The 57,320-nt window shown below is 70.6% G+C and carries 50 protein-coding genes (1 of these 50 only partly in view); 20 read left to right on the top strand and 30 right to left on the bottom strand.

The genetic code is table 11. The annotated features are described in order from the left end of the window. A protein-coding gene (locus AC3EQ1_RS09150; protein WP_432093793.1) for a flavin reductase family protein crosses the window boundary here: on the top strand, positions 1 to 687 show its 3' portion. 33 nt of this gene lie to the left of the window's left edge; 687 of the gene's 720 nt are visible here — the last part of the coding sequence; its start codon lies off the left edge, out of view; it ends in the stop codon at positions 685 to 687. A gap of 282 nt (positions 688 to 969) precedes the next feature. Here AC3EQ1_RS09150 and AC3EQ1_RS09145 read toward each other — a convergent pair whose 3' ends face one another. The 4 genes from AC3EQ1_RS09145 to AC3EQ1_RS09130 form a co-directional block, all read right to left on the bottom strand. Beyond that, positions 970 to 2,037, bottom strand: coding sequence for a Zn-dependent alcohol dehydrogenase (locus tag AC3EQ1_RS09145; protein ID WP_432093792.1), 1,068 nt, complete (start codon positions 2,035 to 2,037; stop codon positions 970 to 972). Positions 2,038 to 2,132: 95 nt separating this feature from the next. Then, the gene (locus AC3EQ1_RS09140) at positions 2,133 to 3,605 is read right to left on the bottom strand and encodes an aldehyde dehydrogenase family protein (protein ID WP_432093791.1); all 1,473 of its coding nucleotides are present in this window, start codon (positions 3,603 to 3,605) and stop codon (positions 2,133 to 2,135) included. After that, the gene (locus tag AC3EQ1_RS09135; protein WP_432093790.1) at positions 3,596 to 4,777 is read right to left on the bottom strand and encodes an acyl-CoA dehydrogenase family protein; all 1,182 of its coding nucleotides are present in this window, start codon (positions 4,775 to 4,777) and stop codon (positions 3,596 to 3,598) included. The genes AC3EQ1_RS09140 and AC3EQ1_RS09135 overlap by 10 nt, the downstream gene beginning before the upstream one ends. Positions 4,778 to 5,138: 361 nt before the next feature. After that, positions 5,139 to 6,062, bottom strand: coding sequence for an SDR family NAD(P)-dependent oxidoreductase (locus AC3EQ1_RS09130; protein WP_432093789.1), 924 nt, complete (start codon positions 6,060 to 6,062; stop codon positions 5,139 to 5,141). 389 nt (positions 6,063 to 6,451) lie between these two features. Here AC3EQ1_RS09130 and AC3EQ1_RS09125 point away from each other — a divergent pair, with 389 nt between their 5' ends. Further along, positions 6,452 to 7,378 carry a cyclase family protein gene (locus tag AC3EQ1_RS09125; protein WP_432093788.1) on the top strand — a complete coding sequence of 309 codons (927 nt, stop codon included), beginning with the start codon at positions 6,452 to 6,454 and terminating at the stop codon, positions 7,376 to 7,378. Positions 7,379 to 7,659: 281 nt separating this feature from the next. Here AC3EQ1_RS09125 and AC3EQ1_RS09120 read toward each other — a convergent pair whose 3' ends face one another. The 4 genes from AC3EQ1_RS09120 to AC3EQ1_RS09105 all read right to left on the bottom strand — a co-directional run bounded on the left by AC3EQ1_RS09120 (position 7,660) and on the right by AC3EQ1_RS09105 (position 12,518). Further along, positions 7,660 to 8,124, bottom strand: a complete 465-nt coding sequence (locus tag AC3EQ1_RS09120; protein WP_432093787.1) for an ATP-binding protein — start codon at positions 8,122 to 8,124, stop codon at positions 7,660 to 7,662. 459 nt (positions 8,125 to 8,583) lie between these two features. Then, positions 8,584 to 9,687 carry an acyl-CoA dehydrogenase family protein gene (locus AC3EQ1_RS09115; RefSeq protein ID WP_432093786.1) on the bottom strand — a complete coding sequence of 368 codons (1,104 nt, stop codon included), beginning with the start codon at positions 9,685 to 9,687 and terminating at the stop codon, positions 8,584 to 8,586. A 335-nt stretch (positions 9,688 to 10,022) separates the two neighbouring features. Further along, positions 10,023 to 11,279: an acyl-CoA dehydrogenase family protein gene (locus tag AC3EQ1_RS09110; protein WP_432093785.1), complete on the bottom strand. Its 1,257-nt coding sequence runs from the start codon at positions 11,277 to 11,279 to the stop codon at positions 10,023 to 10,025. Positions 11,280 to 11,288: 9 nt separating this feature from the next. Beyond that, positions 11,289 to 12,518, bottom strand: a complete 1,230-nt coding sequence (locus AC3EQ1_RS09105) for an amidohydrolase family protein (protein ID WP_432093784.1) — start codon at positions 12,516 to 12,518, stop codon at positions 11,289 to 11,291. Positions 12,519 to 12,663: 145 nt separating this feature from the next. Between AC3EQ1_RS09105 and AC3EQ1_RS09100 the strand changes: the two genes are divergently transcribed. Next, positions 12,664 to 14,397, top strand: a complete 1,734-nt coding sequence (locus AC3EQ1_RS09100; protein WP_432093783.1) for a class I adenylate-forming enzyme family protein — start codon at positions 12,664 to 12,666, stop codon at positions 14,395 to 14,397. A gap of 99 nt (positions 14,398 to 14,496) precedes the next feature. Here the strand turns inward: AC3EQ1_RS09100 and AC3EQ1_RS09095 are convergent, their stop codons facing one another. Next, positions 14,497 to 15,018, bottom strand: a complete 522-nt coding sequence (locus AC3EQ1_RS09095; RefSeq protein ID WP_351514355.1) for an EF-hand domain-containing protein — start codon at positions 15,016 to 15,018, stop codon at positions 14,497 to 14,499. 85 nt (positions 15,019 to 15,103) lie between these two features. Between AC3EQ1_RS09095 and AC3EQ1_RS09090 the strand changes: the two genes are divergently transcribed. Continuing rightward, on the top strand, positions 15,104 to 15,571 hold the full coding sequence (locus AC3EQ1_RS09090) for a hypothetical protein (protein WP_432093782.1): 468 nt from the start codon (positions 15,104 to 15,106) through the stop codon (positions 15,569 to 15,571). Positions 15,572 to 15,704: 133 nt separating this feature from the next. On the opposite strand, the gene AC3EQ1_RS09085 is transcribed toward AC3EQ1_RS09090, so the two are convergent. Continuing rightward, positions 15,705 to 16,079, bottom strand: coding sequence for an STAS domain-containing protein (locus AC3EQ1_RS09085; RefSeq protein ID WP_388853218.1), 375 nt, complete (start codon positions 16,077 to 16,079; stop codon positions 15,705 to 15,707). A 299-nt stretch (positions 16,080 to 16,378) separates the two neighbouring features. Here AC3EQ1_RS09085 and AC3EQ1_RS09080 point away from each other — a divergent pair, with 299 nt between their 5' ends. Continuing rightward, positions 16,379 to 16,960 carry a sigma-70 family RNA polymerase sigma factor gene (locus AC3EQ1_RS09080; protein ID WP_432093781.1) on the top strand — a complete coding sequence of 194 codons (582 nt, stop codon included), beginning with the start codon at positions 16,379 to 16,381 and terminating at the stop codon, positions 16,958 to 16,960. Then, positions 16,957 to 18,324 (top strand): maleylpyruvate isomerase N-terminal domain-containing protein, encoded by a 1,368-nt coding sequence (locus tag AC3EQ1_RS09075; protein ID WP_432093780.1) that lies wholly within the window; start codon positions 16,957 to 16,959, stop codon positions 18,322 to 18,324. Before AC3EQ1_RS09080 ends, AC3EQ1_RS09075 begins: the two co-directional genes overlap by 4 nt. Before the next feature lie 64 nt (positions 18,325 to 18,388). On the opposite strand, the gene purU is transcribed toward AC3EQ1_RS09075, so the two are convergent. Further along, the gene (gene purU, locus AC3EQ1_RS09070) at positions 18,389 to 19,273 is read right to left on the bottom strand and encodes a formyltetrahydrofolate deformylase (protein ID WP_432093779.1); all 885 of its coding nucleotides are present in this window, start codon (positions 19,271 to 19,273) and stop codon (positions 18,389 to 18,391) included. Between the two features lie 29 nt (positions 19,274 to 19,302). After that, positions 19,303 to 19,803 (bottom strand): SCO4402 family protein, encoded by a 501-nt coding sequence (locus AC3EQ1_RS09065; protein WP_432093817.1) that lies wholly within the window; start codon positions 19,801 to 19,803, stop codon positions 19,303 to 19,305. 117 nt (positions 19,804 to 19,920) lie between these two features. Here AC3EQ1_RS09065 and AC3EQ1_RS09060 point away from each other — a divergent pair, with 117 nt between their 5' ends. Next, positions 19,921 to 21,195: an ABC transporter substrate-binding protein gene (locus AC3EQ1_RS09060; RefSeq protein ID WP_432093778.1), complete on the top strand. Its 1,275-nt coding sequence runs from the start codon at positions 19,921 to 19,923 to the stop codon at positions 21,193 to 21,195. 33 nt (positions 21,196 to 21,228) lie between these two features. Here the strand turns inward: AC3EQ1_RS09060 and AC3EQ1_RS09055 are convergent, their stop codons facing one another. Both AC3EQ1_RS09055 and AC3EQ1_RS09050 read right to left on the bottom strand, forming a co-directional pair. Next, positions 21,229 to 22,491, bottom strand: a complete 1,263-nt coding sequence (locus tag AC3EQ1_RS09055) for a hypothetical protein (RefSeq protein WP_432093777.1) — start codon at positions 22,489 to 22,491, stop codon at positions 21,229 to 21,231. Positions 22,492 to 23,227: 736 nt separating this feature from the next. Beyond that, positions 23,228 to 24,652, bottom strand: a complete 1,425-nt coding sequence (locus AC3EQ1_RS09050; RefSeq protein WP_432093776.1) for an NsdA family TPR-like regulatory protein — start codon at positions 24,650 to 24,652, stop codon at positions 23,228 to 23,230. Between the two features lie 548 nt (positions 24,653 to 25,200). Between AC3EQ1_RS09050 and AC3EQ1_RS09045 the strand changes: the two genes are divergently transcribed. The 4 genes from AC3EQ1_RS09045 to AC3EQ1_RS09030 all read left to right on the top strand — a co-directional run bounded on the left by AC3EQ1_RS09045 (position 25,201) and on the right by AC3EQ1_RS09030 (position 29,427). Further along, entirely contained in the window at positions 25,201 to 25,881 is a 681-nt protein-coding gene (locus AC3EQ1_RS09045; RefSeq protein ID WP_432093775.1) for a bifunctional DNA primase/polymerase, read from the top strand. Between the two features lie 413 nt (positions 25,882 to 26,294). Next, positions 26,295 to 27,122, top strand: a complete 828-nt coding sequence (locus tag AC3EQ1_RS09040; RefSeq protein WP_432093816.1) for an ABC transporter ATP-binding protein — start codon at positions 26,295 to 26,297, stop codon at positions 27,120 to 27,122. Next, positions 27,101 to 28,744 (top strand): transporter, encoded by a 1,644-nt coding sequence (locus AC3EQ1_RS09035; protein WP_432093774.1) that lies wholly within the window; start codon positions 27,101 to 27,103, stop codon positions 28,742 to 28,744. Before AC3EQ1_RS09040 ends, AC3EQ1_RS09035 begins: the two co-directional genes overlap by 22 nt. Before the next feature lie 341 nt (positions 28,745 to 29,085). Then, positions 29,086 to 29,427 (top strand): hypothetical protein, encoded by a 342-nt coding sequence (locus tag AC3EQ1_RS09030; protein WP_432093773.1) that lies wholly within the window; start codon positions 29,086 to 29,088, stop codon positions 29,425 to 29,427. Between the two features lie 511 nt (positions 29,428 to 29,938). Here the strand turns inward: AC3EQ1_RS09030 and AC3EQ1_RS09025 are convergent. The 12 genes from AC3EQ1_RS09025 to AC3EQ1_RS08970 all read right to left on the bottom strand — a co-directional run bounded on the left by AC3EQ1_RS09025 (position 29,939) and on the right by AC3EQ1_RS08970 (position 41,331). Beyond that, on the bottom strand, positions 29,939 to 32,983 hold the full coding sequence (locus AC3EQ1_RS09025) for an AfsR/SARP family transcriptional regulator (protein ID WP_432093772.1): 3,045 nt from the start codon (positions 32,981 to 32,983) through the stop codon (positions 29,939 to 29,941). A 140-nt stretch (positions 32,984 to 33,123) separates the two neighbouring features. Next, on the bottom strand, positions 33,124 to 34,167 hold the full coding sequence (locus AC3EQ1_RS09020) for a hypothetical protein (RefSeq protein WP_432093771.1): 1,044 nt from the start codon (positions 34,165 to 34,167) through the stop codon (positions 33,124 to 33,126). After that, on the bottom strand, positions 34,158 to 34,805 hold the full coding sequence (locus tag AC3EQ1_RS09015) for a hypothetical protein (protein ID WP_432093770.1): 648 nt from the start codon (positions 34,803 to 34,805) through the stop codon (positions 34,158 to 34,160). Before AC3EQ1_RS09015 ends, AC3EQ1_RS09020 begins: the two co-directional genes overlap by 10 nt. A gap of 62 nt (positions 34,806 to 34,867) precedes the next feature. Continuing rightward, on the bottom strand, positions 34,868 to 35,338 hold the full coding sequence (locus AC3EQ1_RS09010; protein WP_432093769.1) for a Tad domain-containing protein: 471 nt from the start codon (positions 35,336 to 35,338) through the stop codon (positions 34,868 to 34,870). Then, positions 35,335 to 35,820, bottom strand: coding sequence for a TadE/TadG family type IV pilus assembly protein (locus AC3EQ1_RS09005; RefSeq protein ID WP_432093768.1), 486 nt, complete (start codon positions 35,818 to 35,820; stop codon positions 35,335 to 35,337). The genes AC3EQ1_RS09010 and AC3EQ1_RS09005 overlap by 4 nt, the downstream gene beginning before the upstream one ends. Next, complete coding sequence (locus AC3EQ1_RS09000) at positions 35,820 to 36,341, bottom strand: TadE family protein (RefSeq protein ID WP_432093767.1); 522 nt, start codon at positions 36,339 to 36,341, stop codon at positions 35,820 to 35,822. The genes AC3EQ1_RS09005 and AC3EQ1_RS09000 overlap by 1 nt, the downstream gene beginning before the upstream one ends. Before the next feature lie 44 nt (positions 36,342 to 36,385). After that, complete coding sequence (locus AC3EQ1_RS08995; RefSeq protein ID WP_351513963.1) at positions 36,386 to 36,634, bottom strand: hypothetical protein; 249 nt, start codon at positions 36,632 to 36,634, stop codon at positions 36,386 to 36,388. Between the two features lie 40 nt (positions 36,635 to 36,674). Continuing rightward, positions 36,675 to 37,589: a type II secretion system F family protein gene (locus AC3EQ1_RS08990; RefSeq protein WP_432093766.1), complete on the bottom strand. Its 915-nt coding sequence runs from the start codon at positions 37,587 to 37,589 to the stop codon at positions 36,675 to 36,677. Beyond that, entirely contained in the window at positions 37,586 to 38,527 is a 942-nt protein-coding gene (locus tag AC3EQ1_RS08985; protein WP_432093765.1) for a type II secretion system F family protein, read from the bottom strand. Before AC3EQ1_RS08985 ends, AC3EQ1_RS08990 begins: the two co-directional genes overlap by 4 nt. A 10-nt stretch (positions 38,528 to 38,537) precedes the next feature. Further along, positions 38,538 to 39,872, bottom strand: coding sequence for a TadA family conjugal transfer-associated ATPase (locus AC3EQ1_RS08980; RefSeq protein ID WP_351514004.1), 1,335 nt, complete (start codon positions 39,870 to 39,872; stop codon positions 38,538 to 38,540). 29 nt (positions 39,873 to 39,901) lie between these two features. Next, entirely contained in the window at positions 39,902 to 40,735 is an 834-nt protein-coding gene (locus tag AC3EQ1_RS08975) for a hypothetical protein (RefSeq protein WP_432093764.1), read from the bottom strand. 62 nt (positions 40,736 to 40,797) lie between these two features. Beyond that, entirely contained in the window at positions 40,798 to 41,331 is a 534-nt protein-coding gene (locus AC3EQ1_RS08970) for a hypothetical protein (protein WP_432093763.1), read from the bottom strand. A 495-nt stretch (positions 41,332 to 41,826) separates the two neighbouring features. On the opposite strand from AC3EQ1_RS08970, the gene AC3EQ1_RS08965 reads away from it, so the two are divergent. Both AC3EQ1_RS08965 and AC3EQ1_RS08960 read left to right on the top strand, forming a co-directional pair. Continuing rightward, the gene (locus AC3EQ1_RS08965; protein ID WP_432093762.1) at positions 41,827 to 42,477 is read left to right on the top strand and encodes a hypothetical protein; all 651 of its coding nucleotides are present in this window, start codon (positions 41,827 to 41,829) and stop codon (positions 42,475 to 42,477) included. Positions 42,478 to 42,788: 311 nt separating this feature from the next. Beyond that, complete coding sequence (locus AC3EQ1_RS08960) at positions 42,789 to 43,502, top strand: hypothetical protein (protein WP_432093761.1); 714 nt, start codon at positions 42,789 to 42,791, stop codon at positions 43,500 to 43,502. Positions 43,503 to 44,251: 749 nt separating this feature from the next. On the opposite strand, the gene AC3EQ1_RS08955 is transcribed toward AC3EQ1_RS08960, so the two are convergent. The 3 genes from AC3EQ1_RS08955 to AC3EQ1_RS08945 form a co-directional block, all read right to left on the bottom strand. Then, the gene (locus AC3EQ1_RS08955) at positions 44,252 to 44,890 is read right to left on the bottom strand and encodes a hypothetical protein (RefSeq protein WP_432093760.1); all 639 of its coding nucleotides are present in this window, start codon (positions 44,888 to 44,890) and stop codon (positions 44,252 to 44,254) included. 12 nt (positions 44,891 to 44,902) lie between these two features. Next, positions 44,903 to 46,210, bottom strand: a complete 1,308-nt coding sequence (locus AC3EQ1_RS08950; protein WP_432093759.1) for a hypothetical protein — start codon at positions 46,208 to 46,210, stop codon at positions 44,903 to 44,905. A gap of 127 nt (positions 46,211 to 46,337) precedes the next feature. After that, positions 46,338 to 46,637, bottom strand: coding sequence for a hypothetical protein (locus tag AC3EQ1_RS08945; protein WP_432093758.1), 300 nt, complete (start codon positions 46,635 to 46,637; stop codon positions 46,338 to 46,340). Positions 46,638 to 46,749: 112 nt separating this feature from the next. On the opposite strand from AC3EQ1_RS08945, the gene AC3EQ1_RS08940 reads away from it, so the two are divergent. Further along, entirely contained in the window at positions 46,750 to 47,379 is a 630-nt protein-coding gene (locus AC3EQ1_RS08940) for a hypothetical protein (RefSeq protein WP_432093757.1), read from the top strand. A gap of 126 nt (positions 47,380 to 47,505) precedes the next feature. Here the strand turns inward: AC3EQ1_RS08940 and AC3EQ1_RS08935 are convergent, their stop codons facing one another. After that, a complete protein-coding gene (locus AC3EQ1_RS08935) occupies positions 47,506 to 52,062 on the bottom strand; it encodes an FtsK/SpoIIIE domain-containing protein (protein WP_432093756.1) in 4,557 nt (1,518 codons plus the stop codon). 275 nt (positions 52,063 to 52,337) lie between these two features. Here AC3EQ1_RS08935 and AC3EQ1_RS08930 point away from each other — a divergent pair, with 275 nt between their 5' ends. From AC3EQ1_RS08930 to AC3EQ1_RS08905, 6 genes are all read left to right on the top strand, one after another. After that, a complete protein-coding gene (locus AC3EQ1_RS08930) occupies positions 52,338 to 52,640 on the top strand; it encodes a WXG100 family type VII secretion target (RefSeq protein WP_432093755.1) in 303 nt (100 codons plus the stop codon). Positions 52,641 to 52,827: 187 nt separating this feature from the next. Continuing rightward, positions 52,828 to 53,154 (top strand): hypothetical protein, encoded by a 327-nt coding sequence (locus AC3EQ1_RS08925; protein WP_432093754.1) that lies wholly within the window; start codon positions 52,828 to 52,830, stop codon positions 53,152 to 53,154. Next, a complete protein-coding gene (locus AC3EQ1_RS08920) occupies positions 53,151 to 54,644 on the top strand; it encodes a putative T7SS-secreted protein (RefSeq protein ID WP_432093753.1) in 1,494 nt (497 codons plus the stop codon). Before AC3EQ1_RS08925 ends, AC3EQ1_RS08920 begins: the two co-directional genes overlap by 4 nt. Before the next feature lie 199 nt (positions 54,645 to 54,843). Beyond that, a complete protein-coding gene (locus AC3EQ1_RS08915) occupies positions 54,844 to 56,019 on the top strand; it encodes a hypothetical protein (RefSeq protein WP_432093752.1) in 1,176 nt (391 codons plus the stop codon). Further along, positions 56,016 to 56,660 (top strand): hypothetical protein, encoded by a 645-nt coding sequence (locus tag AC3EQ1_RS08910; RefSeq protein ID WP_432093751.1) that lies wholly within the window; start codon positions 56,016 to 56,018, stop codon positions 56,658 to 56,660. The genes AC3EQ1_RS08915 and AC3EQ1_RS08910 overlap by 4 nt, the downstream gene beginning before the upstream one ends. Positions 56,661 to 56,664: 4 nt before the next feature. After that, positions 56,665 to 57,264, top strand: a complete 600-nt coding sequence (locus AC3EQ1_RS08905) for a hypothetical protein (protein ID WP_432093750.1) — start codon at positions 56,665 to 56,667, stop codon at positions 57,262 to 57,264. Positions 57,265 to 57,320: the final 56 nt, after the last annotated feature.

The raw sequence follows: 57,320 nt of genomic DNA, 5'->3' as shown, positions 1-57,320 counted from the left end.
ACCGGCTCACCGACCTCCGAGCATCCGGTCGATCCCCTCCCTCGCCCCGACCTGCGCGCCGTCCGGGACGGCGAGCGCCCACCCATCGATCCCGCGGACTTCCGTCGCGTCCTGGGCGCGTTCGCCAGCGGCGTCACCGTGATCACCGCCCCCGCACCCGCACCCGCACCCGCAGCCGCAGCCGCAGCCGCAGCCGCCAACATCCTGCCCTGCACGGACGGCCGCCGGTCGACACCACAGGACGGCGCAGGCCCCGCTCCGCGGGGAGAAGGCGGACCGGCGGCCTTCGCATGCCAGTCGTTCGCCTCGCTCTCCCTCGCCCCGCCGCTGGTCGCCTTCATGGTGGCGCGGACGTCCACGACCTGGCCCCGTATAGCCCGGGCCGGGGTCTTCTGCGTCAACATCCTGGGCGCGCATCAGGGTGCACTGTGCCGGAACTTCGCCGTGAGCAGCGCCGAGCGGCCGGACAAGTTCGCGGGTGTGGCCCACGCCCCGTCGCCGGTGACGGGCTCGCCGCGGCTGGACGGCGCGCCGGCGTGGATCGACTGCACGATCCACGCCGTGCACACGGGCGGCGACCATCTGATCGTGGTCGGCCGCGTCGAGGCGCTCGGCACCGACGACGCCGCCGCGGCGGAGGGCCCGCTGCTCTTCCACCGCGGGGCGTTCGGGCGCTTCACCGATTGACCGGTACGCGTCGCGGAACCCCCCGCGGCGCCGGCATCCCCCAGGCCGGCTTCCGGGGCGGACTTTCAAGCGTTCCCCAGGCGGCTTCCGGACCGTCCTCGGCGCGTCTCCACGGATCTCGTGGCCGCGCGATTCCGGGTGGCATCCGGCAACGGCCCGCGCCCGAGGGGTGCGAAGATCCCGGGAGAGCCTCTGCCGGGACACCGTACGCCGAACCGGCCCGTCACCCTCCTCTCCGCCCCCTCGCGCGGCGGTCCTCGAACGCCGGCCGCCGCCGACCGCTCAGAACGTCAGCACCCCGCGCGCCACCCGGCCGTGCCGGGCGTCGTCCGCCGCCTTGGCGAAGTCCTCGACCGGGTAGCTCCGGCTGACCAGTTCGTCCAGCATGAGGCGGCCCGCCCGGTACAGCTCCGCGTAGAGCGCGATGTCGCGCTGTGGCCGCGACGACCCGTACCGGCAGCCGAGAATCGACTTGTCGAGATACATCGAGGAGACGCGGAAGGATGCTTCGGCATCGGCGGGCGGCACACCGAGGAGCACAGCCCGGCCGCCCCGGTCCAGCAGGTCGACGGCCTGCCGGATGAGCTCGGTCCTTCCCACGCACTCGAAGGTGTGGTCCGCGCCGGTGGGGAGGATGCGCCGGACGGCGGCGACGGTGTCGGGCGCGGCGGAGGCGTCGATGAAGTGCGTGGCACCGAACTGCCGGGCCGCTGCCTCCTTCTCGGGGTTGGCGTCCACCGCCACGATGGTCAGGGCACCCGCCATCCGGGCGCCCTGGATGACGTTCAGCCCGATCCCGCCGGCCCCGATGACGACGACACTCTCGCCGCGCCCCGTCCCGGCCCGGTTGAGCACGGCCCCCACACCGGTCAGCACTCCGCAGCCGATGAGGGCGGCCGAGGTGAAAGGGATCTCCGGGTGGATCTTCACCGCCTGGACGGCCTTGACGACGGTACGTTCCGCGAAGGCCGAGTTGGAGGCGAAGTTGTGGAGCCGTTCCCCGGCCCGGGAGAACGGCCGGCCGGGGCGCCCGATGGCCGCGCGGCACATGGTGGGCCGGCCACGGTCGCAGTCGGCGCACGCACCACAGTTGGCCAGCGTCGACAGCGCCACATGATCTCCGGGACCCACATGGGCGACGCCGGGGCCCACGGCTTCGACCACCCCCGCGCCCTCATGGCCGAGAACGACCGGAACCGGAAAGGGAATGGTGCCGTCCACGACCGACAGATCGCTGTGGCACAGCCCCGCCGCCCGCACACCGACCAGCACCTCGCCCGGCCCTGGGTCGCGGACCTCCAGGTCGTCGACGACCCGGGTCCGCCTGCCGTCGAAGATCACACCTCTCATGGCTGCTGTTCCCTTCAGGAAGGCCGGACGTCACGGGGTGGGGCCAGGTCGGGCCGAAGCCGGACGAGGCCGCGAACGGGTCAGGGGCCGAGGAGTCAGGAGGGCCAGACGACGGACTGGAGCTCGCTGTAGGCGTGGAGGCCGAACGATCCGCCGTCCCGTCCGACGCCGCTCTCCTTGAAGCCGCCGAAGGGCGTCTCGGGGTGGCGCTGAACCGTGTTGATGCCGACATTGCCGCTGCGCAGCCGCGCCGCGAGCCCCCAGGCCCGTCCGGCGTCGGCGCTGAACACATAGTCGTAGAGGCCGTACGGGGTCCCGTTGGCGATCCGGACCGCCTCGTCCTCGTCGTCGAACGGGATCGCCACCACGACCGGTCCGAAGAGCTCCTCCTGGGCGACGGTCATCTCCGGTGCGACGTCGGCCAGGAGTGTCGGGGCGACGAAGAAGCCGGTGGGGAGCGCCGGCCGGGTGCCGCCCACGACGAGCCGGGCCCCCTGACGGACGGCCCCGGCGATGTACGCCTCAACCCGGTCCCGCTGCGCGGCGGAGATCAACGGGCCGACGACCGTGGAGTTATCCACAGGGTCCCCGACGGTCAGTGCACCGGCGTACTGTCGGAGACCGGCAACGACCTTCTCGTACAGCGATCGATGGACGAGAACGCGGGTCGGTGCCGTGCAGATCTGACCGCTGTGGAACGACCAGGTGGTACCGACCGCCCGGATCGCCGACGTGGCCACCCTCTCGTCGGCGTCCTCCAGCACGATGGCCGCGCCCTTGCCGCCCAGCTCCATCAGGGTGCGTTTCATCGTGTCGCCGGCGGACTGGGCGATCCGCCGCCCGACAGCGGTCGAACCGGTGAAGCTGATCATGTCGACATCCGGGTGCGCCACCAGCGCCTCTCCGGCCGCCGCACCGGAGCCGGTGACGACATTGAAGACGCCATCGGGCAGCCCGGCCTCCTGGAGCAGAGGGCCCAGCTCCAGGCAGCCCAGCGGGTCCTGCGGGGCCGGCTTGGCGACGACCGTGTTGCCCATGGCCAAGGCGGGTGCCACTTTGCCCGCGAGGTTGACGATCGGAAAGTTGTAGGAGGTGATACAACCCACGACACCCACGGGGCGGCGGACGGCGGCGGCGCCGATGAGCCCACCGGGCGCGAGCGGACTCGCCTTTACGGGCTGCGGGGCGAGCGGCACGGTGTCCGGCTCCACGGCACCGCGCGCGTAACGCCGGAACCGGTCGGCGGCGGTGGGGACCTGGAGGGTTGAGGCGACGTGCAGGGTGGCGCCCGTCTCGGCCTGAAGGAGCGGCACCAGGTCCTTGCCGTGCTCGACGAGCAGATCCGCGATGCGGTCGAGCACGGCGGCCCGCTCGCGGGGATCGGTCCGTGCCCAGTCCTCGTACGCGGCCCGGGCGGCGGTGACGGCTCGGCCGACCTGTGCACCGTCCGCCTCGGGGGCTCGGCCGACCGTTTCCTCCGTCGCCGGATTGATCACCGGGTAGTGGCCGTTGGCGGACGCCCGCCAACGGCCGCCGATCCAGTGCCCGTAGTGCGTCTTCACAGGCATCCGCGTGACTCCTTCGGGAGGCCGAGGACTCGCTCGGCGATGATGCCGCGCTGGATCTCGTCCGATCCCCCGTAGATGGTGTCGGCCCGGGTGAACAGGAACAGATGCTGCAGCGCGTCGAGTTCGTACGGGCTGTCCGCCGACCAGTCCGACGGTCCGGCTGTCGCCGCCGCGCCCCGTACCTGCATGGCGAGTTCGCCGAGCCGCTGATGCCAGCGGCCCCACAGCAGCTTGGCGACGCTCGGCGCACCCGGGGCCGTCCCTGCGGACGATCCGAGGGTGCGCAGGGCGTTCCAGCGCATGGTGTGCAGCTCGGCCCACTGCCGTACGAGGCGGTCGCACAGCACCGGATCCCGGAGGGCACCGGTTCGGGCGCCCTGCCGCAGCACCCGGTCCAGCTCCTCGAAGAAGCCGATCTGCTGGACCAACGTGGAGACACCGCGCTCCAGGGCGAGCAGCCCCATGGCGACCCGCCAGCCGTTGCCCGGGCCGCCGACCAGGTGCTCGGACCGCGCCGCGGCACCGTCGAAGAACACCTCGTTGAACTCGGCCGACCCCGACATCTGACGGATCGGCCGCACCTCGATCCGCCCCGGCTGGTCCATGGGAACCAGCAGGAAGGAGAGGCCGTGATGGCGTTGTGAGTCCGGGTCCGTCCGCGCGAGCACGAAGCACCAGTCGGCGTCCCGGGCGAGGGACGTCCAGATCTTCTGCCCGGTGATCCGGTACGTCCCGTGGGCCGGGTCCCGCACGGCGACGGTGCGGATCCCGGCGAGGTCCGATCCCGCGTCCGGCTCGCTGTAGCCCTGGCACCACAGTTCCTCACCGCGGGCGACGGCGGGCAGGAACCGTTCGCACTGTGCCGCGTCGCCATGGGCGAGCAGCGTGGGAGCCAGCAGGTTCTCCCCGATGTGCCCGACCCGGCCGGGTGCCTGCGCCCGGGCGTACTCCTCCGCCCACACCACTTGCTGGGTCACCGAGGCGGACCGGTTGCCGTACTCCCCCCGCCAGCCGAGCCCGACCCAGCCGTCCGCGCCGAGCTCACGCTCCCAGCGCCGCCGCACCTCCGGCTCCCCACCCGCCGCGGCGTATTCGCCGGCCAGGTGCTCCCGAAGCCATGCGCGCGCCTCTTCGCGGAAGCAGTCGTCCTCCGCACCGAAGCTGAAGTCCACGCCGTCTCCCCTCGCCCACGTCGTACGGGGTCTGCGTTCTGCCGGGCTCGCGACTGCACCGCGGGGCACCGGTCACCCGGCGCGCCGTGCCGCGTCGCCCGACCCTGCGCCGGCCGACTCCGCGTCGCGGGCTGCGCTTTGCTCCTTTCGCCGGACCGCTCCTGCCCGCGCATCGGTGAGCACGGTGCGTTCGAATGCGCGCCATTCCGCTCGCTCCGGTGCGTTCGGTGCGCGCCGTTCCACTTACTTCGGTGCATGCCGTGCGCGCCGCGCCGCTAGCTCCGGTGGCCCACTCCGGACCGTCTCTCCGCCGGGTGCCCCGATCGGTTGCGCCCCGGCCGAGGTCGTCAACCCACCGGTGTCACGTGCCGGGACGGGCGTTGGGCCGGTCCCGGCCGGCCGCCGCGGCTGCCATCGCCTCCAGCTGGGCGAGCATCGGCATCGGGTCGGTCCCCACCGAGCCGGGCAGGAAGTCCGCGATCCGCTCGGGAGTCCAGGCACCCTCGGCATAAGCGGCCCGCAGTTCACGTGGCTGCGCCCACACCGCGATCTTGGGGCCGGCCACGGTATAGACCTGACCGGTGATCTTCTCCTGCCGCGCCCGCTCGCTCAGCAGATAGACGACGAGAGCGGCCACGTCCTCGGGCTCCCCGATCTCCTTCAGCTCCATCGGCACGTTCGCCGACATGCGCGTCCTGGCCACCGGGGCCACACAGTTCGCCGTCACCCCGTACTTGTGCAGTCCCAGAGCGGCACTCCGTACCAGCGAGATGACACCGCCCTTGGCCGCCGCATAGTTGGCCTGGGCGACGCTTCCCTGGTGGTTGCCGCTGGTGAAGCCGATCAAGGTACCCGTGCCCTGGCGCCGCATCACCGCCGCGGCGGCACGGAAGACGGTGAACGTGCCCTTGAGGTGAGTGGCGACGACCGGGTCCCACTCCTCCTCGCTCATGTTGAAGAGCATCCGCTCCCGCAGAATGCCCGCCACGCACACGACGCCGTCCACCCGTCCGTACTCCGCGAGGGCGGTGTCGACGATCCGCTGTCCGCCGGCCATCGTCGAGACGTCGTCGGCGACGGCCACTGCCTCGCCACCGGCCGCTTCGATGTCCTTGACCACGGCTTCGGCGACCGCGCTGCTCGGATCGCCGCCCTCGATCGACACCCCGTAGTCGTTGACGACGACCCGCGCGCCCTCGGCAGCACAGGCCAGAGCAACGGCCCGCCCGATCCCGCGGCCGGCGCCCGTGACGGCGACCACCTTGCCGGCCAAGAAGTTCCCCACGCCGCGCCCCTTCCCGCAGTTTCTGACGAACCGTTAGATTCTGAGCAGAGGCGGCGTCGAACACAAGACCCGTACCTCAGCGATCCGGCTCCGCCGCACCGAGCGCACCTCCGGAGCCGGGACGTGAACCGAGCATTGAGCAGCGACCGGGAGCCACTGCACCGTCGAGGGCACAGCACAACTGGAGGCACAGCACGGCCGGCGAACGGGATCCCTGGGAGGCCACGGCGCCCCTCACCGCTCCACACCCGCCCCATCACCGACACCAGAAGGGCGCACCGAGCGCACCTCCGGAGCAACCGCCGCCGGGCCGACGGCGGTTGCTCCGGACCCTCAGCCCTTCGATCACCGGCAGGCCCGGCCTTACACCGACCCAAGAAGGAGACCTCGTGCCCCTGCCACCGGAGTTTCACGACATCGCCCACCGGGTCAACAACTGGGGCCGGTGGGGCGAAGTGGATGAGACCGGCACACTCAACCTCATCACCGACTCCGTCGTACAAGCAGCCGCGGCCGCCGTCCGCAGCGGCCGTCGGGTGCCCTTGGCCCTCCCGCTCCAGCAGGACGGCGTGCAGACGGGCCTCATCCCGGGCCGGGTGAACCCGCTGCACACCATGGTTGCCGTGAACCTGGAGATGTTCGGCCCCGGCACCGTAGCCACCAGCGACGACACCGTCACCATGGCCCTTCAGGCGGCCACCCATTGGGACGGCCTGACGCATGTCTCGCACTCGGGAAAGATCTACAACGGCCGCCCGGCAAACACGGTGACCGCCCACGCGGGCTCGGCGTTCAGCGGCATCGAGAAGGCGCGGCACATCGTCTCCCGAGGGGTCCTGCTCGATGTCGCCCGCGCGCACGGCCGAGAGCGGCTCGACGACGACCACGCCGTCACCCCGGAGGACCTGGAAGCCGCCGAGGAACTGGCGGGCACCACCGTCCGGTCCGGGGACATCGTGCTGATACGCACCGGTCAGGTCCAGCGGTACCTGGCCGGCGACAAGCAGGGGTACGCGTTTCCGTCTCCCGGGCTGTCGATCCGCTGTCCGGAGTGGTTCCACGCCCGCGACGTGGCGGCCGTCGCCAATGACACCCTCACCTTCGAGATCTTCCCACCGGAGATCGAGAACCTGTGGCTGCCGGTACACGCGCTCGACCTGGTCGAGATGGGCATGTTGCAGGGTCAGAACTGGAACCTGGAGGAGCTGTCGGAAGTCTGCGCGGAGGAGGGGCGCTACGCGTTCCTGCTGTCCGCGATGCCGGAGCCGTTCGTGGGAGGCACCGGCACCCCGGTCGCGCCCGTGGCACTGCTGTGACCAAGAGCTGTGACCGCCAAGAACAGCGGCGATCGGGACGGAGGAAGTCCGGTCGGGTGGCGGCGCGCTCATGCGCGCCCCGAGCACGGCACGGCGGACCGCCACCCGGCTCCGGTGCTCAGCCCTGCAGTTGAGCAGGGGCTCGCGGCGAGCACCGGACCACGACCCGCACTCGCCGAGGACCAACAGCACACGCCCTCGACGTCCCCTCGCGACGAATCGCTCCCACAAGGGTGATCAAGTGAATACGAGTCGTCAACACCTGATCTGAACTTTGCGACCTATGCCCCATTTGAAATGGCGCATTGGGGTTCATACGCGGCCGCGCTCAGCGACTGACAACGGTCGATCTCACACCAGATACTCTTGCCCGCCCCCTCCGGCTCCCAGCCCCAGCGGTCGGCAAGGCCGTCGACGAGCTCCAGGCCGCGACCGTTGGTGTCGCCACCGTCCGCGTGCCGCGGCATCGGCGCCCGGGCACTGCGGTCGGCGACCTCGACCCGGACGGTCTCGGCCCCCGTGTAGTCCGTATCGGCATCCGGCAGGAGCATCCTCAGAACCGCCGGACAGCCGGTGTGCACCACAGCGTTGGTGACCAGCTCGGAGATCAGCAGGATCAACGTCTCGGCCAGCGGCTCATCGGGCCGTATGCCGGATCGCGCGAGGCGCGATCGAGCCCATCTCCGAGCCCGCCCCACCTCCGCGGGGTCGGGCCGCACCTCCAGCTGAACCTGAAGCACCTGCACCGCTCACACCATCCGAACCGGCGGACACATCGCCGCGCGCCTCCATGTGATCACGGAACGTGATCCCAACGGAGAACAGCATGGTTGCCGTACGGTTACCCCAACAAGCGCTTCGGGCATATTCCGGCGCAAAGGAGTATGCGTACTGCATACTGTGCGACACGCGCTGCGGCGACTCGAACAACGGGGCCCGGAACGCCCCCACCGGGCGCGAGCAAGGTGCCTTCGCTCCCCCGGGAGCCTCGCCGCATCGGCCGCACCGGGGTTATTGCGCATCGGAACCACTCGCACGCATGGGAGCGTACCGGAGGCCGGTGACGGCTCCCCCTTCTCACGAGTCACGTCTCGGACACAACCCGGTATCAACACTGAGTGACGAATCCGGTTGGACCCATCAGGCATTTCCCCGATGTCCAACAGCGGGCGACATCACCACCCGTCGGCTCTCTGCCAGTCGCCCTACCGGCCGGCTGCCGGCTCGGCCTCCACCAGGGACGCCGCCAATGCCTCCTCCGCGGACGATTCCGACAGCCACTGGCCCGCCCGCAACCATGCCCGCTTGAGGTGCAGATGCACCTCGGACTCCCAGGTGAAGCCCATGCCGCCGGACACCTGCAGGCAGTCGCGTGCGTTGCGCACGGCGGCTTCGTCGGCCAGCAGCTTCGCGGCGGCGATGTCATCACCGTCACCCGTGACGGCGGCGGCGTACACGGCGCTCCGTGCGAGTTCCGCCCGCACCAGCATGTCGGCACACAGGTGCTTGATCGCTTGGAAGGCCCCGATGGCCTGTCCGAACTGTCGCCGCTCGCGCGCGTGCAGCACGGCCGCCTCCACGGTCCGCCCGGCGCTGCCGAGTTGCTGTGCGGCGGTGAGCAGTACGGCTTCCCGGCGCAGTTCGGCTGCCTGGCACCTCGGCGAGCCGAACTGTGTCGGTACACCGTCGGACGCCAGCGCCGCTGCACGGCTTCCGGGGGAATCAGCGCCTCCCCGGACGACGCCCCTGCTTCCGGCAGCCGCCTCGTGCCGGTGAAGCGGTGTCAGCGGATCCACCGAGCGGAGCGGGCGGGCGGTGATCCTGTCCGGTAACAGCACTGCGACAGCCGTTCCGCCGATGACGAGTACCGCGTCGGCACTGCTCAGATGCTCCACGAGGGCATCGGCCCCCGCGACGCCCTCGACACCCACGACACCCTCGGCCTCCCCGGCCCGCACGGCGCCCTCGGCCTCTCCGGCTTCCCCGACCCGCACGACCCGCATAGCCCGCACGGCCCGCACGGCACCCTCGGAAGGGCTGCCCTCCATTTCCTCCTCGGGGGGGATCCCGTGCGGGCCCCCGTCCATCGCGGTGACGATCACTTCGCCGGTCGCCGCGCCCTCGACCAGCCCTGCCGCCAGATGCGTGGCCAGGAGCGGTCCCGGTACCAGCGCTCGCCCGGCTTCCTCGAAGATCAGCACGGCCTCCGGCAGCCCCAGCCCCGCACCGGCTCCACTCGGGTGCTCCTCCGGCAGACGCAGCCCGAAGAACCCCACGGCGCCGAGATGCCTCCAGAGTTCCCGGTCCACCCGGCCCCCGGCCCACTTCGCCCCCGGCCCCTCGCTCCCGCGCCCATCCGCACAACTCCCCGAACCGCCGGGTCGAGCCGCCGGAACCGCCACGCCCCCGGGCCACTCCGCCACCGACCCCCTGTTCCCACTCCCATCCGCACAGCCCCCGAAGCCGCCGGCCCCACCGAATCCGCCGGACCCACCGGCCCCGCCGGACGCTCCGCATCCTCCGCCCCCAGCCGCCGCGACCCCCGCGGCAGCCCGCAGCCGGTCGGGGCCGAAGTGCGTCTCCAGCAGCGCCCGGACCGTGCTGCGCAGCGCCGCTTGCTCCTCCGTGAGCCGGAAGTCCATGGTCAGCGCCCCTTGGGCAGGCCGAGGATGCGCTCGGCGACGATGTTCCGCTGGATCTGCGAGGTGCCCGCGGCGATCGTGTAGGAGAGCGACGACAACCGGTCCGCGACCCATTCCCGGTCGGCGTCCAGCGCGTCGGCCGCCCCGAGGACGTCCGCCGCCGCGTCGTACAGCTCCTGCCGGGCGTGCGAGTAGCGCAGTTTGAAGACCGAGCCGCCGACGCCGGGAACCCCCGCGCCCGCACCGGCTCCGGGAGCCCCCTGGCGCACCCCGGCTCCCGGCCTTCCCCCGGAGCCGCCACCACCGGCGGCCCGCGCCCCGTCCGCGCCCCCCGGCCGGTGCTGCGCCTCGCTCACGTTCCACTGGGTGAGCCGCCACAAGGCCGCGAACTCCGCGGCGAGCCGGCCCAGCCGGCGTCGCAGCACCGGGTCGTCCCAGCGGCCGTTCCGCCGCGCCGTACGGGCCAGTTCGCCCAGCACGCGCCGACAGGCGACGACCTCCCCCACGAAGGCGGTGCCCCGTTCGAAGGACAGGGTGACCATGGTGACCCGCCAGCCGTCGTGCTCCGCGCCAATGCGGTGCGAGACCGGCACCCTCACCTCGTCCAGGAAGACCTCCGCGAACTCCGTCGAACCGGCCAGGGTGCGCAGCGGCCGTACGGTCACCCCCGGCGCGTCCATCGGCATCGCCAGCCAGGAGATCCCCCGGTGCCGCGGCGCCTCCGGATCGGTGCGGACCAGCAGTTCGCACCAGTCGGCGACCTCCGCGTGGGAGGTCCAGAGCTTCGATCCGCTGACGACGTAGCAGTCCCCGTCGCGTACGGCGCGGGTTCGCAGCGCCGCCAGGTCCGACCCGGCCTCGGGCTCACTGAACCCCTGGCACCACACCTCTTCGCCCCGCAGGATCGGCGGCAGCCACCGGCGGCGCTGCTCCGAAGTCCCCTCGGCGGCGATGGTCGGGCCGGCGTGCAGCAGTCCGACGAAGTTCGCGCCGACGTAGGGTGCCCCCGCCCGCTCGGTCTCCTCCAGGAAGATCAGGTGCTGGGTGGGGGTCGCCCCTCGGCCGCCGGCGTCCCGCGGCCAGTGCAGCCCCGCGTATCCGGCGTCGTACAGCGCCCGCTGCCAGCCCAGGTCGTACGCCCGCCGCCCCGGCCAGTCGTGCGGGTCGGGCCGCGGTGGCAGTTTCGGCAGCGCGCCGCCCAGCCAGGCCCGGAGCCGGTGCCGGAAGTCTTCCTCCTCTTCGGTGTACGTCAGGTCCATCCGCCGCGCTCACCCGTCCAGATCGAGGTCGAGCATCCGTATGGCGTTGCCGCGCATGAGCTTGTGCACGGTCTCCTCGTCGAGCCCCTTCACGTGGTCGAGCGCGACCTCCTTGGTGTGCGGGAAGGTCGAGTCCACATGCGGGTAGTCGGTCTCGAAGGTGGCGTTGTCCCGTCCGACCACGTCCAGTGAGGCGACTCCGTGCTTGTCGCGGAAGAAGCAGCAGAAGATCTGCCGGTAGTAGTACGTCGACGGGGGTTCGGGGATCAGATCGCGGACCCCGCCCCAGGCACGGTGCTCCTCCCAGACGTCGTCGGCCCGTTCCAGCGCATACGGGATCCACCCCATCTGGCCTTCGCTGTAGGCCAGTTTCAGCCGGGGGAACCGCACCAGCACCCCGCTGAAGAGGAAGTCCGTCATCGACGCCATCGCGTTGTTGAAGCTCAGCGTCGCCTGGACGGCCGGGGGTGCGTCCGGCGAGGCGGCGGGCATCTGCGAGGACGAGCCGATGTGCATGTTGACCACGGTGCCCGTCTCCTGACAGGCGGCGAAGAAGGGATCCCAGTAGCCGGAGTGGATGCTCGGCAGCCCCAGGCAGGTGGGGATCTCGCTGAACGTCACGGCCCGGACGCCGCGGGCCGCGTTCCGCCGGATCTCCGCGACCGCGAGACCGACGTCCCAGAGCGGGATGAGGCACAGCGGGATCAGCCGGCCGCCGCTGTCCCCGCACCACTCCTCCACCATCCAGTCGTTGTACGCACGGACGCAGGCCAGGGCGACCTCCTTGTCGTGCGCCTCCGCGAAGGTCTGCCCGCAGAAGCGGGGGAAGGTGGGAAAGCAGAGGGAGGCCTCGACATGGTTGAGGTCCATGTCCTTCAACCGCGCGGCCGGGTCCCAGCAGCCGCGGCGCATCTCCTGCCGGGTGATCCCTTCGAGGGTCATCTCGTCCCGGTCGAAGCCGACGGCGGCGATGTTGCGCTTGTACGGGAACTTCAGGTCCTCGTAGATCCACCAGTCGGTCGGCGGCCCGTCCGGGTCCATGGTGATGACGTACTTGCCGCCGGTGTACTCCAGCTGTCCGATGCCGGCGGTCAGGGGCCGCGGTCCGCGCTCCCGGTATTTGGCCGGCAGCCAGGTCTCGAAGAGGTGCGCGGGCTCGATGACATGGTCGTCGACGCTGACGATGCGCGGCAGGTCGGCCGGGGCCGCCGACGGCGTTCCCGGGGTGACTGCGGTCATGGCCTCTCCTCTTCGCGCTTCCGAAGGTCACTTCTGATGCTCCGTCAGATATGGAGGCTAGCCCGCCCCCTCTGGACCGACAAGGCGTCCCGCCCTACGCTTCCCGCGCAATCTGACTATCCGTCAGCAACGAGGGGGCTCGGAGATGACCGGCGGCGCGCACGGCCCGGAGGACATCGCGCACGGCCTGGAGGGGGCGGCGACGCTGTGGGAGCTGGTCACCCGCCGCGCCTCCCTCACCCCGGACGCCCCGGCACTCCTCCAGGACGCCGACGGCCCGCCGGCCGCCGGCACGAACGTTCCGGCCGGCAGCAGAACCCCGGTCGGCGGTGACGGCACCCCCGCTCCAGGCACCGGCGCAGTCGAGAGCGGCGCCGCCCCCCGCGTGCGCCGACTGACCTTCGGGGAGCTGCGCGCGCGGGCGGAGCGCACCGCGGCGGGGCTGTACGAGCTCGGCGTCCGCCCCGGCAGCCGGGTGGTCTGGCAACTGCCCACCCGGATCGAGACGGTGCTGCTGTCGGTGGCGCTGGCCCGGCTCGGCGCGGTGCAGAGCCCGGTGATCCCTTTTCTCCGGGACCGCGAGGTGGGCTTCGCGCTGCGCGAGGCGCGCGCCGGGTTCTTCGCCGTTCCGGGCCGGTGGCGCGGCTTCGACCACACCGCGATGGCCCACCGGCTGACCCGCGGACTGCCCGGTCCGCCGCTCGTGCTCGACCTGCGCACGGGCCTCCCGGACGCGGATCCGTCCGTCCTGCCGCCACCGCCCGCCAACGGCACGGATGTCCGCTGGATCTACTGGACGTCGGGCACGACCTCCGACCCCAAGGGCGTTCTGCACACCGACGGCAGTCTGATCGCGGGCGGTTCGTGCCTGGCCGGCGCGCTGCGGCTCACCCCGTCCGATGTCGGCTCGGTGGCCTTCCCGTTCGCCCACATCGGCGGCCCGGACTATCTGGTGATGATGCTGCTCTGCGGCTTCCCCGCCCTACTGTTGGAGCAGTTCTCCCTGCCCGGCTCGCTCGACGCCTACCGCCGGCACGGGGTGACGGTCGCGGGCGGCAGCACCGCTTTCTACACGATGTTCCTGGCCGAGCAGCGCAAGGACCCCGGACGGCGGCTCCTCCCCACGCTGCGCCTGCTGGCGGGCGGCGGCGCGCCGAAGCCACCGGAGCTTTACCACGCGGTCGTGGCGGAGCTGGGCTGCGAACTGGCCCACGGCTACGGCATGACCGAGGCCCCGATGATCACGATGGGTTCACCGGAGGACACCACGGAGCAGCTGGCCGGTACGGAGGGACGGCCGCCCGCGGGCATGGAGATCCACATCGTCGACGCGCACGGCAAGCCGACCGCACCGGGGGCGGAAGGCGAGGTACGGCTGCGCGGCGAGGCCGTCTGCCGCGGGTACTCGGACCCGGCCGTGACCGCCGCCGCGTTCGACGACGACGGCTTCCTCATCACCGGCGACCTGGGGCGGCTCACCGCGGACGGCCATCTCGTCCTCACCGGCCGGCTGAAGGACGTCATCATCCGCAAGGGCGAGAACATCTCGGCGCGGGAGATCGAGGAACTGCTGCACGGCCTCCCGGGCGTCGGCGACGTGGCCGTCATCGGCCTGCCGGACGCGACGCGCGGGGAGCGGGTGTGCGCGGTGATCGAGCAGCCGGACGGGGCCCCGCCGGTCACGCTGGAGGCGGTGACCGGGCATCTGCGGGACGCCGGGCTCGCCGTCCACAAACTCCCCGAGCAGCTCGAGCTGGTGGCCGAGCTGCCCCGCAACGAGACGCTGCGCAAGGTCCTCAAGTACCGGCTGCGGGAACGGTTCGCCGGATCCCTGCCTGCGGAATCGTCGTCCGGACCGGCGCCGGGAACCAGTCGCTGAACCGGCCGCACGGCCGCCGGGAACGCCCCGGGAGCGAGCCCCGGGCCCCGGCCGGGCCTCCGGTCAGGCCTCCGGTCAGGCGTCCGGTCAGGCGTCCGGTCAGGCGTCCGGTTCGGGCGTGGTGAAGAAGGCGGCGAACGCGGCGATGACCTCGTCCTCCGCGATCCGCCCGTCGCCGTCGGCGTCGAGGGCCGTCGCCACCTGGGTGCACTCCTCGGGTGTGACACCGAGCACCCGCAGCACCCGCTCCGCCTCGCCCGGGGTCATGCCGCCGTCCCCGTCCGAGTCGGCGATCGCGATCACGGAGTGCAGGAAGGGCCGGGCGATCTCGGCGAAGCGCTGGGAGTTGTCCCGCAGCCGCTTCACCGCGCCGTTGACGAATTCCTCGCGGGTGATGCGCTGGTCGCCGTCGCGGTCGGCCATCCCCGCCATGCCCTGCCAGAACGCCTCCGCGCCGTCGTAGAGCGCCTGGCCCTTCATCGAGCGGGCGGCGGTGTCGAACTCCGCCAGGACGGCGGCGGCCGCCGCGTTGAAGTCCTCACGGGAGATGTAGCCGTTGCCGTCCTGGTCGAAGGTGGCGAAGCGGCGGGCGATCTTGCGCTCGTACTCTGGGCGGTCCACGTCGGCCTCACGTTCTGTCGGGTACCGGCTGCTCAGATAGTAAGTGGTCTGGCGCGGGCTCGTGTTCAGATGATCTCCTCCGGTCATGGAGGCGGTTGCGGCAAGTGTCATAGCGGTCCTGGGAACTCTGCTGGGATCGGGCATCACTCATGTCTTCCAGCGGCGGGCATCCGACCGGAATGAGCAGTTCGCCCGGGACGAGCGGCGCCGGCAGGAGATGCTGGACGCCTGCAGCGCGTACGCCGGACTCCTGGTGAACTACCGGCGCACCCTCATCCACCGGTGGTTCTTCGCACACGAGGGCCGCACGGACGAGAACGAGACCGAGATCCGGACCCGCTCGTACGATCTGCGCTCCCAGGCGCAGGAGGCGTTCTTCCGGATCCAGATGCTCTCCGACGACGACACACTGGTCGCCCTGGCGGGCGAGGCTCTGGACGCCGCGAGTGTGGTGCACAAGGCCGTCGGCCGGCCCGACATGGACACGCGCCGGGACATCAGCCGGGACGCCATCCACGCCTTCGTGACCGCGGCCGGGGGCCGCATCCGGTGATCCCGCCCTCCGGTGGACACCGGCCGGAGGCGAACGTTCGGCCTGACGGTGAATTCTCCGCCCGAAGGTGAACGTTCCGCCCGAAGGCACGCGTTCCCGCCGGCGGAACCGTTCCGGCGGTACTGCGGGAGGGTCAGGCGGAGAGCGGGCTCGCCGCCTCGTCCACGGCCGCCGTGACGTCCGGGTAGACCTCGAAGAGCCGTCGGACGCCCAGCGCGGCGAGCACCCGGTTCACGTGGGAGCCGTCCTCGGCCCCGCGCGCCGGGAGGATCAGCCGCAGCCGGCCCTGGCACGAGCGCATCAGCCGACGGGCGGCGATGAGGACACCGACGCCGCTGGAGTCGCAGAAACGCACCCCGGAGAGGTCCAGTACCAGGCTGCGGCGACCGTCCGCCACGGCGTCGTGCACATGCTGCCGAACCGCGGGCGAGGTCACCAGGTCCATCTCTCCGGAGACTTGCAGGACAGCCCATTGGCCCTGCTCGTCCTCCATCACTTTCAACGTCACGCGCCCGAAGTCCCTTCACTCGCGCACTCTGCGATCGCTATGCGGAAGCAGTCCTTCCTCCTTCGGCTGCCCGAGGGCGTTCCCATGAAACACCCGCCTCGGTGGCCGCTCCGTCGACCCTATGCACAGCACGGAACCCCCGTCTCCGGGTACCCGGGCAAAGTGACCGGATCTATACCAGCCACGAGGACGGAAGGGGTGCACATTGCCGCAAAGAGAAGCCCGGTGTCCGTTCTGCCCACTACATTCGATGGGACGGTGAACGCCAGGGACGACGACGGCACAGGGACGAGGGCCGTATGACGAGCGACGCAGCACCCCGTTGGGACCGGAAAATGCAGCAGCGGCTGGCGCGCGGCGAGGCCGCGGCGCTGGGCGAGCTGTACGACCGGTTCGCGTCACTCGTGCACAGCCTCGCCCACCGGGTCCTCGACGACGAGGACGCCGCGGACCGGGTCACACGGGAAGTCTTCGGCTATATCTGGGAAAATCCGGATGCCTATGATGCCAAGCAGGGTCCGCTGCGCTCCTGGGTGGCGATGCTCACCCAGCGCCAGGCCGTCCACCGGCTCCGGCAGGCCGAGTCGGAGCTGATACGGCAGGGCGGGGACGGCACACCCGACGAGGTCGAGGAGAAGGTCCGGGAGGCGTCCACCGCGGCCCGCGCCGACTACATCCGGACGTCCATGCCCGCCTCCCTGCGCGCCGCGCTCGAACTCGCCTATTTCCAGCGCCGGGACTACCGGCAGACCGCCGCCGACCTGGGCGTCACCGAGGACGAGGCCCGGCGGAGGCTCCGCCTGGGGCTGCAGTTGCTGGCCACCGCGCGCAGTCACTCACCACACGCGGCGTCGCCGCCCGGCTGCGGGAGGGCTCTGTGAGCGGACCGTTCGGCCCCGGGTGGCACGATCCGGAGGACGACGGCCGGGACGGCGGGCGCAACGGCGGCGCCGGGCCGGGCCCCCGCCGGTTCGGCAGCGCCGGACGCCCGCGGATACCACCGCCGCGCTCGGCGCCGGAGGACAACGGGCCACTGCCCGACCCGCCGCCCGCGGTCCGCGAGGACATCACCCGCGTGCCCGCGCCCCGGCCGCCCGGGACCCCGCGGCCGCTCCGGCCGCCGGCCCCGACTCCCGCACCGGTCCACGACCACCGGGTGCTGAAGTCGCTGCTCGGCGCCTGGGCGCTGGCCGCCTGCTCCGCCGAGGAGACGGCGGCCGTCGAGGCGCACCTCACCGACTGCGCCGGCTGCGCGGACGAGGCGGTGCGGCTGCGCGACGCCGTCGGCCTGCTGCACAAGGAGGACAATCTCGACCTGGACCCCCTGCTGCGCTCCCGGGTCCTGGAGGGCTGTCTGGGCCGCCGGCCCGCGCGCATTCCGGTGCCCGAGTGGGCCGCGCCGTACGACGCCGAGTCCGCGCGGCTGGACGCCCTGCTGCGCGACATGGGCGCCGCGGAGTGGCGTGCTCCGGTCCGGCTGAGGTGGTTCGAGGAGGACCACGCAGTGGAGCGGGAGGTCACCGTGGCCGCGGTCATCGGGCATCTGATGACGGTGGATTCCCTGGTGGCCGTGGCACTCGGGCTCCCCGACCCGCTCGGCGCCGCGGCGCCCGCCGAGCACTCCCCGGCGTCCCGGACGGAGGCGTACTGGCGCGGCGGGCCGCCGGAGCAGCCGCGCTCGCTCCGGGAGCCCTGGCGCGACCAGGCCCACACCCTGATCCGCACGGTGTCCTTCGCCGGGCGCGGCGTCGCCGAACTGGAGGTGCCGTACGGGGACTTCACGCTGCCGCTGCGGGACTCCTTCGTCGACCGGGCCTTCGAGTGCTGGGTGCACGCCGGTGACATCGCGGAGGCCGTCGACTACCCGTACGAGCCGCCGGTGCCCGGCCACCTCAACCTCATGATCGACCTGGCGGTGCGGATGCTGCCGGCGGCGCTCGCGGAGCGGCGGCGGGCCGGGCTGGCGAGCCCGCCTCGCACCCTGGTCGCGGCGGGCGCCCCGGGCCGCTCCCTCCATCTCGAAGTGGAGGGCAGCGGGGGCGGCGACTGGCACATCCCGCTCGACTCGCCAGCCGCCGCGGCGTCACAGGACCACGCGGTGGCACATGTGGCGCTGGACGGGATCGAGTTCTGCCGGCTCGCGGCCGGACATGTGCCGCCGGAGCAGGCCGCGGCGGGCCAGGAGGGCGACCGCGAGGCGATCCGCGACGTGCTCTCGGCCGTGGCCTCCCTCTCCCGCCTCTGAACCGCCGCGACCGACGCACTCCGGGCCCGCGGGAGCGGGCCCGGCCGGATCCGGAGGAAGAGCCTCAGGCGAAGACGACCGTACGGCTGCCGTTCAGCAGCACCCGGTGCTCGCTGTGCCACTTCACGGCACGGGCGAGCGCCTGGCACTCGACGTCCCGGCCGATCGCCACGAGCTGCTCCGGCGTGACCTCGTGGCCCACCCGCTCCACCTCCTGCTCGATGATCGGGCCCTCGTCGAGGTCCGCGGTCACGTAGTGGGCGGTGGCCCCGATGAGCTTCACCCCGCGCGCGTGGGCCTGGTGGTACGGCTTGGCGCCCTTGAAGCTCGGCAGGAACGAGTGGTGGATGTTGATGATCCGGCCGGAGAGCTCCTTGCACAGGTCGTCGGAGAGGACCTGCATGTAGCGGGCGAGGACGACCAGCTCCACGCCCTCGCTCCGCACCAGCTCCAGCAGCCGCGCCTCCGCCTCGGCCTTGTTCTCCTTCGTCACCGGAATGTGATGGAAGGGGATGTCGTAGGAGCCGACGAGCTCGGCGAAGTCGGTGTGGTTGGACACCACGGCCGCGATCTCCACCGGCAGCGCCCCGATGCTCGACCGGAAGAGCAGGTCGTTCAGGCAGTGCCCGAACCTGCTGACCATGAGGACGATCCGCATCCGCTCCTCGGCGCGGTGGATCTGCCAGTCCATGCCGAAGGAGTCGCCGACCGCCGCGAAGCTGGCCCGCAGCTTCTCCAGGGTGACGGGCACCTCGGCCTCGAAGTGCACCCGCATGAAGAAGAGCCCGGTGTCCCGGTCCCCGAACTGGTGGCTGTCCTCGATGTTGCACCCGGTCATGAAGAGGTAGCTCGACACGGCGTGCACGATGCCCCGCTTGTCCGGGCAGGAGAGGGTGAGGACGTACTGCTCAGGGGCCTGCTGGGGCGCGGCGGACTGCGACTCGTTCATGACCCCATAGCGTCGCACACCCGCGGAGCTCAAGCCGTCCGGGTCATGATCGCGAGCACTTCCAGCGAGCGCGGCGGCGCGTCCGGGTCCTCGCCGTCGTTCGCGGCGAGCCGGACGTGGGCCTCCCGGGCGGCCCGTACGGCCTCCTGCCACCCGTGGTGCTCCAGATAGGCGGAGACGGGGGCGTCGGGACCCACCTGGTGCATGATCCGGAGCACCCGCAGCACGGCGACGTCCACGAGGGCCGCCTCCTGCGAGTCACGGAAGATCGTTCCCACGTACTTCTCGGCGGACCAGTTGTCGAGCCAGGTGTCCTCGACGAGCCGGTAGACGGCGTCCGTGACGTCGCCATAACCGTCCCTGCCCGCCAGCCAGCACTCCTGCTGGAACCCCGGGTCGGAGAGCATGTGCAGCGCCGAGCGCACATTGCTGCGCCAGCGCCACCACGGCATGTCATTGAGCGGCATGTCGCCCATGGTGGTGGAGCGACGGCCGCGGCGGGAAGACTTCTCCGAACCTTGCATGGCAATCGAGCATACGTTCTTCACACGGGGTGCCGACTCGGTCCCTTCTGTTCACCCCGGCGTCACCGAGCGTTGAGATCGCATCACTCCGGCGTTACGGGGCAACCGGAAGGGTTGCCGAACATGACCGGACGGCGACGCCCCTCCTCCCCCCGCCCCTTCAAGGCCGCGGTGCTCGCCACGGCGACCACGGCGGTCGGTGCGGCGCTGCTGAGCCTCTGCGGGGCGATACCCGGCATACCCGACAGATCCAAGGCCCCGGTGACGGTCATGACCTGGGCCCCGGAGGGCACCGGGGCGACCAATATGCCGGGGATGCCGGCCATGGCCAAGGCCTACGCCCGCTGGGTCAACGAGCAAGGTGGCCTGAACGGCCATGAACTCAAGGTCCTGACCTGCAACGACCACAACAACACCGTGGGCGCGGGCCGCTGCGCCCGGCGCGCGCTGTCCCGGGACGTCGTCGCGGTGGTGGGCTCGTACAGCCAGTACGGGCACTCGTACATGCCCCAGCTCGAGGCGGAGGGCATCCCGTACATCGGCGGCTACGGGGTCACGGACGAGGAGTTCACCAGCCCGCTCTCGTACCCCGTCAACGGCGGCCAGGCCTCCCTGCTGGCCGGCAACGGCCGCCAGCTCGCCCGGTCCTGCACCGAGGTGTCCCTGGTCCGCCCGGACACCATCGCGGGCGACCAGATGCCGTCGTTCCTCAACTCGGGCCTGGCACAGGGCAGGCGCGGCACCGCCGACGACATACGGGCCCCCGAGGACGCCACCGACTACAGCCGGCAGGCCCGCCGGGCGATGGGCGGTGCGGACTCCTGCGTCACCGCCGCGCTCGGCGACCGCACCGACACCTTCTTCGACTCCTTCCGCCGCCTCCAGCCGGACGGCCTGCGGGTCCGGCTCGCCTCCGTGCTGGGCAGCGTGCAGCAGTCACTGGTGACCCGCACCGGCAGCAAGCTGGACGGCGCCTCAGTGACGGGCTGGTACCCGGTGGCGAGCGACCGGCGCTGGGACCCGATGCGCCGGGTCATCCGTGATCACGCCTTCGGCGACAACCGCATCGACGCCGCCGACCCCGGCGTACAGACCACCTGGATCGCCTACACCGTGCTGCGCGAGGCCGTCAAGTCGCTCGGCGACGACGGCGAGGTCACCGCGCACTCCGTACGCCGCGCCCTGGACGGCCCGCTCGGCGACGGGGGCGTCGACACCGGCGGCCTGACCCCCGAGCTGAGCTGGCGCTACGAGGACATGCTCGCCGTCAAGGGCTTCCCCCGCATCACCAACGCGATGGTGACGTACCAGCGCGTCCGGGACGGACGGCTGGTCGCGGAACGGGACGGCTTCGTGGACGTCTCGGGCACACTGGAGCACCGCCGCGAGGAGGGCTGACCTCCTGGGTGGCCCTCAGACCTGAGTGGCCCCTCAGAGCTGAGTGAACTGGCGCTGCGGAAGGCCGTACTTCGACGCGATCTTGTTCCAGAGCGCGGCGGCCTCCTTCTTGGCCACCGTGGCCTGCCCGCTCGCCCGGTTGCCCGCGGCCGCCTGCGGGGTGACCCGCGCCCGGCCCTTGTGGCAGCCCTTGCGCCCGCCGACCTGGTCGGCCCACGCGGCGTAGTGGTTGTCGGCGGCGGCGGACGCCTTCCAGGCGCGCGTCAGGGAAGCGGTGAGCGCCGCGTTGTTCGGCAGTTCGTCGACCGAGAGCTTCTGCAGCCGGGTCACCAGTCCGTTGCGCTGCCCGGCGGCGGCGCGCAGGTCCTGCGCGGACTGGCCCAGGTTGGTGCAGGTCCGGGTGTTCTCGACGGAACGGATCACCGTCGAACGGCTGTTGTTGCTGTCCTCCAGCAGGCTGTCGAGCGACTTCGCCTGCCGCTCCGCCGGATCGGCCGCGGCCGACGGGCTCTGCTTCTCGTTCTCTTCCGCCCCGGCGGCACTCGACTGGGCTGCCTTCTTGACGCCCTTTTCCTCATCGTCGCCGCTCAGCGCGGCACCGGCCGCGAGCCCCGCGACGGTGCACCCCGCGATGACGATCGCGATCAGCGCCACCGGCGAGAGCCCCTTGCGGGAACGCGCCGGGGGCTCGTGCTGCTGCGGGGCGTCGAACTGCGGGTCGTACCGGGGTATCTGCTGTGTGGAGCCCGGGGACGCGTCCCCCGCGTCCGCACGGAACAGCCCGTCGAACTCCGCGGGCGGCTGCCGGTCACCGGGCATGCCCGGCCGGATCCCGTACGGGGCCCGCGACGGCGCCTCGGGAGCCGGCACGGGGGCCCCGATGAGCTGCGTCGCCTCCGCGTCCGAACCCTGCTCCGACAACGAGCGGCGGCCGAGGAACTGCGTCGGCTGGTCCCGGACCTCGGGCGGCAGCGGGGCACCGGCGGACACCGGCGGTATGTACTGGGTCGCCTGCGCATCGCCGGACTCCTCGGCCGGCAGCGGCTGCGCCGCCTGCGGCTGCGTGACGTGCGGCTGCGTGACGTGCGGCTGGGCGGGCTGCTGCTGCGCGGCCGGTGGCTGCACGGGCTGCGGCTGGGCGGGCTCCGGCCCCCAGGGCTGCCCCCACGGCTGCCCGGCCGTCGGCCCGGACTGCTCCGGCACCCACGGCTCCCCGTGTGCGGGCAGCACGACGCCTTCATGTGCGGGCGTGGCCGCAGGCAGATGCGGGTCGTTTCCCTGTCCGCTGTGCGACACCGGGACTCCTATGACTGGGCGGAACTTACGGAACCGTCGGGTCACGCTACCGGGTCGCCGCACCCCTCTGCCATGTCCCTGCCCTCACCCCTCCCCACCTGCACAGACACCCCCCGCCCCCACCGGAATCCAACATTCCATCACCCCCACACCCCACCACCCCACCCCCACAAACCCACCCAAACCCCAACCCCTCAGCCCCACACCCCATATCACCACAAACAACCCAACTCAATCCCGGATGAGGCCCCCCACAGCCACCCGGCGTCACACACGAGCCGAACGCGCTGGGCAATGACAACTGAAGGGCCCCCAAAGAGTCACAACAGGCTGAGCATCAGGAGTTGGCCCCCAGACGGCCAGGTCAAGGTGACACCGCGCATGACAAGACGGGCCGCACTCAAGGAAGCTCAGAGCGAGGTGATCACCGACGTACGGGGCCGCACGAGGCGAACGAATGAGGCGCGGTGCCACCTACCCAGCGGTCCGGACGAAGCAGATAGGGGCGCAGGGCGGGGTGGACGCAAGGGGGGTGGGGGCGCAGGGGTGGGGGGTTCCGGAAGCTTCCGTGTATTTGTGGCCCCCAGGGCCGTAAATATACGTTCCGGACCCCCCCACCCCGGAGCCCCCGCCCCCGAAACCACCCACACACCCGCACCCAACAAACGAGGCCCGCCGAAACGAACCCCAGAACCCCCGAGCGCGCGCCGCACGGCGAAACCGCGCGGCACCGCGATCACGCCGCCTGCCCCTGCGCATCCATCCGCGCCCCGAACTCCCGCACCACCGCCTCATGCCGAAACGGCTCCAACCGCTGCTGCAGGTCCTCCAGATACTCCTCCCCCCGGTTCGACCGCAGACCGGCCAGCAGATCCAGCGCCTGCGTCCCCGTGTGGCACGCCTGCTCGACCTCCCGCAACTGCACCTGCGCCGACGCCAGCAACACCAGATCGATCGCCCGCCGCCGCACCCGCGACTCCGGATGCCCGCTCAGCGCCTCCTCCGCGCGCCGCTGCGCCGGCTCCGCCTGCCCCAGGTCCCGGTGGCAGTGGGCCAGTTCGTCGGCGAGATAGGCGTGGTCGAAATGGGCGATCCACGCCGGGTCGTCCCCCGAGGCCGACCCCTCGGCCACCCCGGACACGTCCTTCTCCACCTCCCCCGCCCGCTCCATCGCGGCGAGCGCCTGCCCCGCAACGACCTGGAACGCCCGCCCGTCCCCCAGCAGCGCGTGCCCCCGCGCCTCCGCGGCGTAGAACATCGCCTCCGCGCGCGGCGTGACCCGCCCCCGCGCCCCTTCCTGGGCGGCGCGTGCGAGTTGCGCGATCTCCCGCGGATTGCCGAGGGACGCGGCGAGGTGACTCATTCCGGCGGCGAGCACGTAACCCCCGTAGCCACGGTCGCCCGCCGCCTGGGCCAGTCGCAGGGCCTGGATGTAGTACCGCTGCGCCAGACCGGGCTGGCCGGTGTCCACGGCCATGTAGCCGGCGAGTTCGGTCAACCGGGCCACGGCGGCGAAGAGTTCACGGCCGACGGACTCCCGGTAGGAGCCGCCGAGGAGCCCGGACACCACACTGTTGAGGTAGTGGACGACCACGGGCCGGACCCGGCCGCTGCCGAACCGGTGGTCGAGTTCGACGAGGGCCTCGGTCATGGCCCGCACGGCGTCCACGTCGGCGAGCCCGACCCGGGCCCCGGCGGTGCGCGCGACCTGCGCGTCGATACCGGTGATCAGCCAGTCACGGCTCGGCTCGACGAGGGCCGAGGCGGCGACCGTCGCCCCGCTCAGGAAGTCGCGCCGGCCGACGTCGCTGCGCCACAGCTCGCAGACCTGCTCGATGGCGCCCAGCACGGTCGGCGCGAACTGCAGGCCCACGCCGGAGGCGAGGTTCTTGCCGTTCGCCATCCCGATCTCGTCGATGGTGACGGTCCGGCCGAGCTTCCGTCCCAGCGCCTCCGCGATGATCCCGGGGGCGCGGCCGCGCGGCTGCTGCCCGCGCAGCCAGCGGGCGACCGACGTCTTGTCGTAGCGCAGGTCGAGCCCGTGCTCGGCACCGCACATGTTGACCCTGCGGGCCAGCCCCGCGTTGGAGCAGGCAGCTTCCTGAATGAGCGCCTGCAACCGTTCGTTGGGCTGACGCGCTACAAGCGGCCTGGCGGCCATGGCACTACCCCCTTGGTCGACGCCCCTGTTCTCTGCCCATCCGGAATCCTGGGAATTCGTGCTATTTCTGCTGTTCATCGTCTTGCGAGGCGATTCGGCGAGATTTCCGGAAGGCGGCTGCGCGTTCCGTAAGGCCGCGGCGTCCCAGCCGCCGCGCACCGCCACGCGCACACCGCACACCGCCCGCGCCCGGCCGCCCCGCCGCACGCGGCATCACCACCACTGCTCCCGAGCGCCCTCGCGCACGGCGCGGACCGTCGCACGGGGAGCGGCGCGCACGCCCGGTGGCCGGGCCCGGTCAGCGCGCCCGCGCCCCGCGCGCGCCGCCACGGTGGGCCGTCGCCGCGCACATCGGCCGCCCGCACACACGCCACCGTGCCGGACTCACCACCGCGCACACCCTGCCGCGTATGCACTACCCCGCCCCCACACCCCTTCTTCCGCGCGCCCCCGCCGATGCGCCCATGCGCCCCGGATGCCAAAACGATGCGCCTCGGGCACGCCCGTGTGGCCCGTAACCCTTGCGGGGAGGGGGAGTTGTGCTGCGTGTGGAAGAGACCATTGGAGTGACCGGAACCGATGTCCCTCATATCCCTCAGCAGCGCGGGGACGCCCTGCTCGACACCGCCGTGCGATACGTGGAGGAGCGCCACTGGGACGTGCTCCCGGGCACCTGGCTGGAGCCCGCCGACGACGGCACCGAGCGCTGCTCGTGCTCCGCACCGGACTGCCCCGCTCCGGGGGCGCACCCTGCCCGCACCGACTGGGCGGCGCAGGCGACGGGCAGCGCGTCGGTGGCCCGACGGCTGTGGGGGAAGCAGCCGCGGGCGTCGATCCTGCTGCCGACGGGGCGTGCGTTCGACGTCCTGGACGTGTCGGAGGCGGCCGGGTGCCTGGCGCTGGCCCGGATGGAGCGGATGGCCGTGCCACTGGGGCCGATCATCTGCACCCCGGACCGCCGCATGCTGTTCCTCGTCCTGGCCGGGGCGGCCCCCAAGGTGCCGGACCTGGTGAGGCGGCTGGGCATGCCGCCGCAGAGTCTGGATCTGGTGGCCCGGGGTGAGGACGACTGCGTGGTGGCGCCGCCGACGCGCATCGGCTCGCGGGGCGCCGCGCAGTGGGCCCGGCGGCCGACGGCCACGAACCGGTGGCTGCCGGATGTGGCAGAACTGATCAGTCCGCTGGTGTACGCCTGCGGGCGGGAAGCCGCCGAGTCGCGCGGCCACTGAACCGAGCCGCCCGGCGTCTTGGGGGGACCTGTCGCGGGGCGCACCGGCGTCCCGGCGTCGGCGCTCCGGCGTCGGCATTCCCGCTTCGGCATTCCCCCTTCGGCATTCCCGCTTCGGCTTTCGGCGTCCTGAGCCACCGGAGGCCGTGCCTCCGTACCGGGCGCGGTGCCGCCCGGCCGATCGGCGGGGCCCGGCAGGGTGCCGCACGGGCCACGGGCAGTTATCCACAGGGTGCCGCGGCCCGTCCCCCCGCCCGTATCGTGTTCGACGGATGGGGGGCGCAGGACGCCCCCACGGGGACGTCGAAAGGCACTGCTGTGTCAGGGGAACGAGACGAGAAGGACCGGGCGGCGGACACCGCCGCTCGGGAGCGGGCCGACCGGCCCACCGCCGCCGAGCCCACCGCGCCCGCCCTGGCGGAAGCACCTGTGGAGGTGCGTACCGAGGGCCGCGCCGGAGCCGCGGGGGCCGTGCAGCCGCCCGCGGTGCGTATCCAGGGCCTGTGGAAGCGCTTCGGGGAGCAGGTCGCCGTGGCGGGGATCGATCTGGAGCTGCCCGCCGGACAGTTCGTGGGCCTCGTCGGCCCGAACGGAGCGGGCAAGACCACCACGCTGTCGATGGTGACCGGTCTGCTGCGGCCGGACTCCGGCCGGGTCGAGATCGACGGTCACGACGTGTGGCAGGACCCGGTCGCGGTGAAGTCGCGGATCGGCGTGCTGCCGGAGGGGCTGCGCCTCTTCGAGCGGCTCTCCGGCCGGGAGCTGCTGGCCTACACCGGGCGGCTGCGGGGGCTGCCCGGCGAGGAGGTGGACCGGCGCGCCGCCCAGTTGCTGGAGGTGCTGGATCTCGCCGGCTCACAGCACAAGCTCGTCGTCGACTACTCGACCGGCATGCGGAAGAAGATCGGGCTGGCGTCGGCGCTGCTGCACAACCCCCGGGTGCTCTTCCTGGACGAGCCGTTCGAGGGCGTGGACCCGGTGTCCGCCCAGACCATCCGCGGCGTGCTGGAGCGCTACACCGCGTCGGGCGCCACCGTGGTCTTCTCCAGCCATGTGATGGAGCTGGTGGAGAGCCTCTGCGACTGGGTGGCGGTGATGGCGGCGGGCCGGATCCGGGCCCGGGGGACGCTGGCGGAGGTGCGCGGCGACGCTCCCTCGCTGCAAGCTGCCTTCCTCGAGCTGGTCGGCGCGAACGCCGGGGCGTCCGGGCAGGATCTGGAGTGGCTCGGCGGCGCCCGGTGAGCGCCGGCACGGCGTCCACGGCGCCCGTTGCTCCCGCCCTCACCCCGGTCTTCGTCCGGCTGAAGCTGTCGCTGCTGCGCAACGGTCTGCGCCAGTCGTCGGGCCGCCGGGTCGCGTATGTGGCGTCCGTCGTGGTGACGCTGCTGTTCGCGGCGCTGCAGCTGCTCGGACTGATCGCATTGCGCGGCAATGCGCACGCCGGGGCGCTCACCGTGGTCGTCGTGGCGATGCTGGCGCTGGCGTGGGCGGCGATGCCGCTGTGGTTCCCGGGCGGTGACGAGACGCTGGACCCGACGCGGCTGGTGATGCTGCCGTTGCGGCCCCGGCCGCTCGTCAGGGCGCTGCTGGTCAGCTCGTTGATCGGGATAGGCCCGCTGTTCACCCTGACGCTCGTCGTCGGCTCGGTGATCGCCGTGGCGGACGGCGCGGCGGCGGTGGCGGCCGGGGTGCCGGCGGCGGCGCTGGTGCTGCTGGTGTGCGTGGCGCTGTCGCGGGCGGTCGCGGCCGCCAACATCCGGCTGCTGACCAGCCGCAAGGGCCGCGACATGGCGCTGCTGAGCGGCCTGTTCATCGCGATCGGCCTGCAGTTCGTCAATCTGGGGGCGCAGAAGCTGGCCGAGCCCGACGGGCTGAAGGTGCTGGAGCCGGCCTCGGAGGTGCTGCGCTGGCTGCCGCCGGCGTCGGCGCTGGACGCCGTCCGGGCGGCCGGCGACGGCGCATACGCCCAGTGTCTGGCCCAGTTGCTGGCGAACGCCGTGGTGCTGGTGCTACTGCTGCGGTGGTGGCAGCGGAGTCTGGTGCACCTGATGACCGCGCCCGACGGCTCGACGCTGCAGGCGGTGACGCAGGAGCAGCAGAAGGAGGGCCGGAGCGCGGGGCTTGCGGGACTGTTGCCGACAGGCCGTACCGGAACGGTCATGCTGCGCACGCTGCGGTACTCCTGGCGTGACCCGAGGTCGCGTGCCGCCTGGGCGACATCGCTCGGGATGGGGCTGCTGCTCCCGTTCATCTCGGCGCTGCAGGGCAACACCAGCGTGTACACGGCGTGCTGGGCCGCGGGCCTGCTGGGTCTGCAGATGGGCAACCAGTTCGGGCAGGACACGTCGGCGTTCTGGATGGTGGCGCAGACGATCGCCTCCCGCCGCGACGCCCTGCTGGAGCTCCGTGGCCGGGCGATGGCGCTGGGGGCCGTGGGGCTGCCGTTCGTGCTGCTCGTGACGGTGGGCATGGCCGCATACGCCGGGCAGTGGGACGCGCTCCCGGAGGTGCTGGGCCTTTCGCTGACGCTGCTGGGCTCCCTGGTGGGGACGGGCGCGCTGGCCTCGGCCCTCTTCCCGTACTCGATTCCGCAGGACACTGGCTACAAGAGTGCGGCACCGGGGCAGGCAGGGCTGGCCTGGATCAGTTTCGCCGTCTCGCTGCTGGCGGGGCTGATCGTGGGCACACCGGTGGTGGGGCTGACGATCTGGCTGCATCTGGCCGGCGCGCACGCCTGGCTGTGGCTCGTCCTGCCGCTGGGGGCGGCGTACGGGCTGGCGCTGGTGGCGCTCGGCCTGCGCCTCGCGGCGCCCCGGGTGTCGGGCCGGCTCCCGGAGATCCTGGCGGCGGTCAGCAAGGGCTGACCGGGCACGGGGCGGGGGACGGTGCACAGGGCGCATTGCGGGGGCGGGGCACGGGACGGGACAGGACAGGCGCGTCGCGGGAGCGGGCACGGGACGGGACAGGACAGGCGCGTCGCGGGAGCGGGCACGGGACGGGTTGAGGCACAGGTCGGGGCGCGTCGCGGGTCGGGGCGCGTCGCGGGTCGGGGCGCGTCGCGGGAGCGTCATGCCACCTCCGGGAACGCCACCCTCGGATCTGTGAGGTTCCCGTCCGCGTGCCGGTGTCCTTGACTGGTCGTCACCGGGCACCCCGAGGGGTGGCCGGGTCACACACCGAACGACGAGTACTACGGGGGCACATCGTGCGCTTCAAGAGGAACGCTTTCGCCGTCGGCATCGCCGCCACCCTGTCCGCTGTCGCCTTCGGGCTCAGCACGCCGGTGGCGCAGGCCGCTGAGTCCGCCACCCCTGGCGGGGTGGACTGTGACGGCTGGACCCACGCCAACAACCCCGATCACGGCATCGCGGGCTGCACCAACAACACCGACCACCCGGTCACCTTCCGCGCGGAGATCGTCTGCGGGCGGGCTCCGGACGTCTCCGGTCAGTGGGTGACCCTGGCTCCGGGGCAGTACTCGGAGTCGCAGGGGGTGTGCGCCTTCTACAGCAGCGGCGTCGGCCGGGTCGGCTGGACCATCCAGTAGACGGTCCGGCCCGGCGGCCACCCCACGGCCGGTGGGGGCGGCGGCCCACGGTCGGGGGGCGGCGGCCGCCGTACGGCACTTGACCGCACAACCGGTGGCCGCCGGGCGCGGATGACGCCGCTGCCGTTCGGCGAGCCTGCCGGGTGACGGTCCGGTCCGCGCCTGGCCTGGCCAGGCCAGGTCGGGCCAGATCAGGTGGCGGTCCTGCCGGTTCGCGGTCCGGCCTGCGGCTCCGCCGCACTGTCGGCGGACTCGCCAAGAGGGTGGCCCGGCGCGATGCGAGGGCCCCTCAGACCGGGGACCCGGGCCGCTGCCCGGCCCGACGGATCCCCGGCGGGCGGCGGTGGCGGCGCCGACCGGGGCGCGGCCGGCGCGGTGGGGGGCCGCGCCGGGGGCCGGACAACGGCTGGGCCCGAACAACAGCCGGGCCCGAACAACAGCTGGGGCCGGAGTCCTGTACGGACTCCGGCCCCAGCCGTGTTCTGTGGTGTGCCGCGCCGGGCGGACGGTGTCAGCCGGTTGCGGCCTCCGTGCCGCGCCAGGACGGCAGGAGTTCGTCGAGCAGGGCCTCGGTGCGCGGCGGCAGGCCCCGCGCACCGCCGCTCAGGGCGTTGTTGTGGGCGATCAGGGACTCCACGGTGGACTCCAGCAGGGCCGGGTCACCGGTGGCGTGGGCCGCCCGGAGCTGCTCGTTCCAGAGCCGCTCGTCCGACGGGGCCGACGGCAGCGCGGTGTTGAGGGCCTCGATCGCCTTCTCCGGGTGCTCGGCGCCCAGGTGGTGTTCGGAGAGCGCGAGCGCCACGTCGGCGACGAGCAGCGGCAGCCGGGCGTCGATGATCTCGTGGGAGAGCCAGCCGTAGCGGCCCGCGGGCCGGTCCGCCAGGAGCGGGCCCCGGACGAGCGCGAGGGCGTCGGTGAGCAGCCGTTCCCGTACGGAGGCCCGCTGTGAGCCGCTTCCCGCGGTCGCCTCGTGGTGCAGGGTGCGCAGCACGTCCAGGTCGGAGACGACGGACCGGGCGAGCGTGAGCCGTCCGGTGTCGTCGGTGGCCAGCCGGGGGGTGCCGTCCGGGTCGTTGCCGAGCCAGCCGCGCAGCCGCTCGATGAGCGAGTCGCGGACGTCCTCGGTGGCGCCGCGCGGCCACAGCGCCGACGCCAGGACGCGCGGGTGCACGCCCTCCCGGTGCAGCAGCAGCATGGCGAGTGCCTCGTGCAGCAGCGGGCTGCGTTCGCCGTCGGGGTCGTCGAGGCCCGTCACCTCGTACGGGCCGACCAGTCGGGCGTAGACGGCGGGGCGGCCGTGCTCGCTGATGTCCACCATGAACGGCATGCGGGCCCGGTCGGGCTCCCGCTCCTGGCCCTCGGGCGCCGGGTCGGCGTCGGTGAAGAGCTCGACGACCGCCGCGTGCAGCTCCTGCGGCAGCTGCTGCGCCTGGAGTTCCAGGCCGAGCAGCGGAGCCAGCAGCCGGCCGTCGGAGGTGATCTCCAGTTCCCAGGTGGCGCCCGGCAGGCCGGTGGATCCGGTTCCTACCAGGTAGCCGATGCCCAGCCGGCCGGAGTCGGAGGCGAGTTCGGCGATCTGCGCCGCCTCCTCCTCGCCCGGCTGCTCGGCGAGCAGCACCAGGTGCGGTGCCCACTGGGTGTGCCGGGCGGGTCCGGTGCGGCCGGTGAGGACCGAGTCGTGGCCCGCGTTGCCGAGGGCGCGGCGCCGCTGGTCGGTCTCGGCGCCCATAGTCTCCAGCAGAGCGGCGGTGTCCTCGAGGTGCCGGATGCGGGTCGGGGCCAGGGCTCCGAGCTCCTCGCCGAATCCGACGAGGGTCACGGTCAGCCGGTCCGACCAGCCGTTGGTGGCGAGTTCGGCGGCGACGGACGCCAGCACGGCCGTACGGTCCGCGGCGGCACCGGACAGCGAGACGATGCCCGGCACGGCCTCCAGGTTGAGCATCAGGCGCGCGTCGTCGAAGGAGCCGAGGCTGACCAGCCCCGGGTACGGCGCGGCGGCGCCGTCGGCCTCCGTCTCGGCGACGTCGGAGCGCAGGATGCGCCAGAAGGTCTGGTCCTGGCCGAGCTGCCAGGGCGCGGGCGGCTGCCCGGCGGGGTGGGCGAGCTGGAGGTGCAGTTCGCCGTCGGTGAGCCAGGCGGCGTAGACGGTGGGCAGGGTGCGGTTCTCCGCGCCGAGGGCGGCGGCGAGGCCGCGCAGGGCCCGGTCGAGGTCGCGGACGGCGGCCGGGTCGGCGCCGACGAACAGCGCGTCCTGGACGTCCGCGGCGTCGCCGGTGGGCGTCATCAGGTCCGGGGTGCGGCCGCCGACCGCGCGCACCGCCGACTGCCAGAGGGCGGCCCGCCGGCGGCGGCCGAGCGCCCCGAGCAGCCCGGCGGCGAGCAGCGGGGCACCCATGAGGGCGTCGGAGAGGCCGAAGGAGGACGACTCCTGTGCGGGCGTGGCCTGTTCGGCGGCGGGCGCCGGTCCGCTGTCGGCCGGGCGCTCGACGGAACCGTCGGGTGCCTGGGGGACGACGGAGATGGGCTGGGTGATCTGGTCGCCGGCCGCGTCGAGGCCGCCGCCCTGCTGTCCCGAACCGCCCTGCTGTCCCGAGCCGCCCTGCTCTCCGGAACCGCCCTGGTGTCCGGAGCCGACCTGCTGCCCGGCGCCGTCCTGCTGCGCGGTCGGGCTGGACTCGGTGTAGTCGCTGATCTGCTCGCGTACGTCCTCGGAGACCTTCGGCGACGCGTCGGGCATCTCCACGAGTTCGCCGCCGTGGGCGTCCGCGGGCATCTCCATGATCCAGCCGGGGCGGATCAGGCTGGCCTGGGAGAGCTGCGAACCGTCGGGCTGCAGCCGGTCCTTGTTGAGCTCGTAGATCTCGTGGTAGCGGCGCCCGTCGTCGAGGTGGCGCTGCGCTATCTCCCAGAGCGAGTCGTGGTGGCGGCCCTCGGGCGGCTGGATGCGGTAGAACTTCGTGCCCTGCTCGGCCGACTGCCCGCCCTTGGCCTCGGTCTGCTCGGCTTCCTTCGCGATCCGCTCCGCGGCCTGCTGGGTGGCCTGGACGGCGAGGTCGCCGGGGGTCTGCTGAGCGGCGGCGGCCACCGTCGGCCGGTGGTTGTCCTCGTAGGTCTGGCCGAGCTGGGAGAGACCGGGCGTGAAGCTCGCGGCGGTCGCGCCGACGAGCAGCAGCGCGGCGACGAGCTGCCGGGCGAGCAACTGGCTGGGGCCGGCGCCCGGGATGCGGGTGGGGACGCCGACTCCGGACAGCTCGGCCTTGGCCTCGACGAGCACACAGGCGGTGAACTGGGCCCAGGCCACCCAGACGACCACCGTCAGGACCTTGATGAAGACCGTCGTGGTGATCTCTTGCTGGAGGGTGGCGAGAGAGGGCATCTCGCTCGGCAGCGGCCAGCCGACGAAGGACGCGAGCGCCGCCGGAACACCGACGACGAGCCCGGCCAGTGCGATGAACGCGAGGAAGGCCTTGGCGAAGTCACCGGCGGTCCGGCGGCCTCGGGGCAGGGGCCTCGGCTGGGGGGTCGAGGTGGGGCTGGGGCGGGCTGTGCGCGCCATGGCGGATGTCCTATGCCTTTGCGGGTCGCCTGGGTGATGGGGAAGTACCGGCCCCCCGAGCCTAGTCAGCGGGCCCGGGGGGTGTCGAAGGACGGGAGATCTCCCGTGACCGGTGTGTGCGGTGCCGTGTGCGGCGCCGGTCAGCGGTTGATGGCCTGGATCTCCTTGACGGTCACGTCCTGTTCGAACGTCGACAGACCGTCCGGCAGGGCCGGCTGCTGGGCCGGACCGTCCGGGTCCGCCGAGTCGGTCCAGGTGACCTTCCAGGTGATCTGCGCCTTCAGCGGGTAGGTGCCGTCGCCCGAGGACTTGCGGTAGGTGACGTTGCAGCCCTTGTCACCCGAGTCGACCGCGTAGCCGTCGCCGTCCTTGCGCAGGTCGTACGTGCAGGACTGCGGGTCGGCGAACTCCGTGCCGGCGTCGATCTTCAGGGCGACCGGGGTGGCCACCGTGGTCGCGGCCACGTTCACGCCGAAGTCGTCGAAGGTCGCGGTGACCCAGACCCGGTCGAGGGGCGCCTCGAACTTCACCTTGGTGTCGAGGTTCACGATCTGCCGGTTCGCCGCCGGGCTCAGCTTCACCGGCGCGGCCGGCAGCTTCATGGCCTTGAACGCGATCCCGGAGAGCACCTCCGGCGAAATGGCCTTCTGGGGCTTGGGGTCACCCTCCGGCACCCAGACGATTCCGGGGAGGCCGGCGCAGTCCTCCATCCGCTTCGGGGTGTCCGGGTCGCCGCTCATGATCTGGTCCCGGTCGTAGGTCCGGAACCACCAGGCGCCCTTGTCCTTCTCGTGGAAGTCCTTGCCCTTGTCCCAGCCGGGCAGCGGCTTGCCCGTCTTCGGGTCGCGGAGGGCGGTCTTCTTGCTGTCCGCCTTGTACTCCTTGCCGGAGAACTTGGGCTGGGTCCAGCACAGCGGCGGGGTCCAGTTCGTGTCGGCGGGCGTGACCGGCGACGCCCCCGACTTCGCCTTGAGGTTGGTGCGGACCTTCACCCCGGCCGCGATCGTGCCGCTGCCCTGGTCGGAGGAGCCGCTCTGTTCGGTGCCGCTGCCGCCCTGGGTGTATCCGGTGCCGGCGTAGGCCGGGGCCGCGAGGCCGAGCACCAGCGCGGCGGCGACCGGTATCCCGGCCAGGCGATTCCGGTGATGCAGGTGGCTGAGGTGATTCAGGTGATTCACTGGCATGCGGCAGCTCCCCGTTCCGACTTCGAGGCGAGGACGCGCCAACTTCCGCCCGTCTTCTGCAACGCCTCGGTGTACTGGATGTAGTCCTGGGCGCTCGGCTCGGTCTTCTTGACCTTGCCCGTCCCGACGTTCCTGCTGAAGGCCTTCGACTGGTCCTCGCAGTAGGTGACCTGTGCGATGTCCTTCCGGACCGACGTCACCTTCCGCTGGTAATAACGGAAGGTGCCGGTGACCGTCTCATTCCGCGCGTCGGCCTGCTCCGCCTGGTCCACCAGCGGCGGGCGGGCGGTGTCGTCGACGTAGCGGTCGATGGCCGGGGACTTCGGGTCCCGGCCGGTGAGGTACTCCAGCCGTCCCATGAGGGTCTTGGCGTGCCCCTCGAGGACGGCGTCCTTCGCCTTCTCGCCCGTGGTGTCCGCCTCGACGGCCACCGTGACGTCCTTCGGCAGGTCGAAACCGGCCGTGGACACCCGTCGGTGGTCCGTCGAGTGCGAGGGAGCGGGCTCGCTCGCCCCCTGCCCGGCGCCCTCGATCTTCCCCGAGCCCTTGGATTCCTCACTGCTGCAGCCGGTGAGCAGCAGCGCCGTCGTGACCGCGAGGGCCACGCCGACGCCCGTGGAAGCGATGCGTTCGATCATGTGAGGGGAGAACCTCCGTTTTCTGAACGGTGTGGGGGGAGGAGTGATGCCGGACCGTGGGGTCAGCCTGTGCGGATCTCGGCCCGGGACTCGCCGTGCACGGTGATCTCGCGGTCGTAGAACAGGCCCGTGAGGATCGGCCGGTACGTCAGCTGGATGTCGACCTCGACGAAGTCCACATCGCCCCCGGTGCACCGGGCCCGCGCGGCGTCCGGGCCGCTGAGCCCCGCCTCCTGCGCGAACTCGCGCACCCGCCGGCCACAGTTGGCGTAGTTGATGGGTGCGGCCCCGCCGCGGTTCTCCCGGACGGCCTCGATGTCGATGTCGTTGGCCGCATAACGGGCGGCCTGTTCCGCGATGTCGGCCGCGCGCTCGCGCTGCGAGATGGACAGCCCGCCGTCGATGACGAAGCCGGCCAGCGCCAGGAACAGCACCGCGAAGATGATCACTGCGCCGGCGCCGGAGCCCCGGTCGTCGAGCCGTCCCGCGAACCGGGCCCGGCAGCGCGCGCGCAGCGCCGTCAGCTCTCTCATGCCGCCCTCCGGAAACGGTCGAGCGGTGAAGTGGAGGTTCCGGTCAGCTGTGTGGGGATGTCCAGGCCCAGCATGTCCAGCCCGCGGACCTGGCAGCTGACCTCGACGGTGAAGAACCCGCCCGGTTTGAATCCGGCGCTCGTCTTCCGCACCGTCACGCCGCCGGCGCACACATCGGCGAGGTCCGACTCCGCCGCCTTCCGCGCCTCGGACATCGCCAGCCCGGAGTCCTTCTGGATCGAGCCGGCGCGGGCCGCGTCACGGGCCGCGCCGTCGACCGCGCCACGCCCGTCGACCAGTTGCCCGAAGGCGACGAGCACCAGGATGAACAGGATCATCACCGGCGCCAGGATGACCACCTCGACCGAGGACAGACCGGCGTCCCGGCCCGCCGGGCCCCCGCGGCGCGCACCGGTCTCCCCGGTGCGCCCGGGGCCCCGGACCGCGTCCCGCGACTGTGCCGCGGCGTGCTCCCGCGTCATCAGCCCTCCTCTTCCACGAAGCGCTCGACCGGTCCCTGCGACTGCGCGTGGACGGTCAGGTTCAGCCCCGGGAAGACCGACGGCACGTCCGCCTCGATCTCCACGCCCACCATGTTCTGCTCGGACTGCACGGCCTTCACGGCCGGTGAGGTGAGAAGCTGCGGCCCGAGCTGATCGATGTAGCCCCGCGCCTTGGACGTCGCCTTGCCACGCCAGCCGCCCGGGTTCTCGTCCGCCTCGGCGCGCGCCTCGCGTGCGCCCGCCTGCGCCGCCGCCTGAGCGACATGATCCGCGAAGAAGTACAGCGCGAACTGCACCGAAGCGAAGATCATGAAGAACAGGACGGGCGTCAACAGCACGAACTCGATCGCGGTCATGCCCCGATCGCTGCCCGTACGCCCCCGGCGGTCGCCGGAACCGCTGTCGCCGCGCGCGGCGTCCAGCCGGCGTCGCACGCCCCGGCGCAGCGCGGTGCCGCCCGGCAGCGATCCGCGGCCGGGTGCGACGTTGGTACGTCTCATGCTGTGCGTCCCCGTGGAAGTTCGTCGGCCGGTCGACCGGCCCGTCAGCAGGTTCCGGTGGCCTTGGCGCCCTCGATGCAGTCGCCGACCTTCTTCGCGCCGTCCTTCAGCGCGGCGTTGATGAGACCGGCGACGACGCCGACGATCGCCACCACGACCGCGGAGATGATCACCCACTCGACGGCGGACGCGCCGCGGTCGAGTTCGCCGGAGCGGGCGCGCTGGATGCGGCCCTGGAGGAAGGTCAGCAGGAAGTCGACAGCCGGGTGGCTGATCCGGGATCCGAAGTTCATGGTTGGTGTCCTCTCGAATAAGTGGGGTTGGGGAGAAGGGTCAGACCTGGAAGACGCGCATCGCCGCCGGGAAGATCAGGAAGACCAGGAAGCCCGCGCACAGCAGAAGCTGCGCGACCAGCATCGACTGCGACTTCTCGCCGGCGCTGCCCTCGATCTCCGCCATCTCCCGGTGCCGCATGGTCTCGGCCCGGGAGGCCAGGGATTCCCGCACCTTCGCGCCGTCGTCGGCCACGAGCGCCAGCGACGACGAGAGATCCTTGAGCTCTTCCACGCCCAGCTCCTCGCCGAGCCGTCCGAGCGCCTGCCACTGGCTCGTACCGGTGATCCGGGCGTCCGACAGGCAGTTGCGCACCCGCCGCAGCGCCCAGCCGTCGCTGATCTCGGCCGCCGCCATCAGGGCCTCCGGGAGGCCCCGGCCGCCGGCGAGGTTCATCGACACCAGGTCCAGATAGGCGCCGATGACCCGGCGGAGGTCCCGGCGCTTGTCCGCCGCGTCCCGCCGGACCTCCAGGTCCGGGAGCATGAAGAAGATGCCGGCGAAGAGCAGCGCCAGCCAGACCGGGACGATCGGGCTGCTGCCGACGCCGAGCACCCAGGCGACGGCGAAGAGCAGCGGGCCGAAGAACAGCCCCGCCGCGGCGAGCAGCACCTTCGTCGCCAGGAACGACTCCCAGCTGCGGTCGAGCACCGCCAGGTCCGCGCGCAGCGACCGCTGTTCCCACCCCTGCTGGAGGTAGAAGTCCGCGACCCGGCGGCCCACGTCGGAGCGGATTCCGCCCAGCTTGCCGGAGTCCGTGGTGTGGTTCTGCGCGCTGTGCGAGACGCCGCGCGCCCGCATGCGGTCGATCTCCGCGAGGGTGGACAGGGAGCTGCGCCGGGTGGGGACCAGGGCCCGCACCAGGATGTAGACGCCGAGTCCGAAGACCGCGCCGATCAGCACTGTCGTCGTCATCGCGACGCCACCTCCTCCTGCTCGGAACGCGGACGTACGAACGTCACCGCCGGCTGGTCCCGGGTCAGGAAGCGGGCCGGGGTGTCGATGCTGGAGAGCTTGCGCAGCCACCAGAAGCCCATCGCGAACAGCCCGCACACCCCGGCCAGCACCAGCTGCCCGACCGGCGAACCGTAGGGCTCGACGAACTGCGGGTTGAAGATCGACAGACCGAGCACGAACGCCACGCTGACGCCGACGACGATCTGCACACTGCGCCGGGTGCTGGAGCGCTGCGCCATGACGCGCTGCCGCATGTCGACCTCCTCACGGGCCGACTTGGCGAGGGCGCCGAGCACCTCGCGCAGACCGGGCCCGCGCAGCCGGGCGTTGAGCATGAGGGCCGCGATGATGATGTCCGCGGACGCGTCGTCGATCTCGTCGGCGAGGTGCTGGAGGGCGTCGGGCAGCGGCGTACGCGCCCGCAGCCGGTCCACCAGGGCGTCGAGGTGCGGGCGCAGGGCGGGCGTCGCGGCGCGCGCCGAGGCGGGAATGGCCTGTTCCAGGCCGACGGCGCCGGCGATGGTGTCGCGCAGCGACTCGGTCCAGGCGGCGAGCGCCTCGACCCGGCGCATGGCGGACCGTTCCTCCTTGGCGCCGCCGAACAGCCGGTCCCAGACGAAGACCAGGATGCCCGCGGCGAGGCCCGCGACCGCCCAGCGGGTGAGCAGCAGGACGACCAGGCCGACGCCGGCGGCGAGCGAACCGCGGCGGCTGGCGAAGCGTGCCAGCTCCGCCGCGCGCTCGCTCGCCTTCGCCTTCTCGTGTTCGGGCTTGGCGGGCAGCCCGCGCACCGCCACGATCAGCAGCGCCACGCCGCCTCCCACGACGACGCCGGACAGCAGTGCGTACAGCACGGGCAGCGAGAAGATGCCGCCCAGGGCAGAGATTCCGTTCATACGGCCGTGGTCACCCCCAGGTCCCGGACGGCCGGTAGCCGTGGACGGTCAGTTCTTCGAGGCAGGAGATGGGCGCGTGGGGCACGATCCGCCCGTCGGGCATCTCGGCGAACACCTCGCTGGACAGCACGCGGCCGTCGACACCGTTGACCTCGCGGACCGAGGTCACGGTGCGGCTCAGCCGCCCGCCGCTGTGGAAGTTGTTGCGGCGCTCGATGAAGACGACGAAGTTGATGGCTCCGGCGATGAGCATCTGGCTGGCCTCGATGGGCAGCCGCTCGTTGGCCTGGAGCGCGTAGGTGGAGATACGGCTGAACACCTCGCTGGAGCTGTTCGCGTGGATGGTGGACAGGGAGCCGTCGTTGCCCTGCGACATCGCGTTGAGCATGGTGACGATCTCGTCGCCGAGGACCTCACCGACGATGACCCGCGAGGGGTTCATGCGCAGGGAACGGCGCACGAGCTCCGCCATGCTGATCGAGCCCAGGCCCTCGGAGTTGGGCAGCCGCTCCTCGAACGCCACCACGTTGGGGTGCAGATCGGGGAACTGGTCCAGGCCGAGTTCCAGGGCGCGTTCCACGGTGATCAGCCGCTCGTGCGGCGGGATCTCGTTGGCGAGGGCGCGCAGCAGGGTGGTCTTTCCGGCGTTGGTGGCCCCCGCGATCATGATGTTCTTGCGGGCGCGCACGGCGCAGGCCAGGAAGTTGGCGACCTCCGGCGAGATGGTCCCGTTGCCGACCAGGTCGGCCATGAAGACCTTGCCCATCCTGGCCCGCCGGATGGACAGCGCCGGGCGGCGGGTGACCTCCATGACCGCGGAGAGCCGCGAGCCGTCGGGGAGCCGCAGGTCGAGCTGCGGGTTGGCCGAGTCGAAGGGACGGGACGACAGACCCGAGTAGGCGCCGAGGACCTGGATGAGCTCGACGAGTTCCTCGTCGGTCTCGGCGACGGCGTCGCCCTGCACCTCACGGCCGTCGGCATACCCGACGAAGACGTGGTCGCAGCCGTTGATGTCGATGTTCTCGACCTCGGCGTCGTCGAGCAGCGGCTGGAGCCGGCCGACGCCGAACAGCGCCGCGTGCACGGCCGCCGCGTACGCCTCCTCGGTCTCGGCGTCCAGCGGCGACCGGCCCGCGTTGATCTCGGCCCGGGCGTACTCCTCGAGGATCTGGGCTATGACCGCGCGGGCGTACTGCCGCTCGTCCTCGGTGGACATCGGGGCGACGCCGGACGTCTGGTCCAGACGGCGCTGTTCCGCGATCCGGTCACCGGCCTCCTGCCGGAACCGCTTGACGAGGGAGTGGTCGACGACGCTGTGGGCCGGCTGCCCGGGGGAGCCCCCCAGGGTGTGTCCTCCGCCCAGGGTGCCGCCACTCACTGCACGGCTCCGCTGCCCGGCATCGCCGGCCCGGCCCAGGCGGAACCGAACTGCTGGTGCAGATCGCCGACGACCTTGCGGGCGGAGCGGATCAGCAGGGACTTCTCCACCCGGCCGCGCTTGCGGCCCGACAGCTGCCCGGCACCGACGGCGTCCTCGGCGATGACACCGACGACCCGGGCTCCGGTCTGCGAGGCGACGAGCATGTCGTTGACCTGTCCGGGAAGCCGCGTGTTGCCGGGGTCCGCGATGAGCAGCACACCGATCAGCGGCAGCCCGACCTGCGCGGCGCCGCGCTGCGCACCGTGCAGCTTGGCGGAGAGCGCGGCGGCCCGGTCCCGGATCCGGGCGAGGTGCTCGGGTTCGGTGCGGGCGAGCAGCAGGACCAGCGCGGCCTGCGAGAGCATCTCGGAGACGGCCGCGTCGGGGCCGATGCGGCCGCAGTCGGCGATGACGTCGGCCGGCTGCTGGGCCGTCTCGGCGAGGCCGTTGAAGGCCCGGCCGAGGGTGGGCCACAGGCCGGCGAGGCCGACGGCCTGCTCCGCGTTGCCGAGGCCGACGACGACGTCGAGGCCGCCGGACATCGGCTGGGCGTGGTCCCAGAGTTGTTCCGCGGCGAGGCCGCGACGTGCGGTGGCCGCGATGGAGAGCATGCCGATGTTGGGGTCGAGCGGACCGCCGTGCGCGGCCGCACTGCGGTAGACCAGATCCCCGCCGGCCGGGTCGGCCTCGGCCAGCAGCACGCGGCGCGGCCAGACGGCGGAGAGTGCGACAGCCGTGGTGGTGACGCCGGGCGAACCCTTGTCCGCGGCGAGAGCGATGAGCGCCATATTCCTTTAGTCCCTACCTGCCCTGGGGACCCGCGTGGATCGCAGGGCCAACGAGTCCGGCATCAACCGGCGTTCTTGGGCACGAGCACGACCGCGACCTGACCGCCGGCGGCCGCCTGCGCCAGCGCCTCGGCCTCGTCCTGGTTGACGAGGAGGGAGACGGGCAGGTCCGAGCTGCTGATGGTCTCACCGGTGGCGGTGGTGACGTCGTCCACCTTGACGTTCTGCGCCAGGGGGGTACCGGCGGTACCGGCGGAACCCGCCGAACCGGAGGAGGGCTTGGAGGTGGACGTCTCACTGCCGACGCGGTACGCGGACACGGTGTCCCCGGTCTTCAGCCCCTTGGGGAACTGCCCGGCCTTGAGGGAGAGTCCGACGACGACCTTGCCCGCGGGGACGCCGGAGTCGCCCGACAGCATCGAACCGACGAGCAGGGAACCCTTGGTGAGATCGGTGGCGGCACGGTATTTCGTGCGGGCCAGATCGCGCTCTTCCCACTTCACGTATTTCACGCCGGAATCCTCGGCGACCATCACGGAAGCCATCGCGGACTCCGGCACCGGCTTGCCCGCGGGAACGTCACGCGTAATCTTCACAACTTCTATACGTTCCCCGGCTCGCAGCACGAGGACCGTCGCCCCGAGCGCACCGACGAGGATGAGAAGAACTGCGAGAGCGGCGAGCGCGGGCTTACGCTCACGAGGTGCAGAGGGAAGCCTGTCCCCCATTGGCTGACCGGCCCCCGAAGCCCTGTGGCCCCCCGCCGCCGTCCGCTCCTGGACCTTCACGCCACAACTCCCCGTACGTCGTCTTCAATTTCGGGCATTCGCGCCAAACCAGCCCCCACCCGCGCGAATACGTCGCTGGCATGAAGCTGTCAAGTCATCGCACCGTATCAGCAGCCGATAAGCACCTCAAAGCCTGTCAGTGATCGTGAACTTCGGGCGAACGCCCCGCAATCCACACGCAAAGCCATGACTGGGGATCACTCTCCGCGTTCATGTCATCATCGATGGGCATCCTTGCTCCGGTCATCATGTAGAAGATCCTGACGACCCGAAGAAGAACCTGTAGAAGAAGTGGAAGTGACCATGCACGCGCGCACGAAGGCCTGCGTGACCGCACTCACCTCGGCGGCCCTGCTGACCCTCACCGCTTGCGGTGGCGGCTCGAACAGCAAGAAAGACGACTCGATCGAGGGAGCGGGCAAGTCCACGACTTCTGCGGACCCGAGCGCGTCGCCTTCGGACGACGGGATCAAGCGGCCCAAGATCACGCTCCCGAAGGACGTGCACAACGTTTTCGAGGGCGGGAAGACGGGCGACCCGAAGAAGGACGCGGTCCTGGCGGACAACGAACGGGCCATCAACTCGATCGATGAAGTGATCACCAAGGGCGGCAGCAAGCAGCCGGGACTGGCCTTCTACTCGAAGGGTCGGGCGCTGATCGACGCCTACGCCTATATCGGCGGCTTCGCCGAGTCCGGATCCACATTCACCGGAACCACGCGCTATTACAACCGTTCAGTGACGCTGCTCAAGGACGGGTCGGCAACGGTGATCTACTGCTCGGACGAGAGCAAGGCCTACAGCAAGAACATCAAGACCCACAAGGTCACCAAGACCTCCCCGTCGCCGAAGGACTACGCCCTCTACAACGAACGCATGGAGAAGAACAAGGCGGGCGTCTGGCAGTCGACCAACGTTTCCTCGGACGAAGGAGCGAAGCAGTGCCAGCCGTGAGCATCGGGCTGCGGAGGACAGCGACAGTTATCGCAACTGCCATGGCTGTCGGCATTGCGGCAACTCCGCCCGCTGACGCCCGAAAGACACCTTCCGGGCCCCCGCGTCGCGGTACTTCACAAAGCGGGATGCACGGCAACACCATCACTGCCGAGACCAAAGTTCAGACAACCGTCTCCGGAGGATCTTCCGCAACCCGGAAGACTGGGAACCTATCGTCCTCCGAAACGAATTGGACGCCACCCCCATGCTGGTACGAACCGGCCTATACGCCAAGAGAGCTGAAGAAGTCAGTCAAGGGCTTCTCCGATGTGCCCCTCATCGGTCATCAGATCTACAACCTCCTCAACAGCATCTACGACGGCCACCCATACAAGAACTACAACCTTGAAAAGCAGGGCGAAGGAGCCTTCTGGTCCGGAGTCGTCAACCCGAACCGCAAGGACGATCCCAAGGCGAATTCCTGCGACAGGGTCCCGTTCTGGGTCGACGAGAACGACACCCCGGACGAACCGATGGCCGTCTCCCCCAAAGTCCTCGCCGAGTACGCCTACGACGAACTCCCCGTCCCCGGCACCCGCATTTCGATGAACCCCGTCGGCAAACAGACGGTCAACCTCGACACCTGGGTCTGGCTGGACAAGGCGAAGTTCAAGCCGATCTCCGTGACCGCGAGCATTCCCGGCACGGGCTTCTCCGCGACGACCACGGCGAAGCCCCTCGCGCTCAGGATCGACCCCGGTACGGAGGACGCCAAGCTCTACCCGGCGTCCGGCGAATGCCCGATCGGCGAGGACGGCAGCATCGGCGCCCCGTACTCCGATGAGAAGAAGGGCGAAGCTCCGCCCTGCGGCCTCACCTACCTCCGCTCCACGGCCGGCACGGGCCCGCACCACCTCCAGGCCACGCTCACTTGGAAGATCACCTGGAAGAGCTCCCAGGGCCAGGGTGGAAACCTTCCCGATGGCACCTTCGGGAACACGACGGACGTCACGGTCCAGGAGCACCAGGCAGTCAACCGCTAATCCCGGGGCTTCCGGCTGCCGACGCGGCGGTCGGAGCTCCGCCAGCAACAACAACCCATCGAGTGTCCAAGGTTGGGCCGATACCTCGGCCCAACCTTCGTTTCGCTCGACAGTTCACCAAACCAAGCCAGCATCGAGAAGCGCTACGCCACGAACACGCCAAGGTGGAGCACAATGAGTATGGATCCCCTGACAGGACCGCGCTGGTGGCGGCTAATCATAAACGGAACCTGCACCATTCTGCTGATTCTGTTGGGCTTGATGATATGCCTCTTCGGGGGAAGTGAGGCGCTCTCGGCCCCGGAATTTTTCGAAGAGATCGAAAGTCCGAGCGACCGTTTCGCTGTCTTCGCAGCAGTGCTCTCATTTGGTTTCCTCGCTCTGCGACTCGGAATCTCGTTCGCACGAAGCTTCGCCGCTGCATGGTCCGAACACAGCCATTCTCCTGTATCCGACTCCGAAGGTTTCCCCTGGGGTTTCTATGTAGCCTGCACCTACACCACAAGTGCAGGGCTGGCCCTATCCACAACAGACATTGAGTTGTGGGCCGTGATACTCATCCTGACAGGGCCTCCTACAGCGATATTGGCAGTGCACATCCCCAAGGCTACTAGAGCTTGGAAAGCGTGGATTGATCGCCGGGAAGCCGCCTCGCGGCCCACCCCCGTAAAGACCACAAGAAATCCGCGCGTTGTCAAGAGGAAGAGCCGAGCCCAGCGTCGCCATTGACTCGCTAGCCAGGCAGTAGTCTACTCACTGACCGGACTCTCTTCCCCCGCCTCCGCCAATAGGTCGACATTGTCACCCAGGATCCAGATTCCTTGTACGAACTCATCGAGTCGGGGTTCTGCATCTGCGAGTCGCCCGATGTCTCCCGAGGAGCTGGACACGATGAGGTCAACCCCATATTCATCGTTCCGGAATGCATACCACAAATTCATTGCTACAGTTTCATCATCCAGCACGACATGCGTCCGCGTCTTGAGCCCCCTTCCAAAAGATTCATTGCTGAACTCCACTGACTGAGGGGGCAACATGGCATCCGAACTCTCAACGCGCGCATGTTTGCGAAGAGCATCCTCTCTCGGCCCATCCGCAGGGCCGTACCAGAGATGTACAGGCAAGGGCCTAGCCTCCGGGTCCGAGAAGTGCAAATAGTACTCTCGAGCCAGATTTGATTCGGTGAGAGCCTGTCGATGGGCAACCAAAGCCTTCGCCAGGTTCTTGGCCTCTTTCTTACTATCGGGCAGTCCCCTGTATTCTCTCAGCGCCGTTGCGGCGCTGCGCCCCCAGGCTTTCTCACTCCTCCAAGGCGTCTCTCCCCAATCACTCTCCATGGGAATCTCAACCCAATATTCAATGTTGTAATCCACGTGAATCCAGCTCACACCGGCTCCCTGCTATTGAGCTGCGTCGTACATGCCACTCTTATCACCAGTAGCGTCTTTCAGGTCGGAATAGTCTTCCCACTTTGGCTTTTCGGAAACAATGTCACTGCTCCCGACTGCCTTATCCCCCCAATCCAATCCAGTGCCTCCCGTGAAGACTGCGAAGTTCAAACCCGAGCTCCGACTTGCTTTCTGTGCAGCAGCCAGAGTGTCAGAGTCACCTCCGCGCTTAAGCGCCTCTCGCTCTGCAAACCTGAGATTGGCTGCCACTTCACGATCTCCACCAGCCTTGAGGACTTCCCTGGGCGTCGGCCTCGGAAGCTGCTGTGCCACTCCCCTGGGCTTCAGTGACTTCAGGTAACGCTCCTTGTCTTGCTGGAGCGCCTTCCGCACACTGTCCGACGGTGCCGCCTGCTTCCTCTTTTCAAAATCTGCAAGCTTTTCCTTCACTCCGGGCTTATTCCGAAGATCTCTGGCTTCCTGGCGCCCTGCTCGTACAGAGGCACTCCGCGCCGCGTTGGCCCCCTTCTGCACACCCTTGGCTGTCAGGGTTCCGGCTTTCATGGTGACAAGCCCAATGAGATCGAAAGCCACATCACCCCAGCCACCATTGCCCGTGGCTGCCATGGCTCCATGAGTCACTGCCGTAGCAACGGTAATGGCGGTCCCAATTTTCATCATCAGGCCGGCCGCAAGAAGCCACCCGCCCGGCAGGACAGTGAAGGCCGCCACGACCATTATGACCAATGCAACTGCGGCCAGAATCGTAGCAATATACCCCAATACTTCCAGCGTCTTCTTAATCGCGTCGATATGGTCCTCAACCCAGTTGGAAAACCCGCTGAAGAGCCCATCTTCGATCGCATCGTCAATGATGTCGCGAATCTTGTCAGCGATCTGCTTTGCATCCGCGGCGTAGTCGGACACAGCCGCATCATAACGCTTCTGCGCCTTGGTCAGTTGAATCTTCGCTTGTTCGACTCGCTCCTTTTGGTGACCTTCGAGCTTCTCCTCGGAATCTTGAAATTTTTCGGAATCGACTTCAGAAGTTCCAACCACTTCTTTGAGCGTTGCTTCCGCGCTCTTCGCAGAACTCAACGCCGCCGCGGTCTCACTCTGAGCGTGCTCAATCATTTCAGCCCAGATGTTGAGCTTCGACGAGACTCGCTCGTATCGGCCGGCTGTCTTCTCCAACTTGTCTTTGAGCTTATCGGCTCCCTCTTTCAGCTTATCGACATAGTCGCCCTCAAGGTTCTCACCCTCACCGATTGTCTTGAGTCGTGAGATTTGGTTGCGTATCTCATCGGCCGTATTCTTCATAATCTTCTTGCCGGCCCTGACGCCATGCGGATCACCCGGCGTGGGATCCTCGTGCGGGTCTCCCGAAGCGAGTGGGCTCCAATCCTTCGGGCGTATTGCCGATTTCACCATTTCAACCCCCCGCTGATTAGCTGCTCTTCCCCTTGGCCTTATCGCCAAGTTTCCCATCAAGCTTCTCGAAACTCTTCCTGGCCTGAGTAACCAGAGAGAGCACCTCCTCGACACTCTGCAAGATTTGCTCTCGATTGTCCGCCCAATTGTCGGCGAACTCATGCATGACGTCCTGCACACTCTTGGCGCCCACGTCCTGAGCGAGTTCATCCTGGCGCTTCGGGCACTTTGTGAATTCTCGCCTGATTGTCTTCAGTGAACTTTCTGAATTCTGAAGCAAGTCGTAGTCGACCTTCAGGCCGGGCTTATTACCCATAGACTCTCCTCTGACGGGGCAGCGAAGTAGGCACCGCCCAGAGGTCCAAGGTTGGCTCCCCCGGGCCGATCAAGCATCGACAGCCTAGCGCGGGCGTATACGCTTCGACTTCATGACGCTCGATCAGCACCCAGATCCGGCACGGACTTCCGTCAGCTACTCTCTCGTCCTGCCCCCTGGCTGGAGCAAGATACCCCTCAGGTCAAATACAGACGAAGCAGTTCGAGATATCGCTAAACGGGCATTTGCAAACATCTCTGATGACGTGCCTCCCGACGAAGTAGTTAAATATCGAACTCAGTTGGAGGGGCAGCTCTTGCGAACGGCTGCTCAAGCCGCTGACCATTTCGGCGTCGACCTGTACTTGGCCACTGAACCGCGGGGTGGCGTAGTGGTCCCGGCTTCCTTCATCGTCTCTGAACTGCAACTTGCAGGTTCCGGCCATGCCGACCCAGGCGACGTAGTCCGACAACTGGCTCAGGGAGAAGGCCAACAGGTCACATTGGGCGAGGTCAGCGGGACACGCGCTGAGTACGTGACTGGTGCAGCCCCTGACCGTGGCATTGGTGAGGCCGCTCGTCACGTGGACTACGTGCTCCCCGTACCCGGGGAAGTCGGCAGGTGGCTGACACTTGCGTTCTCCACACCAGCGGACGGGGATGCAAAGGGCGTCTTCGCGGATCTTCTTGTCGAGCTGTTCGATGCCATCATGTCCACCTTCCGATGGTCAGAGGCCGATTGACTCGATTGATCGCCCAGAGTGACGAGGGGCCCGAAGGATTCCTTCGGGCCCCTCGTCACTTGTATTAGCCGATGCACACGGGCTCTCCACAGCGTTTACGAGAGTGTTGTGCATCCCGTGAAGGCCCTACAACGGCAACGTCACCGCGAAGAACTCCCCGCTCCCCAGGTGCATCAGCCCCCGGCCCGGGGTGACCGGGTCGCCGACGTTGCTGCGGGTGATGCGGACGCCGATCAGTTCGCCGCTCGAGGAGTCCTGCGGGGAGAGCAGCACGCCGCGGCGGCCCTTCTTCATGTCGACCTGCCAGCCGCTGAAGCCGGAGCAGACGTCCTCCTCGTCACCGGCGATGACCAAGGCGAGGCCGCGTTCGTTGCCGCGCTGGACGACCCGCTTGAGTTCGCCTTCCGCGTCGCAGTCGTCGAGCATCTCGCCGTCGTCGATCAGCACCACCACCGGCTGTTCCGGGGAGGCCGTGCTGATGGCCTCGGTGAAGTCGTCCGTCTCGATGTCGTCGTCGGTGAAGACCTGGAGCACCCCGTCGTGGCCCGCCAGTTCCCGGAGCGGGGAGGGCCGCGGTGCCGCGACGACCAGGCGTACGCCGCGGGCCAGGTAGGAGCGCGCCATGTTCATCAGGACCGTGCTGCGGCCGGACTTCGCCGGTCCGGCGATGACGAACGTCGGGGTGCCCTGACGGAGGTCGGGGCCGAAGCCCATGAGTTCGTCGCCGCCGATGCCCACCAGGCTCCACAGGTCGGACCGGGCGGCCTCCTGGTCCCGCAGCTCCCAGGCCTCCTCGAAGGAGATCCGGCTGGGCAGCACGTCGACGCGGAACGGGCGCTGTGCCCGGGGCACCGCCGCGTCGCGCGCGATCGCGGCCTCGCCGATGGCGGTCAGCGCGGCTGCCTGCCCCTGGCCGGTCGCGTCCTCGGACAGCAGGGCGAACTGGGTCTCGGTCGCCGTCTCGTTCCGGAAGGCGCGGCCCGGCGGGAACTCCTCGGGCACCTTGCGGTGGTTGATGCCGAGCATCGAGAAGTCGGAGCGGTCGGCGAGGCGCAGACCGTACTTGTCCTCGGTCAGCGAGCTGATCCGGCCGACCAGCAGCTGGCGGTCACCGGTGATGACGACGTGGATGCCGACGCTCGCGCCCTCGCGCATCAGCACCATGAGCTGGTCGGTCAGCTCGCCGTGGTTGAGCTCGCCGAGGGTCGGCAGCCAACCCTCCCAGCGGTCGAGGAGCACCACGATGTGCGGCAGCCGCTCCTCGGCCGGGGCGCCGGCGCGCTGTTCGCCGATGTCCGCGTAGCCGTGTTCGGCGAGGCGCTCCTGGCGGCGGGTGGCCTCGGCCATGAGCCGGTTGACCAGGCGCACCGCCCGCTCGGTCTGGTTGCGGCCGACCACGGCGCCGCAGTGCGGGAGCTTGGTGAGCGCGTTGAGCGCGCCGTTGCCGCAGTCGATGCCGTACAGATGCACATCGGCGGTCGAGTGGGTGCGGGCCAGCGAACCGGCGATGGTGCGCAGCACCTGGGAGCGGCCGGTCCGGGGCGCTCCGGCGAGCAGCAGGTGCCCGAAGGTGGCGAAGTCCACCGCGACGGGGCGTCGCGCCTGGTCCGCGGGCAGGTCCTCGATGCCGTAGGGGGCGGGCGGCAGGGCACCGGCGCCCTGCACCGCGGGGATGTCGTCGAGCAGCAGCGTCTCGTCGAGGGCCGGGAGCCACGGGCTGTGCTGGGAGGGGATGCCCAGCTGTTCGTTGGCTTCGCGGACGGCGTCCACGAGCACCTTGAGGTCGGTGATCTCCTCTTCCTCGCGGGCCGCGGACGCGGGCTTCTTCAGCCGGGCCCGCCCGAGCGCCTCCCAGGCCAGCTGCTCGGCCCACGGCGCGGCGACGGCCGGGTCCGCGGCGCCGGGACGGCGGCCTCCGACCCGTCCGGACTGGAACGGGATGAGCGAGGCCGCCCCGGTGCGGACGTAGGCGCGGCCCGGGGTGTTCTTGGAGATGTTCCCGGCCTCGGGCGAGTCGATGACGTCGGCGGACTCGCCGCCGTCGGTCACCCGCAGGGCGATCCGCAGGTTGGTGTTGGCGCGGATCTCCGGCGACACGACACCGCTGGGGCGCTGGGTCGCGAGGAGCAGGTGGATGCCGAGCGAACGGCCTCGCTGGGCGATGTTGACCAGGCCGGTGACGAAGTCCGGCAGGTCACGGACCATGGAGGCGAACTCGTCGATGACGATGAGGAGCCGGGGGACGGGCGCGTGCGAGGGGTCGCGGCGCACCAGGTCCTGGTAGTCCTCGATGTCCTTGGCGTCGGCCGCGGCGAGGATGTGCTCGCGGCGCTTGAGTTCGGCGCCCAGCGACTCCAGGGCGCGTTCGACCAGGTGGGCGTCGAGGTCGGTGACCATGCCGACGGTGTGCGGCAGCTTCACGCAGTCCTTGAACGCCGAGCCGCCCTTGTAGTCGACGAGGACGAACGTCATGTTCTCGGGGGTGTTGGCGACCGCCAGCGCGGCCACGATGGTCTGCAGCAGCTCCGACTTACCGGAGCCAGTGGTTCCGGCGATCAGGCCGTGCGGCCCGTCCTTGCGGATGTCGATGCCGAACGGGCCGTCGTACGACTCGCCGATCACGGCCATGGTCGACTGGCCGCCCATCCGCCAGCGCGCGGCCACCGCCGGTCCGGTCGGCGGCTCCATCTCGATGACGTCCAGGAGGCGGCTCGCACCGGGCAGCGCGGAGTCCTCGGTCTCGCCGCTGATGTCGCGCAGCGGGGAGATCATGCGGGCCAGCCGGCCGCACCAGGCGGGGGAGACGAAGTCCGGGCGCACGTCCCGGATGCGTGCCTCTCCGGCCTGTTCGACGCGAAGCCGCAGCGCCGGGGCGGCGGGCTCGCTCCCGGCGGCCGGGGTGTTCCCGGCCGGCGCGTGCCATGCCTGGAAGGACGGGAATCCGCCGGCCTGCTCGGTCGCGGCGCCGACGGCGGCCGTTCCACGGTCGGTGATGTGGTCCCGGGCCGGCTCCTCGGCGATCACGAACGCCTTGCACTCACCGGGCAGGAAGCGCTCCTCGGCGTCGAGGCAGAGCGCGTACATGGCGACGGCCGGCCCCTCCTGGAGCAGCCGGACCACACCGGGCATGGAGCGGAGCCGGCGCGAGCCGTCCCAGACCACCACGATGTCCGGGTCGGAGAACGAGGTCCCCTGCGCCCGGCTCTCCTTGGCCGCCTTGATGCGGGCGTCGAGGACCTGGGTGAGCTCACCGATGCGGGCCGCGACGGTCTCCGCGTCGGTGCCGATGAGGAGGTTGGCGTCGGCCGCGCCCGAGGGACGGGAGTGCGGCAGCCAGCGGGTCCACTCCCAGCTCTGCCGCCCCGACGCCTCGGTCAGCACGTAGAACTGCACGTCCAGCGGGCTGTGCAGGACCGCGGTCTGGGCGACGGCCCAGCGGGCGAGCGCCTGGGGCGAGTCCCCGGGGCCGGCCATGCCGATGACCCCGTACTCCGCGAGCGAGAGCGAGACCGGGGCGTCCTCGATCTGCCAGGTGACCTGGCGCCGGTGCTCGTCCTGCTCGGGGTCGTCGAGGACGACGGCGGAGGGCAGTTGCCCGGTGCCGACGCGCAGTTGCAGATGGTCCGCGTCGGTGCGCCGGCGCTCCCAGAGCCGGGTGCGCGGACCGGTGCCCAGGCCGAGGACGGTCGCGGGGTCGGGAGCGCCGTGGCGCCGGTCGAGACGCTCGGTGACCAGGGCCTCCCCGGCGTCCTTCTCGATGCGTTCCTTGTGCTCCTGGTACTCCTTGACGAGCTTGGCGTGCGACTTCCGCCCGTGCTTCTTGTCCATGAAGTAGTTGGCGAACAGCAGGACCGGGCTGAACACCGCCATGATCAGGTAGTACCAGCGCCCCATCACCATGGCCATGGTGACGGCCATGACCAGCGGCGACAGCGCCATCAGCCAGGGCAGCGGCCGGGCTTCGTTCTCCCGCGGGGGCGAGGGCAGCCGGAAGTGCGTGGTGCGGTCCGGCGGGCGGAGCCGCGGCGGCCGGTTGTAGTCCAGGCCCGCTCCGTCGTCGGACCACTTCAGGGCCGCGTCCGGCGGGGTGTAGCGGGTGATCTCCAACAGCGTGTTGCCGACGGCCAGCTGGCCGCCCAGCGGCCAGTCGTCCCCGTCCAGGGCCTCGCCGTCGAGCCTCGCGCCGTCCTTGTCGGCGTGCACGGCGACCTGGCAGGTGCCGTTCGCCGCGACCGAGAGCGTCACGGCCCGGTCGGCCAGCTCGGGGTCGTCGACCCGGACGTAGGAGGCCGCGCCGCGGCCGATGTCGTACCGGCCGACACCCAGCCGGTGCACCGCCCCGGCGCCGGGGCCTCCCGCGACCCGCAGCTCGATGAGCCCCACGGGCTCGCCGGGAATGCAGCCGGCCGGGTCGCGGAGGCTGACGACGGCGCCGTCGCGCAGCGGTGAGCCGGCGAGGGTCGCCGCGGGGTCCAGCGGGTGCCCGTCCACGTACACCGTGGGCGGTCCGCTCGCCGCGCCGCGCTGACTCCCGATGGGAATGATCTGCGCGCCGCCGTGCGCATCGACATGACCGGCCAACTCGCCTGCCACCGAGTGGATCGGGGACTCGGGCTCGGCATCGAGTACGACATCGGCACTGGCGCCACCGAGCGGGTCGACGACGGTCAGAGTCAGGCGCACAGTCATCCTCCAGGTGGGGGACCGGGGCCTCCCCCGGAAACGCAGGCCTCGGAACACAGCGACAATAACTGCCTCCTCCGGCCCCGCCGAAGACGGACCGAGGACGGCCTGAGCGTTTGTCACGCTTCGCCCCGGAGCGCGAATCGGGGCCCGGGAACCGCGGCTGCGCTGATTGCGACTTCCCCCCTAAGCTGCAACATCAGCGGATCTTCACACCGTCCGCTGGACAGGAGCCACGGGGGTCGGCCCTGGGGCATGACATAAGGGGTTGAACGATGTCCAAGGACGTTGACGTCACATATGACGACATGCGGCGTGCTGCCAAGCACCTCAAGACCGAGCGCACCAAGATCGATGACAAGCTCGACAAGCTCAAGGACTACGTCGACGGTCTCGTCAGCAGCGGCTACGTGACCAAGCGGTCCTCGAAGGAGTTCCAGACCTCCTTCGAGGAGTTCAAGAAGGGCGCCTCGCAGGCAATCGAGGGCCTGGAGGGCATGGCCAAGTTCCTCGACACGGCGGCCGACAAGTTCGAGCAGCTCGACGAGGACCTCGCCAAGGGCGTCAAGGGCGGCTGACCGCCTCCCGGCGCTTTTTCTCGCATGCGTCTTGTCGCACCTGGCTCCGCGACTCGCTATTCTTCGCGTTCGCGGCGCCGGGTGCGCGGCGCGCCATTCCCTCCACGGTCGGGGAGACCACTGGGGGTGGGTCCGGACCGACAGGACTTGCTGCACCCACCGTTTTCCGACCCGAGGGGGGAGTGTCATGGGGAAGGACATCGTTGCGGACACCGAGCGCATCAAGGAGTTCGGCTCCGCGTTGAGCAGGATCCACAAAGAGTTCACCAAAGCGGCGAATCCGGCCGACGGTTACGGTGTGAAGGATCTCGGCTCACAGTCCGTCATCGACAAGTTCGGTGAATTCAGCTCCAACTGGAAGATTCACCGCGAGCGGCTCACGGACGAGCTGGAGAAGCTCGCCAAGATCGCCACCGAGGCGGGGAAGTCGTACCAGGAGATCGACTCGTCTCTGGCGAACGCCCTGCGCGGCGAGGACGCCAAGCACAAGAAGTCCGGGAAGGGCAAGAAATGACCGCACGCCCTCCCGTTCACGAGTGGGAAGTTCTCGGCGAGTCCTCCGACCCGGTACCCGGCGACCCCTACACCGTCGCGGCGCTGGGGAAGAAGCTGCGCGCCACCGCGGACTCCCTCAAGCGCCAGGCCGACGAGATCAAGGCGGTCGGCTCCGTCGAGGCCTGGAAGAGCAAGGCCGCGGACGAGTTCCGCGGTGAGGCCGAGGAGGCCGAGGGCAAGCTCCGGAAGGCCTTCAAGCGCTACGACGTCGCGGCCAAGGCCATGGGCACCGAGGTCAAGGAGGGGGTGGAGACCCACCCCAAGGAGTTCGCCTCGGAACTGGACCGGGCCCAGAAGCTCGCGGCCAAGGCGCTGAAGGATGCGCAGGAGGCCGACACCGAGCACAAGAGCTCCACCAAGGCGCTCGACGGCCAGCCGAAGGACACCCCGGACGACGATCCGGACAGCAAGAAGCTGAAGGGCCGGCAGGAAGCCGCCGAGACCAAGCTCTCCGACGCGCGCAAGACCCTGCAGGACGCGAAGGACATCCGCGACGCGGCGGAGAAGGCGGCCTGCGAGGCGATCGGCGCTGCGATCAGCGACGACGGTCTGGAGGACGGCACCTGGGACAAGTTCAAGGACTGGGTCCACGACAACGCCGACCTCATCTCGAAGATCGCCGACATCGCGGGATGGGTGGCCACGATCTGCGGCACCCTCTCGCTGCTCGTGGGCTGGATACCCATCATCGGCCAGGCCCTCGCCGCGGTGCTGGGCACGATCGCCCTGCTGGCCACCATGGTGTCGCTGGTCACCCATCTGATGCTCGCGCTCGCCGGCGAGGGCAGCTGGTTCGACGTGGCCATGGACGTGGTGGGTCTGGCCACGTTCGGCATCGGCCGCGGAGCGATGGCCGGTGCAAAGGCCGCGGCGTCGGGGACCAAGTCCCTGGCCCGTTCGTCCATTGTCCGGAAGGAAATGGCGAAGATCGGGGAAAAGGGCCTGAAGCGGGGCTCCAAGGCCTTCAACAAGGCCCAGCAGGCTGCTTTCAAGGCCGGTAACCGCGGGAGTGACGACGCCCTGCGCGGCAAGGCCGGCGCCGAGGCGATGCAGAACACCCCGAAGGGCTGGTTCCCCGGCAAATCGGCTCTCCGTGAGGCCATGAGCCCCAAGGCCATCGCCAAGGAGAGCTGGGACAGCATCAAGGGGCTCAAGGCATTCAAGGACGCCCCGGATCTGGTGCGTTCGTCCACGCGCGGCGAGGCCTGGGCGGGGGCCGCCCCCAAGATCGGCGATTCCGGCATCGACGATCTGGCGCGAGGCGTCGACCGCATTGACGACGCGGCAAAGATGGACGATGCCGTCAAGGCGGGCATCAAGGGCTTCGACACTCAGACACGTATCTGGGCAGGGTCGACCGGATTCGCCTCGGCACTCGACGGCGCGGACAAGGCGGGGGCAGGCGACGCACTGGGGCTGAAGGACGCCACCACAACCGGAAATGGGTAGGAACATGCAGCACACGCCAGTCCGCAGCGCGGCGTCGGAAACTCCGGAGCCCGCGCTGCGGCCGCGCGCGCGACGCACGCCCCGGCTGGATACCGTACGCAATGCACGTATCCACCGGGACGGCTCCGCGCTGGTGTTCCGGACACCGCAGGGAACGGAGCGCCGGTACCCGCTCGGAAAGGGCGGAATCGTTCGTGCGGTGCACATCGACGTGTACGGCGAGGAAGCCGCTCGACGCATGCCGCCGGCCGGGCAATGGGGCTGCCTCGAGTTCCAGAATGCGGAGGGCCGGCGGATCCTGCGGATTCCGCTCGTGGAATGGCTGCCCGAATCCGTTTCGCCGGGTGCGCGCCCCGAAAAGGGGTCCGATCTCCTGCAACTGACGGGCGCTTCGGCCCTGGTGAAAGCCTTGGGCATTCCGCTCGAAACCGCGCGGCGACTCGACGACCCCCTGCTGAGCCATTCCGTCCGGGGCGCGGACACCGACCCCTACCTCGGCCGCGCCCTGCCCGTGTGGCACTCCGTGCTCCGCGGATCGGCGCTGGCGGTCTGGCTGCTGTGCTTCTTCGCCGCACTGGCCTGGGGGGACAGCGCCCCGTGGCTGGGCGCCGCCGCCGCCGCGGCGTTCGCCCTGCCGTGCCTGGCCGATCTGTGGCTGCGGCTGACGGCCCGGTCGGCCGCCCGCAACGGCGGTCCGGCGGCGCAGGCGTCCTTCTCCCCCTCCCCCGCCCCCGGATCGGGCGCGACGCGGCGCTTCTGCGAGACGGCCGAGATCCGCGTCCACCCCACCGACCTGGTTCTCGTCGACTCCCTGGGCCAGGAGCGCTGGCTGCCGCGCACCGGCGCGCACGCGCCCGAGCGGCTGGTGCGGGTCCTCGACGCCGGTAAGGGCGTCCCGGTCGGCGCCGAACTGCGCACCCGGAGCGGACAGGTGCGGGCAGCCCTGCCCTGGGCACCGTGGTTCGGGGGCCCCGACGGCGAAGCCCGCTGGACGGAGTTCGGACCGGCCGCCGGCCTGTCCGTCGAGGACCGCACCGACGGGGCCCGCAAGGGCTCCGCGAGCTGGCCCGCCCACGGCCTGGCCCGGGGCGACGCCGAAGCCATGGGCCCGCTCGACGCCACAACGGCGCGCACCGGCTCCGACTTCGTGCTCACCGTGCTCGGGGACAAGAACCTCTTCATCCTGCCCGGGTTCGGCGTGGCCACCCTGGGCATCGGCCTGAAGCTGCTGGGTGCGGACCCGGCCGCCGGGCTCGTCACCACCGCGCTCGCGGCCCTGGCGCTCTGCGCCTCGCTGGGCCCCACGCTGGCCCACCAGTTGAACAGCCGTCTCCGGCTCGACCGCCCGGCCCCCGGCCAGGAAGCGACGTCATGAACGACACCGGCACCGACACCCCCACCGATACCGACAGAAGTACCGACACGGGTGCCGCCGCGCCGCCCAGCGACTACCGGCTGCTGCTGCCGAACGGCTGGTTCCGCATCACCCTCGACCCGGAGCGCCGCAAGGCCGCGGTCGACGCCCTCGTCGACCGGCAGTTCCAGGGCATGGACGACGCCCCGCACATCAAGCGGATGGTCCGTTCCGAGCTGCTGGGCCGGGCCAAGGAGGCCTACCGGAACGGCGGCATCGAGCTCTACATCAGCCTCCAGACCGCCGGGCCACTCACCATCCCCGCCTCCCTGCTGCTCACCCTCGTGACCCCGGACCGGCCGGGCGGCACCGAACTCGAGGCGCTGGCCCAGCACCTCTTCGACAACGGCCCGCTCGATCAGGACGTGTCGATCGAGGAGTTGCAGGCGGGCCGTGCCGTCCGGGTGCGCACCCGCAAGGTGCCCGAGCAGAACGACCCCAGCGGGAACACCGCGCCCGTCACCACCGTGGACTACCACGTCGGTGTGCCGGGATCGGACTCCTTCCTGCTGCTGACGTTCTCGACGCCCCTGGACCCGCTGGCGGACGCGATGGTGGAGCTGTTCGACGCCGTTGCCCACTCCCTGATCTGGATCGGATGAGCCCGTGACCGAATTCGTGAGCTGCGGCCTGCGCTGTCACGAGGAATGGGTGGCCATTCCCACGGAGCCCGGGGCGGACATCACCGCCTGGGTCGACGAACAGGCCAAGGAGCTGGTGGAACGCAGCGCGGCGGACGGCAAGCTCCTCGACGAGGACCTGCTGCGGCAGGATCTGCGCGAGCGGGCGGCGGACAGCCGTGGCCGCAAGCGGGTCCACGCCTTCGCCCTGTATGTGAACGGCCTGGAGGAGTCGACGGCGCTCCTGGAGGTGGACTTCATCCACCCCGACGAGACCGTCGCCGCCATCACCCTCGACTGGATCGCCGAGCGCTTCAGCACCGACGACTTCGGCGCCCCGGAGATCACCCACGCCCGTGTGCCCCTGGGGGACGCGGTGCGGATCCGGCAGAACTTCGCCGCCGGTGACAGCGGACCGGACAGCGAGCGGGTGCTGATGGAGACCATCACCTACGGTGTCGTGCCTCCGGGGAGCGACAGCGCGGTGATCATGCTCGTCTCCTGGACCTACCCGGGGGTGAGCGACATCGTGGAACGGATGGCCGACGACATCGTCGGCACCCTGACCGTCGAGACCGAGGCCTGAGGACGCGCCCCCCAACAGGTCCCGAAGGAATCACCGGACATTCTCATCACCGGACA

The sequence above is a fragment of the Streptomyces sp. bgisy100 genome (assembly GCF_057709105.1).
The sequence above is the reverse complement of the archived record's forward strand: the minus strand, read 5'-3'. Positions and strand labels throughout refer to the sequence as shown.

Bases quoted from the DNA above. Each gene is read 5' to 3' on its own strand.
- AC3EQ1_RS08945 (WP_432093758.1), bottom strand. From the start codon at position 46,637: ATGGGTAATAAGCCCGGCCTGAAGGTCGACTACGACTTGCTTCAGAAT.
- AC3EQ1_RS09025 (WP_432093772.1), bottom strand. From the start codon at position 32,983: ATGGCGCGCACAGCCCGCCCCAGCCCCACCTCGACCCCCCAGCCGAGG.
- AC3EQ1_RS08940 (WP_432093757.1), top strand. From the start codon at position 46,750: ATGACGCTCGATCAGCACCCAGATCCGGCACGGACTTCCGTCAGCTAC.
- AC3EQ1_RS09000 (WP_432093767.1), bottom strand. From the start codon at position 36,341: ATGAGACGTACCAACGTCGCACCCGGCCGCGGATCGCTGCCGGGCGGC.
- AC3EQ1_RS08920 (WP_432093753.1), top strand. From the start codon at position 53,151: ATGACCGCACGCCCTCCCGTTCACGAGTGGGAAGTTCTCGGCGAGTCC.
- AC3EQ1_RS09050 (WP_432093776.1), bottom strand. From the start codon at position 24,652: ATGGCCGCCAGGCCGCTTGTAGCGCGTCAGCCCAACGAACGGTTGCAG.
- AC3EQ1_RS09015 (WP_432093770.1), bottom strand. From the start codon at position 34,805: ATGATCGAACGCATCGCTTCCACGGGCGTCGGCGTGGCCCTCGCGGTC.
- AC3EQ1_RS08995 (WP_351513963.1), bottom strand. From the start codon at position 36,634: ATGAACTTCGGATCCCGGATCAGCCACCCGGCTGTCGACTTCCTGCTG.
- AC3EQ1_RS08925 (WP_432093754.1), top strand. From the start codon at position 52,828: ATGGGGAAGGACATCGTTGCGGACACCGAGCGCATCAAGGAGTTCGGC.
- AC3EQ1_RS08990 (WP_432093766.1), bottom strand. From the start codon at position 37,589: ATGACGACGACAGTGCTGATCGGCGCGGTCTTCGGACTCGGCGTCTAC.
- AC3EQ1_RS09020 (WP_432093771.1), bottom strand. From the start codon at position 34,167: ATGCCAGTGAATCACCTGAATCACCTCAGCCACCTGCATCACCGGAAT.
- AC3EQ1_RS09090 (WP_432093782.1), top strand. From the start codon at position 15,104: ATGGAGGCGGTTGCGGCAAGTGTCATAGCGGTCCTGGGAACTCTGCTG.
- AC3EQ1_RS08930 (WP_432093755.1), top strand. From the start codon at position 52,338: ATGTCCAAGGACGTTGACGTCACATATGACGACATGCGGCGTGCTGCC.
- AC3EQ1_RS09105 (WP_432093784.1), bottom strand. From the start codon at position 12,518: ATGACCGCAGTCACCCCGGGAACGCCGTCGGCGGCCCCGGCCGACCTG.
- purU (WP_432093779.1), bottom strand. From the start codon at position 19,273: ATGAACGAGTCGCAGTCCGCCGCGCCCCAGCAGGCCCCTGAGCAGTAC.
- AC3EQ1_RS08910 (WP_432093751.1), top strand. From the start codon at position 56,016: ATGAACGACACCGGCACCGACACCCCCACCGATACCGACAGAAGTACC.
- AC3EQ1_RS09005 (WP_432093768.1), bottom strand. From the start codon at position 35,820: ATGACGCGGGAGCACGCCGCGGCACAGTCGCGGGACGCGGTCCGGGGC.
- AC3EQ1_RS08985 (WP_432093765.1), bottom strand. From the start codon at position 38,527: ATGAACGGAATCTCTGCCCTGGGCGGCATCTTCTCGCTGCCCGTGCTG.
- AC3EQ1_RS09145 (WP_432093792.1), bottom strand. From the start codon at position 2,037: ATGAGAGGTGTGATCTTCGACGGCAGGCGGACCCGGGTCGTCGACGAC.
- AC3EQ1_RS09100 (WP_432093783.1), top strand. From the start codon at position 12,664: ATGACCGGCGGCGCGCACGGCCCGGAGGACATCGCGCACGGCCTGGAG.
- AC3EQ1_RS08950 (WP_432093759.1), bottom strand. From the start codon at position 46,210: ATGAAGAATACGGCCGATGAGATACGCAACCAAATCTCACGACTCAAG.
- AC3EQ1_RS09140 (WP_432093791.1), bottom strand. From the start codon at position 3,605: ATGCCTGTGAAGACGCACTACGGGCACTGGATCGGCGGCCGTTGGCGG.
- AC3EQ1_RS09080 (WP_432093781.1), top strand. From the start codon at position 16,379: ATGACGAGCGACGCAGCACCCCGTTGGGACCGGAAAATGCAGCAGCGG.
- AC3EQ1_RS08965 (WP_432093762.1), top strand. From the start codon at position 41,827: ATGCACGCGCGCACGAAGGCCTGCGTGACCGCACTCACCTCGGCGGCC.
- AC3EQ1_RS09110 (WP_432093785.1), bottom strand. From the start codon at position 11,279: ATGGACCTGACGTACACCGAAGAGGAGGAAGACTTCCGGCACCGGCTC.
- AC3EQ1_RS09060 (WP_432093778.1), top strand. From the start codon at position 19,921: ATGACCGGACGGCGACGCCCCTCCTCCCCCCGCCCCTTCAAGGCCGCG.
- AC3EQ1_RS08975 (WP_432093764.1), bottom strand. From the start codon at position 40,735: ATGGCGCTCATCGCTCTCGCCGCGGACAAGGGTTCGCCCGGCGTCACC.
- AC3EQ1_RS09010 (WP_432093769.1), bottom strand. From the start codon at position 35,338: ATGAGAGAGCTGACGGCGCTGCGCGCGCGCTGCCGGGCCCGGTTCGCG.